The sequence below is a fragment of the Bacillus sp. SD088 genome, assembly GCF_017355205.1.
GTDB lineage: Bacteria > Bacillota > Bacilli > Bacillales > Bacillaceae_C > Lederbergia.
Map to the genome: position 1 here is coordinate 1 of NZ_JADIJK010000034.1, position 50,566 is coordinate 50,566.

Annotated in this window: 40 protein-coding genes; 8 read left to right on the plus strand and 32 right to left on the minus strand. The window is 37.7% G+C overall.

Going from position 1 to position 50,566, the window contains the following annotated elements:
* Positions 1-91 precede the first annotated feature (91 nt).
* The 5 genes from IPU53_RS21875 to araB form a co-directional block, all read right to left on the minus strand.
* A complete protein-coding gene (locus IPU53_RS21875) occupies positions 92-358 on the minus strand; it encodes a hypothetical protein (protein ID WP_207453162.1) in 267 nt (88 codons plus the stop codon).
* A 9-nt stretch (positions 359-367) separates the two neighbouring features.
* Positions 368-1,852 (minus strand): alpha-N-arabinofuranosidase, encoded by a 1,485-nt coding sequence (locus IPU53_RS21880; RefSeq protein ID WP_207453164.1) that lies wholly within the window; start codon positions 1,850-1,852, stop codon positions 368-370.
* Positions 1,853-2,029: 177 nt separating this feature from the next.
* A complete protein-coding gene (gene araA / locus IPU53_RS21885) occupies positions 2,030-3,514 on the minus strand; it encodes an L-arabinose isomerase (protein ID WP_207453166.1) in 1,485 nt (494 codons plus the stop codon).
* Positions 3,515-3,828: 314 nt separating this feature from the next.
* Positions 3,829-4,524, minus strand: a complete 696-nt coding sequence (gene araD / locus IPU53_RS21890; RefSeq protein ID WP_207453167.1) for an L-ribulose-5-phosphate 4-epimerase — start codon at positions 4,522-4,524, stop codon at positions 3,829-3,831.
* A gap of 62 nt (positions 4,525-4,586) precedes the next feature.
* Positions 4,587-6,254 carry a ribulokinase gene (gene araB / locus IPU53_RS21895; protein ID WP_242698500.1) on the minus strand — a complete coding sequence of 556 codons (1,668 nt, stop codon included), beginning with the start codon at positions 6,252-6,254 and terminating at the stop codon, positions 4,587-4,589.
* A gap of 342 nt (positions 6,255-6,596) precedes the next feature.
* Here araB and IPU53_RS21900 point away from each other — a divergent pair, with 342 nt between their 5' ends.
* Positions 6,597-7,703, plus strand: coding sequence for a GntR family transcriptional regulator (locus tag IPU53_RS21900; protein WP_207453171.1), 1,107 nt, complete (start codon positions 6,597-6,599; stop codon positions 7,701-7,703).
* Between the two features lie 448 nt (positions 7,704-8,151).
* Here the strand turns inward: IPU53_RS21900 and IPU53_RS21905 are convergent, their stop codons facing one another.
* From IPU53_RS21905 to IPU53_RS21945, 9 genes are all read right to left on the minus strand, one after another.
* Positions 8,152-10,059 (minus strand): glycoside hydrolase family 127 protein, encoded by a 1,908-nt coding sequence (locus IPU53_RS21905; RefSeq protein ID WP_207453173.1) that lies wholly within the window; start codon positions 10,057-10,059, stop codon positions 8,152-8,154.
* A 134-nt stretch (positions 10,060-10,193) separates the two neighbouring features.
* Positions 10,194-11,021 carry an AraC family transcriptional regulator gene (locus tag IPU53_RS21910; protein WP_207453175.1) on the minus strand — a complete coding sequence of 276 codons (828 nt, stop codon included), beginning with the start codon at positions 11,019-11,021 and terminating at the stop codon, positions 10,194-10,196.
* A gap of 24 nt (positions 11,022-11,045) precedes the next feature.
* A complete protein-coding gene (locus IPU53_RS21915; protein ID WP_207453177.1) occupies positions 11,046-13,421 on the minus strand; it encodes a glycoside hydrolase family 127 protein in 2,376 nt (791 codons plus the stop codon).
* 62 nt (positions 13,422-13,483) lie between these two features.
* Positions 13,484-13,846 carry a hypothetical protein gene (locus IPU53_RS21920; protein ID WP_396019972.1) on the minus strand — a complete coding sequence of 121 codons (363 nt, stop codon included), beginning with the start codon at positions 13,844-13,846 and terminating at the stop codon, positions 13,484-13,486.
* Positions 13,847-14,523: 677 nt separating this feature from the next.
* Positions 14,524-15,399, minus strand: coding sequence for an ABC transporter ATP-binding protein (locus IPU53_RS21925; RefSeq protein WP_207453181.1), 876 nt, complete (start codon positions 15,397-15,399; stop codon positions 14,524-14,526).
* 1 nt (position 15,400) lies between these two features.
* Positions 15,401-18,292, minus strand: coding sequence for an ABC transporter permease (locus tag IPU53_RS21930; protein WP_207453183.1), 2,892 nt, complete (start codon positions 18,290-18,292; stop codon positions 15,401-15,403).
* Positions 18,293-18,307: 15 nt separating this feature from the next.
* On the minus strand, positions 18,308-19,360 hold the full coding sequence (locus IPU53_RS21935) for an efflux RND transporter periplasmic adaptor subunit (RefSeq protein WP_207453185.1): 1,053 nt from the start codon (positions 19,358-19,360) through the stop codon (positions 18,308-18,310).
* Positions 19,329-20,024, minus strand: a complete 696-nt coding sequence (locus IPU53_RS21940) for an ABC transporter ATP-binding protein (protein WP_207453187.1) — start codon at positions 20,022-20,024, stop codon at positions 19,329-19,331. Before IPU53_RS21940 ends, IPU53_RS21935 begins: the two co-directional genes overlap by 32 nt.
* Before the next feature lie 842 nt (positions 20,025-20,866).
* Positions 20,867-21,769, minus strand: a complete 903-nt coding sequence (locus IPU53_RS21945) for an ArsR/SmtB family transcription factor (RefSeq protein WP_207453189.1) — start codon at positions 21,767-21,769, stop codon at positions 20,867-20,869.
* A gap of 303 nt (positions 21,770-22,072) precedes the next feature.
* Here IPU53_RS21945 and IPU53_RS21950 point away from each other — a divergent pair, with 303 nt between their 5' ends.
* The 5 genes from IPU53_RS21950 to IPU53_RS21970 all read left to right on the plus strand — a co-directional run bounded on the left by IPU53_RS21950 (position 22,073) and on the right by IPU53_RS21970 (position 26,738).
* On the plus strand, positions 22,073-23,317 hold the full coding sequence (locus IPU53_RS21950) for an extracellular solute-binding protein (protein WP_207453191.1): 1,245 nt from the start codon (positions 22,073-22,075) through the stop codon (positions 23,315-23,317).
* Positions 23,318-23,533: 216 nt separating this feature from the next.
* On the plus strand, positions 23,534-24,409 hold the full coding sequence (locus tag IPU53_RS21955; RefSeq protein WP_207453193.1) for a carbohydrate ABC transporter permease: 876 nt from the start codon (positions 23,534-23,536) through the stop codon (positions 24,407-24,409).
* A gap of 36 nt (positions 24,410-24,445) precedes the next feature.
* Positions 24,446-25,291 carry a carbohydrate ABC transporter permease gene (locus IPU53_RS21960; RefSeq protein WP_207453195.1) on the plus strand — a complete coding sequence of 282 codons (846 nt, stop codon included), beginning with the start codon at positions 24,446-24,448 and terminating at the stop codon, positions 25,289-25,291.
* A 26-nt stretch (positions 25,292-25,317) separates the two neighbouring features.
* Positions 25,318-25,743, plus strand: coding sequence for a hypothetical protein (locus IPU53_RS21965; protein WP_207453197.1), 426 nt, complete (start codon positions 25,318-25,320; stop codon positions 25,741-25,743).
* A 35-nt stretch (positions 25,744-25,778) separates the two neighbouring features.
* Complete coding sequence (locus tag IPU53_RS21970; RefSeq protein WP_207453199.1) at positions 25,779-26,738, plus strand: glycoside hydrolase family 43 protein; 960 nt, start codon at positions 25,779-25,781, stop codon at positions 26,736-26,738.
* A gap of 186 nt (positions 26,739-26,924) precedes the next feature.
* On the opposite strand, the gene IPU53_RS21975 is transcribed toward IPU53_RS21970, so the two are convergent.
* The 9 genes from IPU53_RS21975 to IPU53_RS22015 form a co-directional block, all read right to left on the minus strand.
* A complete protein-coding gene (locus IPU53_RS21975; RefSeq protein ID WP_207453201.1) occupies positions 26,925-28,196 on the minus strand; it encodes an ABC transporter substrate-binding protein in 1,272 nt (423 codons plus the stop codon).
* An 86-nt stretch (positions 28,197-28,282) separates the two neighbouring features.
* Complete coding sequence (locus IPU53_RS21980; RefSeq protein WP_207453202.1) at positions 28,283-28,660, minus strand: sulfatase/phosphatase domain-containing protein; 378 nt, start codon at positions 28,658-28,660, stop codon at positions 28,283-28,285.
* Positions 28,639-28,992, minus strand: a complete 354-nt coding sequence (locus IPU53_RS21985; RefSeq protein WP_207453204.1) for a sulfatase-like hydrolase/transferase — start codon at positions 28,990-28,992, stop codon at positions 28,639-28,641. The genes IPU53_RS21980 and IPU53_RS21985 overlap by 22 nt, the downstream gene beginning before the upstream one ends.
* Positions 28,993-29,042: 50 nt before the next feature.
* Positions 29,043-30,008 carry a glycoside hydrolase family 43 protein gene (locus tag IPU53_RS21990; RefSeq protein WP_207453206.1) on the minus strand — a complete coding sequence of 322 codons (966 nt, stop codon included), beginning with the start codon at positions 30,006-30,008 and terminating at the stop codon, positions 29,043-29,045.
* A gap of 23 nt (positions 30,009-30,031) precedes the next feature.
* Complete coding sequence (gene arfA, locus IPU53_RS21995; RefSeq protein ID WP_207453208.1) at positions 30,032-31,552, minus strand: arabinosylfuranosidase ArfA; 1,521 nt, start codon at positions 31,550-31,552, stop codon at positions 30,032-30,034.
* Positions 31,553-31,574: 22 nt separating this feature from the next.
* Positions 31,575-32,183: a DUF624 domain-containing protein gene (locus tag IPU53_RS22000; RefSeq protein ID WP_207453210.1), complete on the minus strand. Its 609-nt coding sequence runs from the start codon at positions 32,181-32,183 to the stop codon at positions 31,575-31,577.
* Between the two features lie 100 nt (positions 32,184-32,283).
* Positions 32,284-33,108: a carbohydrate ABC transporter permease gene (locus IPU53_RS22005; protein WP_242698501.1), complete on the minus strand. Its 825-nt coding sequence runs from the start codon at positions 33,106-33,108 to the stop codon at positions 32,284-32,286.
* 11 nt (positions 33,109-33,119) lie between these two features.
* On the minus strand, positions 33,120-34,022 hold the full coding sequence (locus tag IPU53_RS22010) for a carbohydrate ABC transporter permease (RefSeq protein ID WP_207453211.1): 903 nt from the start codon (positions 34,020-34,022) through the stop codon (positions 33,120-33,122).
* Positions 34,023-34,303: 281 nt separating this feature from the next.
* Positions 34,304-35,335, minus strand: a complete 1,032-nt coding sequence (locus IPU53_RS22015; protein WP_207453212.1) for a LacI family DNA-binding transcriptional regulator — start codon at positions 35,333-35,335, stop codon at positions 34,304-34,306.
* A gap of 318 nt (positions 35,336-35,653) precedes the next feature.
* On the opposite strand from IPU53_RS22015, the gene IPU53_RS22020 reads away from it, so the two are divergent.
* Together IPU53_RS22020 and IPU53_RS22025 are read left to right on the plus strand one after the other, a co-directional pair.
* Positions 35,654-36,739 carry a LacI family DNA-binding transcriptional regulator gene (locus IPU53_RS22020; protein ID WP_207453213.1) on the plus strand — a complete coding sequence of 362 codons (1,086 nt, stop codon included), beginning with the start codon at positions 35,654-35,656 and terminating at the stop codon, positions 36,737-36,739.
* 62 nt (positions 36,740-36,801) lie between these two features.
* Positions 36,802-38,124, plus strand: coding sequence for an ABC transporter substrate-binding protein (locus IPU53_RS22025; protein WP_207453214.1), 1,323 nt, complete (start codon positions 36,802-36,804; stop codon positions 38,122-38,124).
* A 121-nt stretch (positions 38,125-38,245) separates the two neighbouring features.
* On the opposite strand, the gene IPU53_RS22030 is transcribed toward IPU53_RS22025, so the two are convergent.
* The 9 genes from IPU53_RS22030 to IPU53_RS22070 all read right to left on the minus strand — a co-directional run bounded on the left by IPU53_RS22030 (position 38,246) and on the right by IPU53_RS22070 (position 49,760).
* On the minus strand, positions 38,246-38,383 hold the full coding sequence (locus IPU53_RS22030; protein ID WP_207453215.1) for a hypothetical protein: 138 nt from the start codon (positions 38,381-38,383) through the stop codon (positions 38,246-38,248).
* 353 nt (positions 38,384-38,736) lie between these two features.
* Positions 38,737-40,476, minus strand: coding sequence for a phospho-sugar mutase (locus tag IPU53_RS22035; protein WP_207453216.1), 1,740 nt, complete (start codon positions 40,474-40,476; stop codon positions 38,737-38,739).
* 473 nt (positions 40,477-40,949) lie between these two features.
* Positions 40,950-42,380 (minus strand): serine hydrolase domain-containing protein, encoded by a 1,431-nt coding sequence (locus IPU53_RS22040; protein ID WP_207453218.1) that lies wholly within the window; start codon positions 42,378-42,380, stop codon positions 40,950-40,952.
* Positions 42,381-42,562: 182 nt separating this feature from the next.
* The gene (locus tag IPU53_RS22045; protein ID WP_207453219.1) at positions 42,563-43,645 is read right to left on the minus strand and encodes a Gfo/Idh/MocA family protein; all 1,083 of its coding nucleotides are present in this window, start codon (positions 43,643-43,645) and stop codon (positions 42,563-42,565) included.
* Between the two features lie 137 nt (positions 43,646-43,782).
* Positions 43,783-44,346 carry a transposase gene (locus tag IPU53_RS22050; RefSeq protein ID WP_207453238.1) on the minus strand — a complete coding sequence of 188 codons (564 nt, stop codon included), beginning with the start codon at positions 44,344-44,346 and terminating at the stop codon, positions 43,783-43,785.
* A gap of 105 nt (positions 44,347-44,451) precedes the next feature.
* Complete coding sequence (locus IPU53_RS22055; protein WP_207453221.1) at positions 44,452-45,951, minus strand: YifB family Mg chelatase-like AAA ATPase; 1,500 nt, start codon at positions 45,949-45,951, stop codon at positions 44,452-44,454.
* Between the two features lie 164 nt (positions 45,952-46,115).
* Complete coding sequence (tagU, locus tag IPU53_RS22060) at positions 46,116-47,045, minus strand: polyisoprenyl-teichoic acid--peptidoglycan teichoic acid transferase TagU (protein WP_207453223.1); 930 nt, start codon at positions 47,043-47,045, stop codon at positions 46,116-46,118.
* Between the two features lie 405 nt (positions 47,046-47,450).
* A complete protein-coding gene (locus IPU53_RS22065; RefSeq protein ID WP_207453225.1) occupies positions 47,451-47,912 on the minus strand; it encodes a DinB family protein in 462 nt (153 codons plus the stop codon).
* 246 nt (positions 47,913-48,158) lie between these two features.
* A complete protein-coding gene (locus IPU53_RS22070) occupies positions 48,159-49,760 on the minus strand; it encodes an extracellular solute-binding protein (protein WP_242698502.1) in 1,602 nt (533 codons plus the stop codon).
* Between the last annotated feature and the right edge of the window lie 806 nt (positions 49,761-50,566).

The following is a 50,566-nucleotide window of genomic DNA, read 5'->3' on the forward strand; positions in this document are numbered from 1 at the left end:
TACTCTCGGATAGAGTTGATTTACTCTCGGATAGAGTTGATTTACTCTCGGATAGAGTTGATTTTTCAGGCGTGCGACACGCCTGAAAAATTTATGCTCCAATCCATTTAGATCCTGCAGGGCATGGGCATGTTCCACTTAATATTTTTGCTTTATATTGAACAAGACCTCCACTATATTTACAGGTTGTTCCGTATTGAAGGGCGGGGCACGTTTGACAATGCTGCAATCTTTCTTGATAGCTTTTTAAAGAGACCATTTTTATGCCTTTCTTTTCGGCATCCAGAAGCAGATCCTCCACAAGTTCATTTGAAACGATTACACTTTCCGTGCAGCCCTTACAGAGTAATTTCACCATCGTCTTCTCCTATTCCAATGTTAAAACGGCCACAGACATAGCTGGAAGTTTAGCGGTAATGGCTTGACCATCAACCCTCACATCTGTCCATTCAACTGGTTTCACCTGTTCTGGCTGGTCAAAAGTGTTATGTGCATCTATCTCATCTGCAGTAAGAATTTTTCCACTTAGCTTGCTAGCGGATAAGTCGAGGCCACGCAAGTCTAGATTAAGATTTGCCTCGTTCTGGTGATCTAAGTTACATAGACTGATATGAACTTTACCATCCTTATCCTTTGAAGCAGAAATACTCACCTGTGGTAAAAATTCATCCCCAAATTGATATTGATTAATTTGACCATCCACTTGTAGCAAGGAGGCATCATGATGCACTTTAAACATATCAAACACATGATAGGTTGGCGTGAAAAGCATCTTCTCTCCTTCTGTTAATATCATCGCCTGCAACACATTAACTGTTTGCGCGATATTGGTCATTTGGACACGCTCCGCATGTTCATGGAAAATATTAAAATGTAGGCCTGCCACAAGTGCATCACGAATTGAATTCTGTTGATAAAGGAAACCGGGATTTATCCCGGGCTCAGGATCAAACCATGTTCCCCATTCATCAATGATCATACCGACTCTTTTCTGTGGATCATATTGGTCCATAATGGCGCTATGCCTTGATATTAAAGTATCCATATGAAGAGCTTTTTTTAATGTAATAAACCACTGATCCTCTGGAAAGTCTGTTGCAGACCCTTTATGATGCCATTCACCAGGAACTGTATAGTAATGAAGGCTCAATCCATCCATCATCCAATGGGCATTTTTCATCAACACTTCTGTCCAGCGATAATCGTCCACATTGGCTCCACCAGCAATCTTGTAAAGCCTGTTGTCTCCATAATTCCGCACATAAGTCTGATAACGACGATAGAGATCTGCGTAATATTCAGGACGCATATTTCCACCACAGCCCCAGTTTTCATTCCCAACCCCAAAATATTTCAATTTCCATGGCTCTGGCTGACCATTTTCTTTTCGCCAATCCGCCATTGGAGACTCTCCATCAAAGGTCATATATTCAACCCATTCGGACATTTCCTGGACGGTACCGCTTCCAACATTTCCACAAATATAAGGCTCTGCTCCAAGCATGTCACAGAGCATCATAAACTCATGTGTGCCAAAATGGTTATTCTCAACCACACCACCCCAGTGTGTATTGACCATTCTTTTTCTATTCTCCCGCGGGCCAATTCCGTCTTTCCAATGATATTCATCTGCAAAACAGCCTCCAGGCCAACGTAATACAGGGATTTGAATGTTTTTCAATGCTTCAAGCACATCATTTCTAATCCCGTTGGTATTTGGTATAGGAGAATCCTCTCCAACCCAAATCCCTTCATAGATTCCACGGCCTAAGTGCTCTGCAAAATGACCATATATATTTTTATTAATCTTTGCTTTTTCAACATCAGTGTTAATGACAATTTTATTATTCAAATCCTAGCTCTCCTTTTTCCTACTTTTTTATAATGATAGAATGGAACCTACCTAGCCAAAATCCTTAACGAACAACTAGCATATTAGGCGCGAGATTGATGACATCATGTCCTGTGACGCCATCAATCCTTAATAAGAAGCAAGTTTGCATGTTTAAAAGACTTATTCCTGTAATTTTCACTTATAAAAAATTTCATTTAACCGCAATTCATTTTCAAAGGCATGAGTGTTCGTGTCGTTATTAATAAGGACTGATTCGATTCCTAGCAAATCAGCAAAATCCTTTAATTGCTCACTTGTCACCCGATATGAGTAGCAAGAATGGTGAGCACCGCCAGCCATAATCCAATTTTCAGCTCCTTGTGACATGGAAGGCTGGAGTTTCCAAAGCACGCGAGCGACAGGCAGCTTCGGCATATCCTTTTCAATTTTTACAGCATCCACTTCATTAATGACTAACCGGAAACGATGACCAAGATCAATAATGGAAGCATTTAAAGCAGCCCCTTCATGCCCATTAAAGACCAGTCTTGCTGGATCTGCCTTTCCACCAATTCCTAGTGGATGAACTTCAATTGTTGGTTTCGCTTCAGCAATCGTTGGACAAACTTCGAGCATATGGGATCCAAGAACCATTTCATTTCCAGGTTCAAAATGATATGTGTAATCTTCCATAAAGGATGTATCTTTACCATCTGCTATGATTTTCATAAGGCGAACAAGAGCTGCGGTTTTCCAGTCCCCTTCACCACCATAACCGTACCCTTGCTCCATCAAGCGTTGAGTGGCAAGTCCCGGAAGCTGGTGCATCCCATGTAAATCTTCAAACGTATTAGAGAAAGCTGTATAACCGCCCTCTTCCAAAAAACTCTTTAAAGCTACTTCCAATTTAGCTTGATAACGAATGGAATCTCGAACCGCTCCGTCCTGAAGTCCCTCTGGAACAATTGAATACTGTTCCGCATATTCATCCATAAGCTGATCAATATCTTGTTCAGATACAGCTTCAATTCTTTCAACTAAATCACCAACACCATATGCATCAACGGTCCAGCCCAGTTTGATTTGCGCTTCAACTTTATCCCCTTCAGTCACTGCAACATTACGCATATTGTCACCAAAACGGGCCACCTTCAATGTGTGACTCTCGGAAACAGCCACTGCAGTACGCATCCAGCTTCCGATTCTCACGCGTACTTCTTGATTTTCCCAATGTCCGACAACAACTTTTCGTTTAATATTCATGCGACTGCCGATAAAGCCAAATTCGCGATCGCCATGTGCGGATTGATTTAAGTTCATGAAATCCATATCAATACCGTCCCAGGGAATATCCCGGTTAAACTGTGTATGTAGATGTAGCAATGGCTTTTTCAGTACATTCAAGCCTGCAATCCACATTTTTGCCGGTGAAAAGGTGTGCATCCAAGTAATAATTCCCGCACAGTTCTCATCCGCATTGGCCTCAAGAAACAATCTACGAATGGAATCTGCTTCCTTGACAACCGATTTAAATACTAACTTATATGTGACAGCTGGATCCTGATCAAGACCCACAACCATTTTCCGAGAATGTTCCTCAACCTGTTTTATAACATCCTCACCATATAGATTTTGACTACCTGTAACAAACCAAAACTCATAGTCTTTTACCTTTAACATAAACATTCACTCTCCTGTTAATATTCGACATGATCGCATTTATTTATCCCGAATTAACTGGCAGTAAGACCCCCACTTCAAGATTTCGAGGTAAAAACGAGAATTGTAAGTGGGGACAACTGCCAGTAAATACCCGATTGATTCAGGCCTGTAGAACGCAGGTCACAAAGGCGTAGCAACGTATAGGATGTACTAGTGCAGACGAAGCGACAGGACGTCGCGTTTGAGTCTGCCAACAGGATGTTGCGAATTTAGCCTTTGATCCTTACTAATCAGTGGGGGATGAAAAAATCCCCACTGAATGAAGTTTCACTTTATTTTTGTCCGTAGTAAGCATTTGGGCCATGTTTGCGTAAGTAGTGCTTATCTAATAAGTATTGGTCTAGTGGCTCGACATTTGGAGTGAGTTGGAATGAATGCAAGGCCATTTTGGCTACTTCTTCCAACACAACAGCGTTATGAACGGCTTCATGGGCATCTTTCCCCCAGTTAAAGGGGGCATGGCCGCCGACCAATACACCTGGCATCGCTATGGGATCTAATTGTAAGTTTTTGAACGTTTCAATGATGACATTTCCTGTTTCAAGCTCATACGCTTGTTCAATCTCTTGTTGTGATAAGGGACGAGTCACTGGAATTTCTCCATAGTAATAATCTGCATGCGTTGTGCCCAGAGCAGGGATTGATCTTTTCGCTTGTGCCCAACTTGTCGCCCATGGGGAATGAGTATGAACAACTCCACCGATTTCTTTAAAAGCTTTATAGAGTGCTAGATGAGTAGGGGTATCAGAAGAAGGACGTAAATCCCCTTCCACGATATTTCCTTCTAAATCCAAAACAACCAAATCATCAGCCTGCAATTCAGAATAAGCAACTCCACTCGGTTTTATAACGACAAGACCTTTTTCACGATCTATCCCACTAACATTTCCCCATGTAAATGTCACAAGGCCATATTCAGGTAATTGTAAGTTGGCTTCTAATACTCTTTGCTTTAATTCTGCAAGCATTCTTTCTCCTCCAATCCATCCTCTATCTCTAAGTGATTTTCATCAGTTTTTTGAACATCCATTTAAAGACTCTGCTTTTTAATATTTTTCAGTCGCTTCATCACATCATTTTCACCACGACCAAAATAGTTATATAAAGTTTCATATTCTGAGTAAAGTTGTTCATAAACGTTTACATTCTCGGAATTTGGTTTAAATGTTTCCTCTTTCACGCCTCCCATTTCTATAGCAGCATCAGTGATGTCATCATATCCACCACGGTCTTTTCCAGCGGCAACTGCGCCAAACATCGCTGAACCTAATGCAGGAGTTTGAGAAGAGGCAGAAATTTTGATTTCTGAGTTCAATACATCAGCGTAAATTTGCATCATTAGCGCATTTTTCTCTGCAATCCCGCCACATGCATAGATTTCGTTTACCGGCACACCACTGTTACGGAAAGCTTCTACAATCGTCCGTGTCCCATAAGCAGTTGCCTCAATTAGGGCACGATAAATCTCCTCTGGCTTTGTTAAAAGTGTTGCCCCTAGCAATACGCCTGTTAAGTCCACATCCACAAGGGTGGAGCGATTTCCATTCCACCAATCTAACGCGAGAAGACCGCTTTCACCAGGTCGTAGTTTACTAGCTTTCTCTGTTAATAATTGATGAATATTGACTCCCTTTTCTTTCGCCTCTTTTTCATAAGTTTCTGGGACACAATTTTCAGTAAACCATTCAAAGTGGTCACCGACACAGGATTGCCCTGCTTCATATCCCATTAATCCAGGTAATACACCATCCTCAACTACTCCACACATACCAGGGACAATCTTTTCTTCCTCCCCTAGTAAAATATGACATGTGCTTGTTCCCATAATCATCAATAATTTACCTGGTTCTGTAATCCCCACAGCCGGAATGGAAACATGGGCATCGACATTCGCTACTGCAACAGCAGTTCCTTGTTTTAGTCCTGTTAACGCTGCCGCTTCAGCAGTGATTTCTCCAGCCTTGGCTCCAATGGAATAAATATCATTCGATAACTTCTCTTCAACCACATTTTCTAAACGCGGATCTAATGCTTTAAAGAATTCCTTTGAAGGATACCCTTTCTGCTTATGCCAAATCGCTTTATATCCTGCTGTACAACTATTCCGTTTGATTTCACCAGTTAACTGAGAAATGACCCAATCGGTTGCCTCGACAATTTGATCTGCTTCCTCATAAATTTCATGTGCTTCATTTAGAATCTGCCAAACTTTCGGAAACACCCATTCAGAAGAGATTTTCCCACCATATCGCTTTAGAAAATCCTCTCCACGTTCTGCAGCAATCTCATTTAAACGATTTGCTTCCTCTTGTGCTGCATGATGCTTCCACAATTTTACATAGCTATGTGGATGTTCTTTATATTTCTCTAACATACAGAGAGGTGTGCCATCCTTTTTCACAGGCAGGACTGTACAAGCCGTAAAATCAATTCCAATTCCGATCACGTCTTCTGCTGCAACATTTGCTTTTGTTAACACAGAAGGGATCGTTACTTGCAACACCTCTAAATAATCATTGGGATGCTGCAATGCCCAATCGTCTTCGAGTTTTATCTTATTCCCTGGTAAAAATTGATCCATAACACCATGAGTATATTCTTTAACAGAAGTCGCAATCTCGCGACCGGAGCCAATTTCAACTAGAACCGCTCGACCAGATTGGGTTCCATAATCTACACCAATCGAATATTTTGCCAATCTCCTCACCCTTACATTTAAAATTATATTTTCGCGAATTCGTATCAACCATTTGAACTTGTACGTATAACTTATATTATATTCTAACATGCACTTAAAATTTTTCAATATATAAAAGGAATTTTATATATTGTTCTTTTGTACATGTACGGATCAGCTGATCCATTAACTTCCCTTTTTCACTTATTTATGATACTTTTATTTCATGTAGAGAGGTCAACACCTCTATTTACCACAGTGATGATACAGACATTTATTAATAAAAATTGTCAGTACAATCTAGATGAACTGATTTTTATTATATTAGGAAAGAACGGAAAAACAGCTTGGAGGCAAGATTTTATGGCACAGTCCGCAAAATACATAATGGTTATAAATAAAATTAAAGAATGGATAGAAACAGGAAAGGTTAAACCTGGAGATAAAATTTATTCCGAAAATGAGCTTTCTAAAATGTTTCAAGTAAGCAGACATACAATCAGACAAGCGATCGGGGAACTTGTTCATGAAGGCTTACTATACCGCGAGCAAGGGGCAGGAACATTTTGTGCAGAGCAACCGGAGTTTCTTTCCCCCTCCCTTTCAAAGCCAACAACTTCAGGTAAAAATATCGGGATTATTACGACCTATATCTCTGATTATATTTTCCCAACAATTATTAGGGGAATGGAGTCTTATCTCACATCAAAAGGCTATTCCTTATTCATCTCTAGCACAAATAATGAAGTGGAAAAAGAAAAGCAATGTTTAGAGGCGATGTTGGAGCGAAATGTAGATGGGCTGATAATTGAACCAACAAAAAGTAGTGGTTATAACCCCAATATTCCTTATTATTTGGAATTGGAACAGAAGAAAATCCCTTATTTAATGATTAATCAGTATTACTCACAATTAAATCCTCCTTATATTTTAATGGATGATGAAAAAGGTGGATTGATGGCAACAGAACATTTAATTGAACTCGGTCATAATAAAATTATTGGGATTTTTAAAACAGATGACTTACAGGGGATTTATCGAATGAAGGGGTTTATCAATGCTTTCCGTAATCATCAAATTCCGTTTCAAAATGATACGGTTATTTCCTATACAACCGAAGATTTACCAAATGTTTTTCTGGAGAAAATTGAAAATCTATTGGCTGATCCAGAACAAACTCCGACAGGGATTGTTTGTTACAATGATGAGATTGCATTAAAGATTATTCATATTTTAAAAGGAAAAGGCTATCGAATTCCTGATGATATCTCCATCATTGGCTATGATAATTCTGCTCTTGTAGAAGCATCAGAGGTGAAAATCACTTCTATTAACCATCCGAAAGCTCAATTAGGAATAGACGCAGCCAAGTGGATTGTCGAGGCCATTGAACACCCAGACACATTCGAAAAACAGAATGTGACATATGAACCGGAATTAATTATTCGTGAGTCAACAAAAGCCATTTAACCGAAACAATCAGGAAAGGCGGAGGCGCCTGTACAGCGACGTACAAATTTAAAGGCTTCTGACGAGATAAAGGAAACACGGCGAAGCATAAGCCGATGTTGACTTACGCAAGCAGAAGCTGAAAGTTTGCTAGTCGCTGGGCGCTAGACACCAATCGCAACGTAAACATTTATCCACAAGCCAAGAATTTTATAGTTTTCTTAACAAAAATAGTAGCAAACGAGGCTGGGACAAAGCTAAAATGTTAAGCTCTCAAGACGAACAATGCATTACGTTAGCGGAGGAAATATACGTAGACTCCTGCGAAGACCCCGGAAGTCGAAAGCCTCAGGAGGCTTGCCACTCGCCCGCGGAAAGCGAAGTATATTTCCAGAGCGGAGGTATATGCCCTCTAGTAGTACGTTTTTTTCTTTGGTGAAAATATTTTTGTCCCCGCCTCGTTTATTTTTTAAATGTATTGATTTAGCCACACTCGAATCTCACCATAGCCACGATTGCCCCACATAAAGTATGGAACAAAAGTTACTTCCATTGCTTCAAAGCTCGGTTTTTGGTAACTATAAGTAGTATTATCATTAGACACTAGTTTTTTCCCAGCCGTTTTTAGATAAACTGCATGCGGTAGAAGGTCCTCATTTTTTTCTGTTATAATCGGGGCGTCCGTTAACCAAATCGTGCCTAAATCACGACCATTATCTGTCTCTTCCGCAACATATACTAGCGGTCCCCGCATTATAGCAGTCTTGCCAATATCTTCGGTAACAATGGTGTTAGCAAAAACTCGTCGTGGTTTCATATCTAATCCTAATTCAATAACGTCATTATTTTCCCAATTACGGTCAAGTAGAACATACCCATTGTGGCTATCAACTTTAACCACTTCACCATTTACTTTAAGCCTTGTATTTTCTGACCAAGCAGGGATGCGTATACTAACTTTCCCTTGAACTGATTGATCGCTTAAGAAAGTAATTTTAACATCACCGGAAAAGGGATAATAAGTTTCCTGACGCAAAACAATGTTTTGTCCCTGCCACACTAGGCTCGTTTCACTTTCACCGTACATATGGAGATATAAATGATCACTGATATCACTTACAAAATAATTCCCGATAGAACCAATTAACCGCGCTAAATTAGGCGGGCAGCATGCACAATTAAACCATTTTTTTCTTTCTGGTGTAACATGTGAATGATCGCGTCGTTTGCAGGCATTCTCTCCGTTAATTTCTAATGGATTTACGTATAAGAAACGTTCACCTTTTAAATCCATCCCACATAACGAACCATTGTAGACTGCATTTTCCAAGACATCAGCATATTCACCGTTTATTTCTAGCTCTAACATCCGCTTAGCCCAAAATGCTAATCCGATTGAGGCACAAGTTTCATTGTAAGCAGTATCATTTGGTAAATTATAGTTTTCTGCAAAGGCTTCTCCCCATGCACTAGCTCCAATTCCACCATTAATAGACATTTTTTGCTTCACAACATTATCCCATAAAATTTTCACAGCCTTAGCTAACGATTCATCCTGATTTAAGCGCGCTAAATCGGCAACTGCCGTATAGAAGTACATGGCCCGAACAGCATGCCCCTTCGCTTCTTTTTGCTCACGAATAGGTGCATGTGCTTGAGAATAGTCATGGTTGCCATGCCACCAGTTTTGTGAATTCCTTCCATACGTTTCTGCTTCTAAATCGAAATAATGCGGCTTCTTTCCTCTTTCTTCAACAAAGAAAGTAGCTAAATCTAGGTACTTTTTATCGTTCGTCACTAAAAATAGGCGAATAAGGGCTAATTCAATTTCTTCATGTCCTGGATAGCCTTTAATTTGTCCTTCATTTGGTCCAAAAACCTCTGCAATATAATGAGCAAATTTCTTAGCAATTGTTAAAAAGGCATCTTTTCCTGTAACTTCAAAATATGCTACTGCTGCTTCAATCAAATGCCCAGCACAATATAATTCATGATTGTCTCTCACATTTGTCCAACGATTTTCTAAACCTGCCTTTACTTGATAATACGTATTTATATAGCCATCTGCCAATTGGGCTTGCTCAATTAAATGGATCACACCATCTGCACGAGCCTCTAATTCAGCATTTGGATCATTATTCAAGCTATATGCAACACTCTCTAACCACTTGTATACATCACTATCTTGAAAGACCATGCCATAGTACTCATCCTCTTCCAAACCTGCTGCAATACGGAAATTTTTAAGGGCATGGCTAGGATCCGTATCATCCAATTGATCATTTAACGCTCGCCATTGATAGGGAATTACATTCCTATTTACAACATTTTGATAGGTATTCCAAAATCCACTTGTCATCTTTGTTTCAGCCTTCATTTTTCGTCCCTCATTTCCTAAATTGTTTATCCCTATCTTAATCGTTACAGAAGATTATTTAGTTAGAGAGAAATACAGAAAAGGTGGAGAAAAACTAGTTGTTTAACTTCCTTATGCTCTGATTGGTCATTGACTTACATTTTTTCAATCCGCCCATAGCGCTTGCGGTAAGCGCGTGGCGAATGTTGATATTTTTTTGAAAAAATTCGACTGAAGTATTTTTCATCTTCAAAGCCATTTTTATTAGCTATTCTTTGGATACTGTCATTTGTCGTTAATAAAGACTGTCTAGCAGCCTCTAAGCGTATGTTATTTATATATTGAGTAATTGTTTCCCCTGATTCACGAGAAAATAGATAGGAAACATAAGCTTTGTTATAACCAAAATAATTAGCAATCTCCTCTACAGAAATCATTCTTTGATAATTCCACTGTATATAATTTTTGATATAATCAATTAAATAGTGCCTATCTGTTTTTAAATATAGTGGTTGCTGAAATTTTTCACTAATACCCAACAAAAGTGTATGTAAATATGCATCGATGAGATCAGAAGTTGGAAAGTCCATCTGCTTAATGGTTTGCATTTGCTGGATTAATAGTAATTCGTTATCAAGTAATAATTCTTTTGAAAAAACCGGTAATTTCAACAATCTTGAATGGTTCGAAATAGATGACTCCAGCTTAGTTGCTTCAAAATGAACCCAATAGAAACCTAGGTTTGTAGCGGCACCACCCCCTACAAAATATGTATTTGGAGGAAGCAAGAGCATATTTCCAGGGTATAGCTCTATTTTTTTGTCTTCCACAACTAGTTGAAGTACACCTTCTGTAACAATCATTAATTCAAAATCAGAATTGATCCGCTCCTCATGTTTCCATGGCCCATTAGCTTGAAGGTAGCCACACCAATGAAAATGGACATTCTCTCGTTTCACACATAACACATCTGAAAAATCCATCCCAACCACCTCTATATAACCTTTTTAACTAGTTAAAAAGGTTATTCCAAAAATTCTAGGTGTTTCCTCCTCAATCGTTTTAAAAGTTAATTTCATATTCCCTTCCTTCAATAACAGAGCTTTATCTAGCAGGATATGTTGAGATATAAATTCACCCTCCACCTTACCATTAACAGTCATTGTTCGTGTCTCTTGCCCATTCAAAATTAAGTCCATTTGTTTACCTACATCGTCCCGATGAAAATCTAGTTGCAAATAAAAATCTTTCTTTGTATGAACAGTAAATTCATAGCTAAACCAACCATTTTTAAAAGCTTTCCGATAACGCCTCCCTAAAAATGCACCGACCTCGGATTGTTTGTAAGTAAGCTTTTTTGCATATTCACTATTATTTTCATCAAAATTGTGTAATTCAGCTAAAATAAGCTCTTGCTCTCGTATCCATTCTTCTTTCTTTTTCAACGCCTCTTGAGCTGTTTTAGAATCCGCTTTCAACAATTTAAAATAGATTCCATAACGTTCACCATGCATTTCATAATATGGTGTAAAAGTAATTTGTTCTTCAATATTGTCCGCTTGAAAAGCGAAAAGATTATCTTCTCGTTCGACCGGCCGCATATATTCTTGAAAGTTTTCCCGCCAATCATCGGCAGTCATCGTTAAAGCATCAGGCAATAAACGTTCCTTCGTACCTACGCGAACGATAATTCCATTTGGATGATCAGCAGAAACATTTTCGGTTCCGAGACCACCTGCTAATACATAAGGACCGTGTTCAAACGCCACATAATTAGGATTATCCATGGCCGACACCATTTTCAAGTAAGGAGCAAATTTAATCATGACGGTTTCATTTTGTCCAATAGGCTGTTTTAGATAGGCAAATCCATCTATTAATTCAAAATCAGTCTTAACATCATTATGAAACACTTCAAATTCAGCTGTCCAAGCGGGAATCCGTAATGCTAAATAGATTGGCTTCACTGCATCTTCATTAATTGCACTGGTAGTGAAAGTGGAAAAGCTATTTTTACGATCAGATTGTTGAACAAAACGAATATTATTATCTATTATGCTGACTTCATTTGAGAAATAAAGATTAACTAAAATATGCTTATCTGTTTGAAAATAATAAGTATCGGCCAGCTTCGCAAAGCTTTCTACTCCCGTTCCTGTACAGCACCAAAATTCATCATAAGGACGGTTATATATTTTATTATATCCAGCCCCCATTGGTTGAAAATACATCATCATCCCATCTTCTGGATTTTGTGAAGCTAGAATGGCATTAATATATGTTTTCTCGTAGTAATCCAAATACTTCGGATCTTTAGTGAGAAAATACAAATTGCGTGTTAGCTTTAGCATATTATGAGTATTACAAGTTTCACATGTACAATCTCCATTCCGAACTTCTGCATCATGATAAAGCGAATTAGGTTCGTGAAAATGCTCACTTTGACTATTTCCACCTGTACAGTATGTATGATAATTAACGACAATATCCCAGAAATTCTTTGCAGCTGTAAAATAGACTGTAAGTTTTTCTCTTTCTTCGACCGAAAGTAAAGAATATAAGTCTTCGTCCTGAAAAACTTGGTATCTCTTTAATGCACCGATTAATTTTGGAATTTGCGTATTCGCATGTTTTCCTGGAAGGACATTTTCATGCTTTGCTAATTTCTTAAATAGTTCATCCTCATCAAAATAAGTAGCCGCAATCATATGCTTTTTCTGTTTCGTTAATTCGAATAAATGATAGAGCGCATCGTTCATCCCGCCATATTCGATTTGTAACATGTTGTTTTTATCCGCTAATTTCATCATGCGATTATAAATGTAATCACCAAATTGACTGGCAACTTTTAGTGCCGCTTGGCTTGTCTTTTCTTCAATTCCTTTTAGGGATTCATGAATATCTAATAAACCAGCTAAAATTTTATGCAAATTATACCAAGGGACAAGAACATTCTCTTTATCTTCGGGTGAAATGCTCTTTCCTTCTACTTCATCAAGCGCTGACTCTCGGAAGGCAGAGATATAACCCGCGCTTTTGGGGTTATTTAAGGCATAATTCTCCTGCGCTTGTAAAAATCCAGCCACCGCCACTTGCATTTGTTCCAATAATTGTTTTTTATAAGAATTGTTTTTCTCGGCATAATAAGCTAAAGCCAAAGCTGACATATAATGCCCAAAAAAATGCCCTCTGAAATTAATTTGGTCACTTCTTTCCCAGCCTTGATACCCTTCGTTTGTTAAGGGTTTAAGATTCGCCACTTTAAACACTTCAAATAAAAATTTTTCCGATTTCATACTCAATAAATAATGCACAAGATGGTCCTGCGCTCTTTTAACATATGAATCCGTAATCGTAATCGCATTTGTTTTAATCGTGTTCATCTAAAAGCTCCTTTAGAACAAGTAATCAATGGGTTTGTTGTATATGCTTGACTATATAACTACTAAACTTGCTTGCGAACAAGTAGAGCCCCATGACTTGCAACTTTTTGATTTGGCATGGTCAATTCTTGCTGGCGCCATAAGTCTTTGACTGTTTCCTCTGGTTTCAGAAGTTTTGACCATATTTCTTTTGGTACTTCCGACTCTTCCTCACTCACATTAAAAAATGCAAAATACTCGTTTTGATCATTTCTAGCATGCCAAACAATCCAGCTATCATCTCGATAATACTGACGACGATCGGTTAATGTTTGGTACATATATAAAACATCACGATTAGTGAATAAGCTCAATGTGAATTCATCGATATCTGGCAGCGTCCCACCATACATTAACGGTGATTGAAAAATAGTCCATAGAGTCATCAAAAGATATTGTTCTGCTTTTGTAAAACGTGTCCAATGGAGTTTTCGCAAAATCTAAATGTGACATTTTTCCCTCTACTTTCTATTATTTGATTTTATATAGCATTACTTATGTACCTTCATCTTTCCTTACCTATAGATTCGCTCTCTTTACCTTCCATTGATTATTCTATATAAAGAAAAGGCTAAAATTTTAAAAGAAGCGCTTACTTTATTTGGTATTGAGAAGCTAATTATTATAATTCCATATATACGCATGGGTACCAATCTACAATGTTAGTTGTGCGTACAAGACTTCCATTCATTATAAATAACTCATCCGTATATTTCAATTGATAAAATATTTTTTTATAAGATTATAAGCTAGTTGAGACATAGAGAAAGAGGCTAGAACATAAGTATTTTCACCAAGGACAAAAACGAACTACTAGGGTACATATCCCGCTTCGGAAATATACTTCGCTTTCCCCGGGCGGGTGGAAGCCTCCTCAGGTTTCCTTCGGGGATCTTACCAAACTCTTACTTCCCGTAGGAGTCTGCGAATATTTCTCCGCTTAGATAATGCATTATTCGTCCTTGGAGTTTAACACTTAATTATGTCTAAGCCTCTTTCTTGTTGAAGCAGAAAAAACTATTATTCAATGGAAGTCCCCTTGATCCTTCTTATCTGCTAATAATCATTCATTCGGATTGGCAATAACAATTTTTTCATCTTCCATTTTGAGGTGAACTTTGTTGCTGTTTGTAATCCCAATCGCCTTTAAATATTCTTCAGGAATTTGAATTCGTCGAGCACTATCTAAAACAGCTAATTCGACATGAGTTTCCTCTTGCATGTCTTCCTTCATTTCTTGATTTTGATGAAGCAATTGGGAACGTCGCAAAATTTCACTCGACGTTTTACCATCGCGAATCGCGACAATCCGATCCATTTTACTTTTAAGTTGAGTATCATGAGTAACGATTACAACAGTAACGCCCAATTCCCTATTCAAATGATGTAGTACATCTAAAATTGTATCAGCGGTTTTCCCGTCTACACTACCGGTTGGTTCGTCTGCCAGGATAAGGCTTGGTTCGTTTGCAAGAGCAATTGCAATCGCAACCCGCTGCTGTTCTCCACCTGATAGGGAGCCTAACCTGCTTTTAAACCGATGCCCCAGTCCGACAATCTCCAATAATTCCTTAGCTCGCGACCGTTTCTGCCCTCCTTTTAGTAGCATCGGCATTTCCACATTTTCCACTGCAGATAAATAGGGAATTAAATTTCGCGCATTATTTTGCCAAACAAATCCAACACTTTCTAACTTATATTTCACAAGCTCACGGTCAGATAGGCGCAACAGATTTTTACCATCGACGATCAATTTTCCAGCTGTTGGGCGATCTAATCCGCCGAGCATATTCAAAAGAGTGGACTTCCCACTGCCACTACTGCCAATAATCCCCATCATTTCGCCTTTCTCCACATGCAAATCCAACCCTTGCAAGGCGATGACTTCGTGCTCCTCATCAATCTTATAGATTTTCATTAAATTTTCGCATTGTATCATATTAATCCTCACCTAGCTTGATCGCTTGATCAATTTTTATTTTCCGTAAAAATCCGATTAATACCGCCGAGCCAACAAGAAGCATGAGGGCTGAGAACAGATAAATCTTCGCTTCATCACTCGCATCTGAAATGACAGAAAAGGGTGGCATCAATTGATCAATGCTTAATGATATTTTAAATAGGGGAACATAGAGAAAACTTGTTAATCCACCAACTAGAATCCCAAGCCCGCATGCTGCTCCAGATGTAAACAATTGTTCCGATATTAAAATCCCCATTAATTTCGGCATTGAAATTCCCATAGCTCGATAAATACCATACTGTAATGTACGCGCTTTGATTGTCAAAATCCAATAAAGGAGGAAACCAATAAAGGAAATCAATAAGGAAATTAAAAATCCCATTGTCATCATCCCATTTACACCAAGTAATAAAGCACTATTTTTTAATTCGATTATTTGTGGAACGACATCGCTCATAGCAGCCACCGCAATGTCCGCTTCTTCGATTTCTTCATACAGCTCGGCACGTGAGGAATCTGGTTTTGCTTTCATCCATACCTCGTATGGTTCCAAACCAAGCATCGTCTGTACATATGGGAGGTTTGCGACGACTAAAGCACCTACCTGCCCTTCCTCTTCGTCTTCATCTATTTTCTCCAATGGGTTAAACGTTGGCCAATAATCGACAATCTCATAGACAATAAATTCCCCCGTATCTGAGTCCTGCCAGTTTAGAGAAATTTCATCGCCTTTTTGTAGATTTAAGGCATCCGCCGTCTCTCTTGAGACAAGAACCGCACTTGGATCTTCTGCCAGCAAATTCAGATAATGATACCAATGGTACGGTAAAAGTGACTCTTTAAACCAAACCGCTTCCCCAAAGTCCTTTGTCTCGATTGCCATTAATTGCCCATTGGAGATGCTTCTTTCCTCGTCCACTGACACCGTCAATCCCTTTTTTTGGAAGACCTTTGCTGTTTTATCTACATGTTCTAATTTGTCTATAGGTTCAAATGGTGGTTCAGTATAAACAACTTCCTGCACTTCTAGTTCCGTAGTCTCTTCTTCATCTGCTTCTTCTTCAACACCTGGAGTTGGATAGCCCATCGCATTAGGGGGCGGTAAATTATCTTGCCACTTCACTTGCATGCGGATTTCTGCTCCCTGCTCATACAGCAATTGTTCTTCTAAATTCGTGTTAATTGTCCGCGCCGCACTTGCACTGAAGACTCCCATCCCGATCGTCATCACTAAAAAGAGCATTAAAAATTTATACTGTTTGGAGGAACGGCTCACTTGCAGCAGGGTACTATAAAGTGGTAACGACCAAAAGCGTTCACCTATTTTAAAAATCATCTTCATAATCCATGGATACACCCGTAAAACGATTAAGCCAAACCCAACAATAAAGAGAGCCGGCAGAAAAAATAGCACAGGGTCAATCGATACATCGGCGCTGTCAATATTGAATGTAAGCAATTCTTTCTGTCTTTTATTAAACGTTACCAATCCATAGATTGCAGCACCTAACAGGACAAATTCCAGGATCGCCAGTGACCACTGCATCTTCCCCTGGTGTCGCACTTTTCTTTGCTTATGACTGACAATACTACTCCCTGAAGCATGGATGACCGGAATCATCACCATCACAATCGAAGCGAGTACCGTCCATAATGCATAGAGAAATGCATCCCCTGAAAGTTCAACAGGTAAAGTAGATCTTTGTACAAATTCTAAAAAACCATTGGAAGCCCCTAGTATTTTACATAGCTGTAAGGCGATTAACGGTCCTAGTATAAAAGCTAGTCCACCTAAGATGGCGACTTCGATAAAATAAATGAATACAATTTGCAAGCGACTTGCCCCACGGCTAAAGAAAACAGCAATTTCATTGAGCTGCCTTTCAATAATTAAGCGCGAAATCATAAATAAGTAGATCGCAAGCATGATTAAGACAGGAACATTAAGAGACCATAACATAGTCGTCATTTGTTTTCCTTTTTGCTCATACGTTTTCAAAATACCGTTAATAGGAAAATCAAAGAGCATATTGGTTTCCTTGTTCCCATTTATTTCTCGCTTTATTTTCCCTGGCAATTGCAACAGCGCAGGAAAATCTAGAGGGGTGATTTGGTGGTAATCAAAAGCTGTATTGAATCGGGCGAACCATAAAGCATCTTCATGATTTTGTAAAATTTCGTCACGAAACCATTTTTCTGAAACGATAAAGTCCTGACTCATATTATTGGGAATCAACGTCCAATAGGGGCTTTCTACCGCTTTTGGACGATAAACGCCAACAGGCTTCACTTTATATTCTAAGTTCAGCTCTTCCTTGGACAACATAAACGTTGTCCCCAGTACCATATTCCGTTTTAATAGAGCTTCTTCTGTTACAAGTGCTTCGATGACTCCATCAACAGGTTCAGCTTCTGGAAGCTTACCGTCCACAAGCTCAATTTCATCCTCGATCCCTGTGATCATCATCAATTTCCCATCTCTTTGCTCTTTTTCCTCTTCACGTCTCCCTTCGTCTTCATACATAGCTTTCAAAGCGATCGTGCCAAATGAAATATTTTTAGCTAAGATTGGCAATCCAACCTGCTCCGTATAATCAGCGTTGACCTGTTCAGCTTTTAAAAAGGCTTCTGTCGGCTTGTCGGTAATAGATGAGGCAAAGGAGTCTGTAAAGGTAAAGCTTCCTGGAAATTCACCTGTTTTCACCTGATGATCTTCCAATTCCTTAATCAACAATTTTTGCATGACACCAGATGTGTAAATCGGGATACTTGCTACAAGCGACACAGTAATCAGTAGACCAAGGAATAAGCTTCCTGTTAACCAGCGATTATTCAACATTTTATTAATAATTAATTTCAATATGGCCATAGCTTATTCCCTCCTCTACTTGGTGATAATCTGATCGCCTTCTTCAAGTCCTTTTAACACTTCTACTTCAGTAGAGGAAACAATTCCTGTTTGAATATCTACCTCTCGTTTTGCATTCCCATCGATCAATTGCACATAATTTCGCCCAGTAATCGAACGAAGTGCATTCTTGGGAATAATGAGCGTATCATCCTGCTTCGCTGTAATCACTTCAAAATCAATCATATCCCCAACCTTTATATCTTTGGGCATCTTTTTTATCTCCAACATCATCGTTCTCCCATAGAACTCCGGATCTTTCTGTGAAACATCAGAAGGAACCGTTTTCGGAGTTTGCACCACTTCACCGCTCACTTTTTCACCATCAATCTGTAGAATGGCCTTCATTCCGATCTCTACATCAGATAAATCTGCTGCTTTATTCGCTGTATATTGCAGCTTAAGCTCTGTAACTTCTGCTACTTGAAAAATAGATTCATAGGCTGGGACTTCGGCTCCCTGATTTAATTCAGCCACAAAAGTTACAACACCATTAATCGGGGAAGTAATTGTTGCTTCCGCCATTTCATTATTCAACCGAGCAAGAAGATTTGTCCCCCCTTGTACATCTAACTCCGCAATCTTAATATCGTAGGAACTTACTCCTTCCTGCGCCTTCACCTGCTGCAAGCGAATTTCTGACTTTTGCAGATCTAATCTAGCCTGCTCAATGTCATAAGCAAGCCCCCCTGTATCTAATACAGCTAGAACCTGTCCTTTTTCGATCGTATCACCATTATGAACGGAAATTTCTTTCAGACGCCCTCCGTCTTTCTTATAAAACAGATCAACATTATTTTTAGGGACCATTGTTCCTAATCCCTTCACACTTTTGACGATTTTCCCTTTCGTTACCTCCACCGTTTTATAATCTAGTTGAGCTGGTTCAGTAAGTGGAGGTGCAAGGACAGCCTCTTCCTTCGGTAAGAATGTGCAACCGCTTAAAAGAATGAGCAGGAGAGTAAATAAGGTAATATTTATAGGAATTCGACTGTTTTTACACAATATTCTTATTATTTTGATAAACAATATTTCGATCCTCCAATGTATAGACATGTTCAATCATTTCTAAAATAACAGGGTCATGTGAAGTCATAATGATTGTCGCCTTTTGACTTTTTACCAATTCCTGAAAGATGTCCATAATGCGAAAACCAGTTTGACTATCTAACTCTGCTGTTGGCTCATCAGCCAAAATCAACATAGGGTCGATAGCAATTGCCCGAGCAATCGCAACTCTTTGCTGTTCTCCACCAGAAAGCTCATATGGATAATGCTTTCTTCTTTTATATAGCCCGACAATGTCAAGTGCCTCTTTTATTTTCGTTTGCCATGTTCCTCGTGAGGTTTGAGTGATCCGTAAACCAAATGCAATATTTTCCTCCACAGTCATAAAAGGAACCAAACCATAGGATTGAAAAATAAAGCCCATTTTTGCCTGTCGAAGCTTCGAGCGTTGCTTTTCGTTAAATTTCCCGATCGCTTCACCCCCTATATATATTTCTCCCGCAGTAGGATAATCAAGTGCCCCTATCAAATTTAATAAGGTTGTTTTTCCAGAACCAGACCTGCCACGAAAAGCAACTAATTGATATGTTTCAATCGATAGATTAATATTTTCCAATAGATCAACCTTGTTATTTCCACTTCCAAAAGATTTAGATACCCCTTCGATCGCCACAAGTGATTCCATATTCTTCCCTCCTTCAAAGTTGGTAGCGTTTCCATTTTTTTGTCCACTAAAGTTGACATATAATGTCCAAAGAAGTGCCGTTTTAATTGATTTTTGCTTTTCGAAACGGTGAATATAATCACCTAAAACTTCCTACTCTTTACTAACACTTGGAAAACGACTCTCAGCAGCGAGCGATCACTAGTATTCAAGCATTTTTAACAAGAAAAGCGCAAGGCGCCCGCCTATCGGCGACAAACAAAGGTTCTGAGGCAAAGAAAGGCGTTCTTTGCCTTTCATTGCCTCAGGTTATTTGACCTCAAGGGGCTAGGTGCTGGAGATGGATATCGAGCGCGAAATAAGCTAGTAATCCAAGCCAAGAATTTTATAATTTCCTAACACATGAAAAAGGATATAGGGTCAATTCACTTGTGACTCTGACACTAGATATCGAAGACAATAAAAAATAGTATACGCTTTCACTTCATCTCCCATTAATTTTTTAGCATAAACATGGTGGCTCTAGACACGTATTCAATTGATGATCACACTAAACACATTAATAACAAAGTTCTTGCATGACCATCCCTCGAATACACCTATATATACCATCTCGCTATGTTGTACGTATAATAATTATACTTATTATAAATAACCTGTCTATATATTTCAATCGATTAAAGTATTTAATATGATTATAGCTATCTATTAAGTTGATTCTAATTGAATGTAAGTTCTATAAATCAATCATTTACCTAATAGCAACTCCAGTTATGGAGATGGAGAAAGCAAATGATGAATAGGCAAAGAAAAACGATCGGTAAAATAGAGTCGCTCTCAAATTTTATCCATTGCTTTTCAAATTATAAGTAGTACATCTTAAATACAATATCTTGATCGTGATTCCCGAATTTTTTCCCGAAAATAGTTGCACCGCCAACATGTTTGGCATCTTCTTTCACTTCAATTCGTAATGTCCAGCGATCGCAATCCGTTTCTAAGTCTCCTATTACTACATCAGATAATGGATCTCCGTCAATATACGTACCATGATCGGTAATTCTGATCGTCTTCAATAGACCATATTGGTTAATATTGCTTGGCCACCAATCAGGTGTGAATTTTCCCCTTGTATCAGCAAAATCACCAGGACTTGTCCAAGTCCCCAGTTCCAAGTCGTTTAGTGAAAAAGTAATATCAGACGGCCATACATCATTAGCAAATGGGAATTCCGATGAAATTTCCAAACTAATTTCAAATTGCTGTAACTGTTCTTCTTTCTTAAGAAAGTTAGCCACATTATATTGAACAAATCCTTGGGTAAACCACAATATTTCTGCATCAACCCTCTTAGGATCCATAAAATATTTAGGATCATCCACTGGGCCGATGAAATCCTTTTCTGTAGCTATTCCACAAGTTGGTTTGAAGTCAAAATCAGTGTAATGTCCTATTGGAACGGATGTCTCATAAGAGGCAAACGAATGATAGATTTTTTTCGGAAAGTTAATTTCGATGTGATCCACTTTTAAGATAGAAATCTTTTGTCTTCCCGATTTTCCTGGAACCTTCTCGGTTCGAATGAGTCCGGCATCCTCTAATTTTTGAATATGCTTTGTTACAATCGGACTGCTAATCTTCAACTCCTCTGATAGTTCTTTAATATTCATTTTATTTTTAGATAACAATTGAATTATTTTAAGTCGCACATCACTCGCCAATGCTTGATAAACAATCAGCGATGACTGGTCTATTTCTAACTGCAACTAATTCCCTCCCCTTTCACTTTTTAAACAAAAGATTAAATCGCTATTCTTTTGGAAACATTTAAAATTATGAATAAGTATATATCATAATTTAATCATTAAAATTAAGTAAAAACAACAATATTAATCATTATTATAGTTAACTTTTTAGTTAATCAGGTAAAACTTTAATCTCATATGATTTATAAAAATATTATTGACAGCGCTTAATCATCCCTATATACTAAATCCAAGTTAATTATTTACAAGATTTATAGTTTTGTGAATAACGACTTAGTAATTTAAACTCAAGGAGAGGGTAAAATGAGAAAGAGCATTATCTCAATTCTATTGGCTGCTGCAGTCATGCTATTAGTCGCTGGATGCAGTAATGATGATAAAAATACAATTACGTTCTGGACACCTTTAACCGGGGATGATGGAGCGTATATGGATGAAATTGTAAAGGAATACAATGCAACAGATCCTGAAATTAAAGTGAAACATGTCATTACGTCTGATATGTATACGAAATTGTCCACTGTCTTAAATTCTAGTAAAGGAATTCCGGATTTAACGATTATTCATGCGGACCGTGTTCCCTCATACGTAAAACAGGGGGTTTTAGAATCGATGACAAATGTCGTCGCAGAGCAACCAGAATTAAAAGAAGAGAATTATTTACCGCAAGCTTGGTCGGTTGGGAATATTGATGGTACTCAATATACGATCCCGCTTGATATCCATAGTAATGCCATGTATTATAACGAAGATTTGCTGAAAAAATATAATGTTGAAAACTTTCTTAATGATGATGTCGTAACATTTGATGAAATGTTGTCCTTGCAAGGAAAATTAGATGAAGGCGATTACGTCCTGAATGATGCCCTATTAAGCTGGGTTATTTTAGCACAAGTGCAAAATCTTGGCGGCGATATTCAAGAAAATGGAGAACCAGCAGTAAACACAGATGTAATGAGACAAGCCATCGAGGCTGTGAAAGAATTAAGTGATGCTGGCTTAATGACGCCTTATGGTGAAGACGGTTACTTAATGTTCCAATCTGGAAACGTTCTATTTTCTACTGATGGTACTTGGAGTTCAACTGCCCATGCCGATGTGGAAGGCTTGAATTTTGGTGTCACAAATATTTACGCCTTTGAACCTGATAAATATACTAATAGAGCTTCATCTCATTTATTTTCAATGTTAAAAAGTGACTCAAGAACAGAAGAAAAAGAAAAAGGAATCGCTCATTTTTTAGATTTTATCCGCCAAAATTCAATGGAATGGGCAGAGGCTGGGCAAATTGTGGCAAGTAAAAAAGTGAATGAAAGTCCGGAATACGAACAATATATGCAATCCTTCTTCACTTCTAATGAAAAGGAAACTGAATCCCTTTACATTTATACGTATGAGTATTACGCGTACGTACAAGAGGCATTAGATAAGTATATATTAGATATTGCTCATGGGGAAATAGACATAGATGAAGGGCTTGAAACTATGGAGAAATTTGTTATAGATAAAATTAATGAAAGCGACAACGGTGAAGAGAAAACTGAATAAGTTCTCTCCATACTTATGGATAATATCTGATTCGTTCTCAAGAATTTATACGTACATCTGAGATATGAGTTTCAATCAGTGAGGGGTTATCCTACCCTTGCTGATTGATCTGTAAACCGTAACCGTTTGGTCTCCTACTCTTTTGAAAGTGAAGTTTCTTAAAACTGAAAGTTGCTCTGTTTTCTTTGGGACAGTTAGACACGAGGAGGAATCTCGATGAATAAAAAATTAAATTGGTCACCTCTTTTCTTTGTAGGTCCCCATGTCATTTTATTTGCTGTTTTTATTTTTTTACCAACCATTTATGGAATATATGCATCCTTTACAAAATGGAATTTAATCAATGATCCTGTTTGGGTAGGTTTACAAAACTATAAAACTATTTTAACTAGTACCGATTCTACGTTTCATTTTCAATTTACGAATGGATTAAAAAACACCCTTATTTTCGTTGTCCTCAGTGTCCCATTATTAATTGTGATTCCTTTAATGGTCGCTGTTGCGCTTGAACACAAACAAGTGAAATTGAAAAGTTTTATCCAATCTATTATTTATATTCCCGGCCTTATTTCCATTTCTGCTGCGGCTTTGATTTGGTCCTTAATTTTTAATAAGCAGCTAGGAATTACAGGTAATGTTTTTGGCTCTGAGACCGTTTGGGCTTCCACTCAACCTTATGCTTGGTTAATCATTATTGTCATCACCGTCTGGGGCGGTGTAGGAGGAAATATGATTATTTATCGGGCATCGATTAATGGTGTAGGTCAGGATTTATACGAATCTGCTGAAATAGATGGAGCTGGAGCGATTCGTAAGTTTTTTAGTATTACATTGCCATCTATTCGTTTTCCATTAATTTATACGTTTGTAATGACAACCGCAGGAGCCTTTAATGTATTTGGACAACCACTGATGATGACAGATGGTGGTCCAAAACAAAGCACAACAGTATTAATGATGTATATTCGTCAACTTGCCTTTAGCCATGGAGAATCTATTGCTGGAATGGCTTCCGCTATGGCAGTTTTACTAGGATTAGTCATTTTAGTTATTTCTGCACTGCAATATTATGTCATGAACCGAAATGCTTAATGAAACAAGTAAATGGAAACGGAAAGGTGTGAGAACATGTCAAAGAATAGAAATCTCTCAAAATATATTGCCTATGCATTTCTAATTATAGTCTGTTTAATTTGGGCTATACCTATCTTATTTGGAATTACAACTTCATTTCGCTCACAGGCAGAAGTTGTCTCAAGCGGTTTTAGATTATTACCTGTTAATTGGATTGTTGATAACTATATTACGATTCTTGAAAATACATCAACTGCTCCAATCCTCCGTTGGTTAATGAATTCAATTTTCATCGCAACTACGCATACACTTTTGGTTATCGTCGTTATATCAATTACGGGGTATGGTTACTCAAGATTAAGATTTAAAGGAAGAGATGCTCTTTTTTTCACCTTGCTTGGAATTTCCTTTTTTCCTGCGGTCGTCAATCTGATTCCATCCTATAAAATTATTGATGCTCTCGGGTGGGTCAATACCGCTTGGGCGATGGTCATTCCTGGTTTAGCGGGAATGGGAAATATCTTTCTTGTGCGCCAATTCATGAAGGGGATCCCATCAGAGTTAGATGAATCAGCGCGTGTAGATGGAGCAAGTGATTTCCGTATCTTTATTTCGGTTATCCTCCCGCTTATTAAACCGGTTCTAATTGTATGTGGATTGTTTTCCTTTACTGGATCATGGAATGATTTCCTATGGCCGGTTATCGTCTATACAGATGTTGATAAAATGCCAGTTACGGCTGGGCTATTATTATTGCAAGATATTTACGGAAATTATCGGATGATTGGCCAATTGATGGGTTCGGCGATACTAGCGATTATCCCAACCTTACTATTATTCTTATTTGCTCAAAAGTATTTTGTTCAATCAATTAACCTAAACTCAGGGATTAAAGGATAATTATAGTACTAATGGGGGTATCTGCCATGAACAGAGGAGTAGAAAGAAAATTATTACTAGCTGGTTCTGTATGGAATATATTTACTGCCCTGATCACAATTTTTGGCTATTCGATCTGGTTTAAGAAGACTGGTGTGAAAGGTTTAGAAGAGACAACGCTGGATCATGTCTTTGCAACAACAACTGTGGTTGATCATGTTACGAAGTTGATTGTCATGTTTGGCCTGCTCATCTTTGTCGGCGCAATTATTAACTTTATCATTTCTAAAAAAATAAGAGATGGTGAAATTCAGACAAAAATAGTCATTTGGATCGCTTGTTGGGGAGTCTTTCTCCTTTTCACTATGGACATTATTGGCTTTGTCATCTATTTAATTACATTTGTTCTATATTTGGCCAAAAACAAAGCGATTAAGCTATCCGACGAAAGAATAAAGAGTCTGTCACAGTAAAATTATTTTATAGAAAATATATAGGAGTTGACATCATGTCTACATTCAAAGCAAATAACCCCTTAATCGAGCAACGAGCAGATCCTTGGATCTATAAACATACTGATGGTTATTATTATTTCACTGGTTCCGTACCCGAATATGATCGCATTATTTTACGCCGTTCTAAAACCATTCATGGACTAGCAGACGCGGAAGAAAAGGCCATTTGGTGGAAACATGAGACTGGCCCGATGAGTGCTAATATCTGGGCGCCAGAAATACATTATATTGATGGAAAATGGTATATTTACTTTGCTGCTGCTCATACTTCTGAAACCAATGAAGGATTATTTGACCATCGGATGTTTGTTCTTGAAAATTCTTCTGCTAATCCATTAGAAGGAGATTGGGTAGAAAAGGGCCAGGTTAAAACGAAATGGGAGTCGTTTTCGTTAGATGCTACTTCTTTTGAACATAAAGGAGTCCGCTATTATGTATGGGCGCAAAAGGACCCTCATATTCCGGGAAATTCCAACCTCTACATCTCAGAAATGGAAAATCCTTGGACATTAAAAGGCGAACAGGCTTGTATCTCGACACCTGAATATAAATGGGAAAAAATCGGTTATCTTGTCAATGAAGGAGCTGCTATTCTTAAAAAGAATGGTCGTATTTTTATGACTTTTTCTGCTAGCGCTACGGATGCCAATTATTGTATGGGAATATTAACAGCCGACGAAAACAGTGATTTACTTGATCCAAATTCTTGGGTCAAAACCCCAGAACCCGTTTTCCAAACATCGGAAGAAACAGGACAATACGGCCCTGGTCATAATGGCTTCACCGTTTCTGAAGATGAAAAACAAGATATCCTTGTTTACCACGCAAGAAGTTATAAAGAGATTGAAGGAAATCCGTTATATGATCCAAATCGCCATGCACGGGTACAAGTCATTGAATGGAATGAAGATGGAACGCCAAATTTTAGAGTTCCAAGAGCAGATACAGCTTGATATATTAGAATTTTAAAACTATGACTATAGCTTGATGAACATTTTGTAAATACAATCCTCTGTGCATTCTAGTATACTAATGGTAGGAATACAAAAAAGGAATAGGCCGGAAAATCGTTAAGTTTTCAGGCCTATTCTTATTTTAATTTTTTATCATGACTATTAATGATTCTTATTCCAAATTCATTACTCTTCCGACAAAATCATATCAATTGCTTCGTTAGCTTCATTCATTAACTTCTCTGTATCTTCACCAGCCAACAATTTTTCAATCATTGGATTGATAATATCATTATTTATTGTAGGAAGCTTGTCTGATCCAAGCATAAAGGGTTCACTATATTCAATTTGCTTAAATAATTCAGTGACGATTTCATTTTCTTTCACCTCTGGATCATCTGCAACCGATTGTAAATATGGTGGAAATCCGTTTTCAATACTCCATTTTTTCCCTACTTCTGTTGTATTCCAATATTTTGCAAATTCATAGATAGCATCCTTCTTACTCGTATCAGTACTTGCCGGAATACCAAATCCTATCCCATCCATAATTGCTTGTTCTTTGCCATCATTTCCTAATGGTAAGGTTGTCACTCCATAATTGATTTCATTCTTCTTCAATCCATTATTTAACCATGGTCCGTTAATTTCCATTGCAAGCTGTCCAGCGTTCATCAGGTTATCAACCTCAGTACCGGAAATAAATTCTGGTCCAACTTTTTCCTTATGAATTAGTGTTTGAATTTTTTCCAATACATCCAATGTTGCTGCAGAGGCAAATTCCGATTTTGTTTGGTCCTCGTTTGTAAGACTTCCACCATTATCTAAAATCCAATTATAAAGAGCCGGACTTCCTTCTCTTGCAAAAGCAAAGCCTGATACATTTTTGGAAGCATCTGTTAATTTTGGTGCCATTTCTATTAATTCATCCCATGTTTTTGGCGGCGTTTCTGGATCTAATCCTGCAGCTTCAAATAAATCCTTATTCCAGTATAGATACATTCCTTGTACTTGCATTGGGATAAAATATTGAACGTCTTCACTCTGCCCCAATTGAATCGCTGCCTCGCTAAAATCATTTTTATCTACTCCATCGACCTCCCAAAAATCATCCAAAGGCTGGACGGCTCCATTTTTTACGTATTGAGCAAAATCGGCATAGTTTAATAAAACAAAATCCGGTGCCGATTGCGCTGAAATAGCTGATGGTAATTTCTCATTTAGATTTGCCCATGTCATAGTATCCATTTTCACTGTGATACCCTTATCATTATTCTTATTAAAATCCTTTACAATTTCCTTAAGGATTTCCCCGTCCGACGCAGTAAAGCCGTTCCACATCGTCAGTGTGACTTCACCGTCTTTATTATCATCCGCATCTTTTTCTCCCCCACATGCAGCAAGACCAACAACAATACAAGTAATCAATATGATAAAGTATTTTTTGAATTCAGCCATTAATCTCAGTCCCCTTTTTAAAAATCCTTCTCTTAATATAAAGAGTCGACTATTTCAGTCTCTTCTTACAAATCTCTTCCTTTTGATTACGAATCTATCGACTCTTTGTCTTTTTCAGGATCATTAGTTTTTTTCTGCCATTCCCGTAACTCGTTTCTCATTGCTTTTAAAGTTGTAGTATAGTTAATATCATCCACTAGATTCATTAACTCATATGGATCGTTATACAAATCATATAATTCCTCTTTTTGTTTTTTGTTATATATATACTTAAATTTCCCTTTTACAACCATTCGCCCAACATGGGGCTGGAGATGTCCATGTGTTTCACAAAAGACAGATGAACGCCATTTTTTAGGGGGTGTTTGAAATAAACTTAAAATATTTTCCCCATCAATGTTTTGTTCAAATTTCAGTCCCGCGGCGCCTAGGATCGTAGGAGCTAAATTAATATTACAAACCAACAGCCTAAATCGGATGGTGTCCCTTCACTCGCATGCCATTTCCCAAAATAATAATTATCGTAACCATGATCTTTTAATATGTCTAAATATGTTTGGCTACTATCAATAGGTGTCTCAAATGAATTATCTGTTTGTCCATGATTATGTGGATAAAGCCCAGTTAACATTGTTTTTCTAGAAGGAGAGCATAATGGACTAGCACAATATGCATTGGTGAACCGCGTACCCTCAGCAGCAAGCCTGTCAAAATGCGGACGTTTAATCCCGTGATGCCCGTAAAAAGCTTGGTGATCATTGACCAAAAGTACTATATTAGATCTATTTTCAACCATAAAGGCCCCTCCAATTCAAAATAAAAATCTCCTGTCTTCAAACTACAGCTTTAGTTATTTTTTAATGGTCTGCCAAACTGCGGATCACCACCTTTATCATATTCAAATGCTTGAACACACGCATGACGCCCTGCATCATGTAAGGCATCATCTGCCTCTTCATCATTTTTATGGTCGCGGACATGGTACACCAAGAGATCTCGTGAACCATCCTCCGATATTGTAAAGCTGTTATGACCAGGTCCATATTTTCTGTTTTCTTCACATGTTTGAAAAACGGGAGTCTTTGCTTTTTTCCATGATATCGGATCTAATAAATCACTATTTTCATCAGCCGTTAATAAGCCCATACTATAATTTTCATCAGTGGCACTCGCTGAATAGGTGATAAAAATCTTTTTATTTCTTTTTAAAACAGCTGGTCCCTCATTGACAAGAAAGCCGATTTTTTCCCAAGGGTATTCAGGCTTCGTTAATAGTATTTGTGATCCTTTTAATGTCCATGGATTTTCCATTTCAGAAAGATAAATGTTGGAGTGACCAAGGATGGTGGGATCCTTTTGTGCCCATACATAGTAAAGCTTCCCGGCATGCTCAAAAACAGTCGCATCTAATGAAAATGATTCCCACTCTGTTTTGACTTGTCCCTTTTCCACCCATTCCCCTTCTAGCGGATTGGCATGTTCATTTTCAAGCACGTACATTCTGTGTTGAAAGGTATTATGTTCCGGATGAGGAGCTTTGGTTGCCGCAGCCGCAAAATAAACATACCACTTGCCCTTGATATAATGGATTTCTGGTGCCCAAATCAGTTCACTCATTGGTCCAGATTGATGTTTTTCCCAAATAGTGATCGAACTAGCCTCTCTTAAACCCTCAATCGTTTTCGATTTGCGCAAGTCAATACGGTCAAATTCAGGAGCAGATGCTGTAAAGTAGTAATAACCATCTGAATGTTTATAAATCCATGGATCTGCCTGCTTTTTTAAAAGTGGTGTTGGATATTGATTGAGCATTTTTTATCATTCTCCTTCATCGTTTATATTTTGATCCGAATTACATTCCAGGAATAAGCTGGTAATTCGCTTTTAACTATCCCATCTTCAATGAAAGAATTATTTATTCGTTTTGGTGAAACCTGATCTGGACAATTTGAAGCATTAATATCATCTAAATTTAGAGAAGTTAAACCAATATGTTCAATGACCTGTTCTGGTTTAAATCCATATAAATCTGATTCTAGTAGAATACTTTCTTCAGTACGATTAATAGCAAAGATTGTTACATCCTCTTCATTTTTCACCACTACATGATCAACGGTCGGAATCTCATTAAAAAGACTATTACTATATTGATCACATGATAGCTTCGCATCCATCAAGATGCCTCTGCCAAATTGGGAGGCATGCAACATCGGATAATAGGTTGGATTTACCCAAGCTTTCCCACCAGCGTCTGTTAAAATAAGCGGAATTGTATTAACCAATAACGACTGACAACTAATTTTAATCCGATCAGCATGTCGTAAAATCGCGAGTAGCATCCCTCCGAATAGAAGAGTATCTTCCATGGTAAAATGACACCAATCAATGGGGCTGCCTGTCTTCCACTCCTCATAAGCTTGTTCAGGATAACGATGAACATTCCATTCATCAAAAGAAAGATACATTGTTTTATTGCTGCGTTTCACTGCTTTCACATAATCACAAGTTGCAATCACCTCTTTTATTTGCCGATCAAAGGCTAATGATCGAGATAAATAGGTAGGTGTATCATCTGGTTCACGCTTTTTGTAAACAGCCAAATCTTCATCTTGTGAACGATTAATATAATTGTGTAAGGATAAATAGTCTACATTCTCATAGGATTGCATCAATACCTCTCTATCCCATTCAGGATAACTAGACAAACGTGGTGTCGAGCTTCCAACAGCAACGGTCTCAATAGTAGGGTCAATCAATTTCATGGCCTTTGCTGTTTCGTTTGCTAACCTACCATATTCCTCTGCCGTTTTGCTGGCGATTTGCCAATGCCCATCAAGTTCATTTCCTAGGCACCATGTTTTTACATGATGGGGATTAACATAACCATGTTGCTTTCTTAAATCACTCCAATACGTCCCACCTTCAAAATTACAATATTCAAGGATATTACAGGCAGCCTCAATCCCTCTAGTGCCAAGGTTCACGGTCATAATTGGATCAGCTCCAACTTGTTTACACCACTCAAAGAATTCATTTAAGCCAAAAGTATTCGGTTCAATCTGTCTCCAAGCTAACTCAAGACGCGTTTTTCTCTCCTCTACAGGGCCAACTGTATCTTCCCAATTGTAACCAGATGTAAAATTACCACCGGGATAGCGAATCACCGATAAATTCAATTTTTTCACAAGCTCCATAACATCTCTTCGAAAGCCATTCTCATCTGCTTTCTCATGTCCTGGCTCAAATATCCCTGTATAGATAACCCTCCCCATATGTTCTACGAATGACCCATATATCCGCTCATCAATCGCTGAAATCTGAAAATCCTTATCTACTTTTAATCTAGCTGTTTTCAACCAAATCCCTACTTTCTAAAAATTAAATTACCAGTTGCTCAACTTTGATACTTTTGACTGCTTTATCGCTTATTCGTACTAACAAATAACCTGTAAAAGAAGCGACTACGAAAATCATGAAAGGAAGAAATAAAACGAATAAAATATCAAGAAAGACAATTCCTAATCCTAAAATCGTCCAATGAAAACGAGAAATTGTTAAAATAATCGTATTTTTAAAAATAATCCTGATTTTCTTTTCTTCTGAACGAACATAAATATTAAAAAAGTGAACAGAGAAACTCATCAATAAAAGGAAAGATAGACCTAACAACAAAAAGAGAATAAAGTTCGATGGATTCTCAATCGGTGTGATGAGCTGAACATTTTGATAAAGAACAAAAATAAAGCTAACTAAAAAGAGGCTTAACAATGATTTTTGCAAAAAGTGTTGTTTGAATTCTCCAAAAAACAAGACAAGCAGCCCTTGACTTGTTCCCTTTTTCCAAGCCCTAATGACTGTAAAAAGAGAAATTGTAGCTGGAACAATCGTAATAATGGGAAGTAAACAAATTCCCCATAAAATACTGAGCAAAATATAATCACTGAATTGAATGAGTTGAGAATAAAAACGGCTATGATAAAATCCCATTATTTTTGCCTCCCAATGTATGAAAGAAAATTTATTCCATATTAACTAGCTGTAAGACCCCCAAAACCTCAAAAGAAGTCTAAATGAGGGTAGTCTCGTTTTATTCTTTTAATCCAGACATAGCCACTCCTTGGACAAAGTATTTTTGTGCAAAAATATACACAATTAACAAAGGTAGCATAGAAATAACCGCACCTGCCATAACCGGACCGTAGAAGGAAATATTTTGACCTGTAAATAGCGCGAGCCCGGCTGGTAATGTCCGCATTTCTGTCGCACTTGTAAGCAGTAACGGATACAACAAATCATTCCAATTATTCATTAGCGTAAAAATAGCAAGCGTTAACATCGCTGGCTTACAGAGCGGCAGCATAATCTTAAAAAAGATCTTAAATTCGTTTAACCCGTCAACGCGTGCTGCTTCTTCAAGGTCTTTTGGAAGCGAGACAAAGAACGATCGCATCATAAATATTCCAAAAGCACTCGTCATTCGCGGAAGTATTAAGCCTATATAAGAATCAATCATATTTAACTGATTCACCTCAATAAATAGAGGAATCATAAAAACCTGGAATGGAATCATCATCGATAAAAGCACAAGGTAAAATAAAACTGTTCGTCCTTTAAATTGCATCCTCGCAAATGCATAGGCTGCTAATGAATCAAAGAATACTGATGTAATCACAACTCCACCCGCAAAAATAACAGTGTTTTTTATATAATCCAGCAAAGGGATTGTAGACCAGACTTGAATATAGTTTTCAAATGTATATCTATCGGCAAACACTCTTGGTGGAAAAGAAATAATATCCTTTTCAAATTTAAAAGAAGATACTAAAAGCCAAAAAAACGGAAACATAATTAGGATTACTACAAGAAGCATGATGATTTTATAACTTATTTTTCCGATTGTAAGTTTTTTCAACTTTATCCCTCCTACATCATTTGGCTTTCTTTTTTATTAAGATAGAGGTTAATCGAAATTGAGATCACTGCAATGATGATAAATAGAATTGCGGACACTGCAGATGCATATCCCAGCTCATAAGGTGCTGAAAAGCCTCTGTTATAGATATACTGAACCGCTGTCTCGGTCTTAAATTGCGGCCCCCCATTTGTCGTCACATATACCTGATCAAAAACCTGCATGGAACCAATGAAATTAGTTAAAATACAAAAACTTAAAGAAGGTATTAACTGTGGAATCGTAATTTTAAAGAATTGCTGAATTTTCGTTGCACCGTCCATTTCAGCAGATTCATAGAGCGAATTAGAAATCCCTTGAATACCTGCTAATAAAATCATCATTGTTACCCCAAAGTTTTTCCAAACAGTCAGAATTGCAACTGTCGGCATCGCCAAAGCAGGATCGCGAAAGAATTGTGGAATCGGCATGCCCAATTTTGAAAATAAATAAGGGATGGAACCGATGTTTGGATCCAATAACATGGACCAAACAATTCCAATTGAAGTAAGAGAACATACAACAGGAATAAAAAATACAGAGCGACAAAATTTATTAAACACATTATTTTTCGACAAGATCACAGCGAACACTAACCCAATAGCGATTTGGATCGGTGTTTCTAAAATAGTAAAGTAAAGCGTATGTAACAAGGAATTGATTGCCCGTTGATCGGAAAAGAATTTAATGAAATTATCTAATCCCGTAAAAGCTGTGTTGGTAAAAAATATGTTGATATCGAAGAAACCTAAAGCAAAGGTCCCAGCTAAAGGGATAAAAATAAAGGCAATTAATATAATCAAAGATGGTAATAGAAAGAGATAAGCAGCGTGATTAGGTTTATTCCAGTAATTTCCTATACGCTTCATATACATTTTGGACTTCCTCCTTTTTTTAGAAAATAAAGCTCTTGTAAAAATATTGCTGAACTTTTAATAGAAGTTTAGAATTTCTTACATATGCTTCCAAACAAAATTAGCTGTCAGGTTAAGGTGCTCATATGTGATTATTTACAACCATGCAAATATTCCCTCCATTATGCGGTTTCATAATTAGAACTTACTATTTAAATCGTTTTAAAAAATGGATATTAAGGATGAATGGTTATAATCAATAATGTTATAAAAGTCCAAAATAGACTTTTATAACATTATCTTCAATTTTTCGCTCCACAAGTTTCTCTAACAACAAGTTCAGTTGGTACAATTGTCTGAACCTCATTCACTTCTTCATTTTTCAATATGTTAATAATTTTTTGTGCTGCAAGTTCACCGATTTTTCGCATTGGTTGATAGATTGTCGTTAATGAAGGGATCGTCATTGAAGCCATATCGATATCGTCACATCCAATCACAGCAACATGTTCAGGAACATTTAATCCTGCTTTTTGTAAGGCATCCATTGCACCAATGGCCATCAAGTCATTCCCGGCAAATATAGCATCAAATTCGACATTGCTTTGAAGTAGTGCTTCTACCACTTCTACACCATTTTCATATACAAATTCCCTTTCAAAAACTAAAGATGGATCGAATAAAAATTTTGATTCTTCCAAGGCCTTTCGATACCCCTCTAATCGATCAACACTTACTTGGTAATCCATCGGGCCTGAGATATGGACGATCTTTTTTCTCCCAAGATTAAGCAAATGTTTTGTCGCATCATACGCCCCTCCATAATCATCTCTCTCTACTGTGACTATATTGTCATAATGCCATTTACTCAGATAGACAAGAGGGAAACCAGATCCAATTATTTCAAAGATATTTTTATCTTCAATTGTAGATGGCCACAAAATAAAGCCATCCGCTCTTCGATTTTTTAGAATTTTACTGTATGAAGCTTTTTCATCATCCATCTTTGGTGTTGTGGAGATCATTAAGTGGAAATCATTTTTGACAACCGTATCCATAATCCCTTCTAATAAATCAACAAAATAAGGATGTGTAAAAGCATTGTGTGTCGTATCAGGAAAAATTAGCGCAATAGTATCCGCTTTCTTTGATCGCAGACTCCTGCCGATTTCATTGGGAACATAATTTAATTTTTTTGCTACCTCTTCCACATGTTTTCTTGTTTTAATATTTACCCTCTTGTCCCCCGATAAAGCTAAAGAAACAGTGGCAGGTGAAACTCCTGAAATCTTGGCAATATCCTTTAGGGTGACAAAATCCTTTTTATTCTTCATTCATACCTCCTGTTTTAAAACGTTTTAAATCCCTTTTAAAAAAATATATAGTTCATCTCTAAGAATTTTAAATCGTTTTAAATTTACATTCATCTTAAACTACTATTTATCCAATTGTCAATACATCTTTCCGAAATTCAGTCAAAGAATCCAGCAGAACATCGTACACTTCCCTCTAAAATCTACTTTTCCTCTCTAGATAGAACTTGACAGTCTTCTATAATAGCATTAATTTATAGTTATATCCTATCATTCAGGATATAACTGGATATATCAGGATTTACTTGGGAGGTGGAGAGCGTTAAGAAGACAATACCTTTGTATCAACAGATCAAAACATACTTAGAAGAAAAAATAGAAGGTGGTGTATATGAGAGCCATGATCGCCTGCCCTCTGAGGCAGAACTAGCGAAACAATTTAAAGTAAGTAGAATTACAGCAAAAAATGCCATCAATAAACTTGTTGAAGATGAAAGGGCTTACCGAATACCTGGAAAAGGCACATTTGTGGATGAACCTTCTAAAATTGTACAAGTAATTCAAAAGAAAGAGGAGAATGGTTATGCCTATCCTCCATTTATTGGTCTAATTATGCCGGAAGTAATTGAAGAGCACTCAGCAAAAATTTTAAGTAGTATTGAGAACGCTGCCACTGATATAGGATATGGCTTAATTCTTAGGCAGTCCAATCATCAAATTGAGGTAGAAAAAAAAGCAATTAGATCATTGTTGCAAATGGGAGTAAAAGGACTAATTGTTTTTCCAGTCGATGATCAATTATACAACGAAGAGCTCTTAAGATTGAAATTAGACCATTTTCCTCTCGTATTAATTGATCGCTACCTGAAAGGAATTAAAGCATCAGCTGTTTATTCTGATAATGTACAAGGAGCCTACCAGCTGACGAAAATGCTTCGTCCTGATCATAAACAAGTGAGTTTATTTACAGTGCCACATTTTGAAACCACAACAATACTTGATCGGATGAAAGGATTTGAACAGGCCCTTGATGAAGTCGGTATCCCTATCAACCGCTCTAATTGGTTTACAGATATTCTTCATGAAAAGGCAGTAGACAAGGCTGTTACTCTTTTACAAACGAACCCTGATATAACCGGTATTTTTGCTATGAATGCCTTTGCAGGGAAAATTGCCTATCAAGCAGTCCAACAGCTGGATAAACAACTCCCAAGAGAATTTTCGATTGCCTCTTTTGATCAAGAAAGAGAATTGAAGAGATATCCCATTTTTACAGCTAAACAAAACTCGACGCAAATAGGCAAAGAAGCTGTACGACTTCTGCAATCACAATTAAAAGATAAGAACAATATACAACAAATCGTCTTACCTGTAAAAATCTATTTTCAAACAAATGAAGTAAAGCTAGAAACTAGCGAGCTATAGTCTTCTACATATTTGATATCGCTCTCTAAAATTAAAACATATATACAATCGGGGGATCAATAATGGAAAAAACGATTAACAAAAAATGGAAACGGATACTTTTCTTACTTATTCTACTCTTCACTTTTCTTTTAGTAGCTTGTAATTCGGATAAATCAGCGACCAAACCTGAAACATCCGATAAAGAAACTGGAGATGCAACAACAAAGGACGAATCAGAGCCAGTGACATTAAAGGTTCATTACGGCTGGGAAGAAGAATTTATTGAAGATATTAAAGAACCTGTTGAGGAGAAGTTCCCTAATATTACATTAGAGTTTACCGAGGTGGATTTTGATGCAATGGACGATGATATTGCGAAAGGAAATATACCCGATATTTTTTATTTATCAGGTGGAGGACAATTGAAGGTTTTAGAAGAATATGAGTTAAGTTACGACTTAGATGAGTTAGTAGAAAAAAACAGCTTTGATTTAAATAAGATTGACAAGGCGCAAATCGATAAAGTACGGAGCTGGGGGGAAGGAAAATTATATTACTTTCCTTATGTAAAAAGATGGGATGTCTTATATTATAATAAAGGAATCTTTGATTTATTTGGAGTTAACTATCCTCAAGATGGTATGACTTGGGATGAGATAGCGGATCTTGCTCGCAAGGTCAATGGGGAAGTCAATGGCACTAATTACCGTGGAATTGATATATCTTCAACTGGAGCTATGTTGAATCAACTTGGTGTACAACATGTAGATCCTGAAACGGATGAATCTATGTATCTGCAGGATGAACGATTTGCAAAATTCTTAAACAAAATTGAGAATATTGCGTCCATTCCTGGTGTAATTCCGGAAGATGAGGGTGATTGGGGTAACTTTATTAACGAACAGAATGTGGCAATGGTTCCATTATTCGATGTTCATATATGGTTAAGTAATGTAGAAGCAGAAACAGGATTAGACTGGAATATGGTTTCCTATCCCGTATGGGAAGACCAACCGAAAATAGGTCCAAGTGCAAATGCTGCTGGTTTATCTATTTCAGAAACAAGTGAACATAAAGATGCAGCTTTCCAAGTATTAGAATATCTTATGTCAGATGAGTGGCAAATGATGCGTTCTAAAAAGGGATTTGCCACTGTATTAAACAATTCGGAAGTACAAGAAGCTTTTTCATCCGAAATTGAAGGCTTAAAAGATAAAAATATGCAAGCTGTCTTTGATCTTGAAGCAGCAGAGGCACCAGAAAAAGTCTCCGCTTTCGAAGAAGATGGTGAAATATTAGATGCTATGGAGTTCATCGAAAAAGAACAAGATGTCAACACATATTTGCGAGAAACCTATGAAGAAGCAGAGGCTAAAATTAAAGAAGCTAAAGGTAGTAACTAAGGTAGAAGAAGGGGCTGTCCAATAAGTCCCTAAAATGAAGGAGGAGAAGAAAAACGTTCCCTCCTCCTTTTTTCGGACTGTCTTGTGGCGGCCTTCGCAGAAGGCCGCCACTTTCAGGAAGTTATGGACTATTGTCAGGATACCGAACTCCACGTGAACCTTCTTGAGGCTCAGGAGTAGGAATCGACGGAAAGACAAATTGCCGTTCACAGGCTATCTCTTCCATCTCTATCGGAAAAGCCAATTGTGTGGTATACACATAAAAAATCGCTCCTTTGGATGTTGTTGTGGTAACTTCATTCTACTAAAGGAAGCGATTTTTTCTATTTTTTTTCGGTTGGGAAAGCTCATCGATTTCCGTTCGCCTGCTTGGCCGTTACTTGGAGTGCAGGGGCCTACTCCTGCGGGACAAGCATGGCCTTGAGATCCCGCAAGGAGCGCAGCGACTGAGGACGCTCAAGCCTTGCCCCGCGGAAAGCGTGCCCCGGAACGGAAGGCAATCGGAAACCGCACACCAATTTTTACATACCTAGAAGAAGGGCTGTCACAGAAAAGCTCAGTTTTCACTGACTTTCTGGACAGCCCCTTCATTTCAACTATATGACGCTTCCCTTATTTTAAACGTGTTTGAACCATCCCCATCACTTCTGCTTCAAATTGCTCACGTTTTTTAAGGCTCTCTTTCATTGTTTCACCTTTCACTGCAAAATAAAATTTAATTTTTGGTTCTGTCCCTGAAGGACGAAGGCAAAACCACGATCCGTCACCTAATTTAAATTTAAGAACATTTGATTTCGGCAACTCAATTTGTGTTTTCTCTCCTGTTTGTACATTTACAGCTTCACTAATCGCATAGTCTTCCAAAACAGCTACTCGTACTCCTCTGATCGATTGTGGAGGATCCTGACGGAAAGACTCTACGATTCCAGCAATTTGTTCAGCTCCGTCTTTCCCTTTTAAAGTTAACGATTGAAGAGATTCTTGGTAAAACCCATATTTTTCGAAAATTTCCAGCAATCCATCATAAAGAGACTTTCCTTGCAGTTTATAATATGCAGCAATTTCTGCAACAAAAACTGCAGCTTGTACAGCATCTTTATCACGAACGAAATCGCCAATTAAATAACCGTAGCTTTCCTCATATCCAAATAGAAATTGATGTTCATTTGTTTCCTCAAACTCCTTTATTTTCTCGCCAATAAATTTGAAGCCAGTTAAAGTGTCAAGGGTCGAAATTCCATAGCTTTCCGCTATTGTTTTGCCAATTTCCGATGTCACAATAGTTTTAACGATTGCACCATTTTTAGGCAAGCAACCAGTTTGTTGTTTTTGTGTCAAAATATAATCAGTCATTAAGGCTCCAACCTGATTGCCTGTTAAAACGATAAAATCTCCTTGATCATTTTTCACAGAAACTCCAAGACGATCGGCATCAGGATCAGTGCCTAGCAAAATATCCGCATCTATTTTCTCCCCGTATTGAATTGCCAGTTCGAAGGCGGCATGTTCCTCAGGATTAGGAGAGGCAACCGTTGAAAAATTCGGATCTGGTAATTCCTGCTCCTTCACAATCGTTACATTTTCAAATCCAAATTCCTTTAATCCTTCACGTACGGGTAAATTTGCGGTCCCATGAAGTGGCGTAAACACGATCTTCAAATCTTTTCCAGCTTTTTGCACGGCTTCTTCATTTAAATGAATGGATTTCAAAGATCTTTGATAAGCCTGATCTACCTTTTCCCCAATAAAAGTGAGGTATCCCTGCTCTTGCAGTTGTTTTTCATCAGCCACCTCAATATTTAATTCATCCCCTGCTTGGTTCACATAATGAGTAAGCTCATCAGCAGGCTTGGGTGGGAGCTGTCCGCCATCTTCTCCATACGCTTTGAGACCATTGTATTCAGGAGGATTATGACTAGCCGTAATCATTACGCCAGCAAAGGCATGTAAATAACGAACAGCAAACGACAATAGGGGTGTCGGCCGTAAACTCTCAAAAACATATGCCTGAATTTTATGATTCCCAACTGTCTTCGCTACTTCCAAAGCAAATTCCGGGGACATATGGCGACAATCATAAGCAATGACCACCCCACGACTTTTCGGTTCTTCTCCCTGGTCTTCTATGTATCTCGCTAGTCCTTCTGCCGCTTTTCGTACAGTATATATATTCAGTCGATTTGTTCCAGGTCCAAGCTCTCCACGCATTCCACCTGTACCGAACTCTAACTCCTTATAAAAACTATCCTCTATTAGCTTCTCATCCTGCTCAATCTGTCTCAACTGTTCCTCAAGCTGACGATCAAGCCCTGAATGCTCTTTCCATTGAGAATACTTCTCTCTCCAACTCATTTCCATACCTCCTCTTCGGGTGCCTCCCTTTTGGGTGCCTGGCACGCCCCGAATTTTGTCAAATTTCATCGAAAAATATTATTTTATATCTCGCTATTACTTTATTAATCATACCTGTTTATGTATTATGACTCAACTCCTTAGTCGGAATGTTTGAAAAAAAAAGGTCCAACTACAGAGGACGTTTAATCACTTTAAGTCAGATAGTTTTTCTCCTGTAATAATTTCAATTAGTAGTGCAGATTTATTTTTATCCAATTGGGCGTATTTACTTTCAGCATCGATTACAAATTCCACCTTGTCCTTATTTGGACTTATCCAAAATTCATACAACGCTGCTTTTGCTTCAATATTTGGATTTTTATATTGAAAACTAAATTGACATCGAAGTGTTTTATGTTTTTCAAATTAAGCATACCGATAAATTGAAATTTAATTACTTAACATTATGCTTATCTTGGGAGCGAGGTATTTTATCGGTGAGTGTATACAAACCATGTAATGCTTGCTGTTAATAATGCTGACGAAATCAAAGCTGTAAGAACACTATATGTTTGCCAAATAAGTATTGTTGACCAATCAAAAGTACAGCACAGTATACCCAGGGTAATCGTAGCGATCAGGAAAATAGCTGTTACGATTATTCTCTTTTTTGTCATTGGCTGCAGCTCATTCGTTTTCCTTCTGCGTAATCCTAAGAGAAATAGCAAAACGGCCAATAGGCAAAGAATAATTGTGGTAGACGACAAAATGATGTCCAAAAGCTGTGTACCGCTTATTTCATATGACTGAGTTAGATTGCCGTCTAATATATCTTTAACTTTTAGTACCAGGTTTATATTGGTATTTGTGCCGTTGCTCAGCAAGCTGACGGCTGTTCGTTCATTTGGCAGTATGGCTACTTGGGTTCTGAAATTTGGATTGCCCCCAGTGTGTTCTATAATCGTTTGGTCGGCGTTTACGGACCAGCCTGCCGCATAATACATATCGTTGACAGCCGAAACAGACATATCACCTTGATGTGATTTTTCGATAACCGTGTGAAATATTTCGGGTATGTCCTGCAAGATACCCATCTGTATGCCCATCCAGCGCGCCATATCTTTTGTATTAGAAATGATGTAGCCTGCGGGTTTATTCCCAGCATAATCCGGAGCTTTAAATGGAGTTGTCATAAAAAAGGAAGAACGGTAGCCCTGTGCCAACTGTCCAGTGGCTTGAGCATCTTCTTTATAAACATACGTCTGGTGAAGACCTAACGGCTGAAATACCTGTTCCTTCATAAAGTCTTCATAGCTTTGTCGCGACACAGTCTCAATAACCAAACCCAATACGTCATAATTAACGGTTCCATAGTTATATTGCTCACCGGGAGGGAACGCCAATTCAGCATCCACGAGCATTTCCACAGTCTTTTGCAACATATCCGGTGTATTGCCTTGTGGAATATTGTATATTGTATGCCTAATATTTGTTAGACCACTGGTATGGTGAAGAAAGTTATTTAGTGTAAGGCTTTGCATATCAACAGGTTTCCCTTGATACTTTAACGTAAACCAAGGTAAATATTTTTGGACAGGGTCAGTCATTGAGAGCAGCCCTTGCTCTTCCAATAGCAAAATCGCCATACCGGTAAAAGCTTTACTCACCGAGGCTAACTCATAGAGTGTATTTTCACTTGCAGACAACCCCTTTTCACGGTCTGCATACCCAGAAGAAAAGTAGGACACTTTATCATCAGCAAGTATTGAGATTGACATTCCCGGCACACCTGATATACGACAGGCATCATCTAGCAACGCTTGTATTGCCGCAGATTGCGAATCTGACAACGCATAACTTTGTTTTGCGAATCCTGAGAATAATATACATATTGTTAATACAAAAACAATAATCTTCTTCATAAACTCTCCTTTTTTGAAAAATTATAAGAGAATAATTTAAAAAAATAACAATCTTTGCGAAAAGAGCCTTTGCCTAAAAACCTGGTTACTTGACTAATAGTTCCCATCATACAGACCATTCCATTTTTCCGCAAAAAAATTCCGATCTACCTAAGATAGATCGGAATAATAGTAGAAATCTATTAATCAAAGTATACTGCTTTTCCTGTTTTCGCTGATTCATAGATAGCTTCAAGGATTTGTGTCACCACAAAAGCTTGTTCTGGTTTTACAAGTGGCTCTGTATCATTAATAATACTTTCAATCCATTGGCGTGCTTCGATATCAGAATCGCTTTCTGCTTTTCCACCATAGAATGCAACCCCACCAACACCTAAATCTACTTTTTTCGTATACAAACGGCTAAATTCTTCTCCATTGATACGAAGACCATCCTTCATATCTGCACCAGCAAGTGTCCCACTTAAAGAAACCTTCGCTTCATCCACATCTAATGTATTAAGGGCCCAGCTTGATTCCAAAACAATTGTTGCGCCGTTTTCCATTGTAATAAAACCAAAAGCAGAATCTTCTACCTTAAACTTTTCAGGATCCCAAGATCCAAATGCATTTGCAGCGTTTTCCATATGTCCAAGTTTATGGTAAGTTGTTCCTAATACCGCCTTTGGTTTATAATTATCCATCGTCCACAATGTAAGATCCAATGCGTGAGTACCAATATCAATTAACGGACCTCCGCCTTGCTTTTCTTCATCAAGGAAAACACCCCAAGTTGGAACAGCACGACGACGGATTGCATGGGCCTTCGCATAATAAACCTCACCCAAATCTCCACGAGCACTAACATTATGTAAATGAAGGCTGTCAGGTCTGAAACGATTATTATAGCCAATTGTTAACTTTTTACCTGTACGTTTAGCAGCTTCAACCATTTGCTTTGCTTCTTCCGATGTTTTAGCCATTGGCTTTTCACACATTACATGTTTGTTAGATTCCAATGCAGCGATCGAAATTTCGGCATGCGAGCTATTTGGTGTACATACATGTACAACATCAATAGACGAATCCGCTAACAATTCTTTATAGTCTTCATAAACCTTTGCACCTTCGACTCCAAATTTAGCAGCCGCTTGTTCCGCTTTTTCCACAATAATATCGCAGAAAGCAACTAATTCTACCTGCTCTACTTTAGATAGGCTAGGCATGTGCTTACCGTTCGCAATGCCACCACAACCAACAATTGCTACCTTCAATTTCTCTGACATCCATCTCATCCCCTTATTTTAAACTTCGTCTATAATTTAAACGTTTCTACCAAAATAGTCAAGGAGATTTTCACTGTGCACCGGAACTCCCCGAATTTTATCGACTGAAATTAAAACAATCAATCTATAACAATGCGTTACAGATTGGTTGTTTGTTCGTCATTCATTCTTTCCAAAGTAATAGACAAGCCTTGATTATATTGGTGTTGCTTTTCTGCTAGAGTTCCTTCGAAGAGATCTAATAATGCATATATATTTATATAGGAAGGGAGATTATTTTTTATTTCTTGGTGATAAAACCGGTAACTACTCCAGGCGTAATCCTCTGGTTTTTTTACCATTCCCGCCTTCACTGGGTTTAAATGGATGTATTTGCTCACTTGAAGCATCCCTGCTCGATCTTCTATAAGGGAACTAAAAAATCGATTTTCAAACACATGACCCGTCAAACGATAGCGAGTATTATAATAATTGGCATATCGCTTATTTAATAATGCCATTACTTTTGAAATGGAGGCCTGCTGACTTCTTAGCTGAAGGTGAAAGTGATTAGACATGATACAAAAAGATGCAAATTCAAGAGGGATTTTTTCATGAATTTTCTGTAATATATGGAAAAAGGCTCGGTAATCCAAATGATTTAAAAATAACGGCTCTTTTCGATTGCCTCTGCTTGTAATGTGATAAAAACATTCTGGTATCCAAATTCTTTTTTTCTACTCATTTTTCCTCCCTCTATCAATCTTTTATCCAAAGGTATTATGTCAGATGTTGTTTTGAACGCCTATATGCACAATCCCTTGTGGCTAATATAAGGAACCATTTCGAAGAGAAATGGCCTCTTTAATAGCCTCATCTGTAATAACAGCTTGATTTTGCAAATCAGAAATGGTCCTTGCTAGTCGGATAATTTTTAGTTTAACTCGATTACTCCAATGGTGTTTTAATGATAAGGTAACAAGCCATTGCTCTTGATTTTTTGTAAGGGGACTTGTTGCTAATAACTCTTCTATTGCCACTTTTCCGTTCGTTTGTTCGGTTTTGTAGCGGATGTACTGCCGCTTTCTAGCAATTTCAACGCGGCTCCGAATCATTCTCGAGTCTTCACTCTCTTGAACCATCGTTTCTTGATTGGATGAATGCAAATGAAGGAAAATATCTATTCTGTCGTTAACAGGGCCAGATATTTTATTACGGTAGTTTTTTATTTGTTGAGGAGAACAGATACAATAATGATGCTTAGATCCATGATAACCACATGGACATGGATTTGTTGCACCTATTAAAATAAAAGATGATGGATAGCTGACTTTTGATTGCACTCGACTGATTGACACGATTCCACTTTCCAATGGCTGTCTAAGCATTTCTAGGGATTTCTTTGGAAATTCAGCCATTTCATCTAAAAAGAGAACCCCTTTATGTGAAAGTGATATTTCTCCAGGCTTCGGAAATGAGCCTCCTCCAATCAACGAAACAGAAGAACTCGAATGATGCGGAGAACGAAATGGCGGTGTAGAATGAGCAGTACGTCTTTCACCAGCCAACTGGTATAAACTCATGACTTCTAACAAGGATTTATTAGATAATGGAGGTAATATAGTAGGAAATGCTTCCGCCAGAAGGGTTTTCCCGCATCCAGGAGATCCAATTAGCAAAACATTATGTTCACCAGAGGCCGCTATCTCCAATGCTCTTTTCGCTTTTTCATGTCCAATGATATAAGAAAAACTTTTATGCGGAGTAAGATGAGTAGGATGGTATTTATTATGTTGTTGTAGAATTTCATTTTTTATTTTTTTGCCCTGAAAATAATCAATAGCCGTATAAATATCTTTGAAGAAAATTAATTCGATACCTTCTATTATTTCAAGAGGAATATTGGGGTCATAAGGGAGGTATACTTTTTTGTAGTTTAACGATTTTGCAGCTAAGATTGTTGATAAAAGATCTTCCGTGCTAAGTAAAGTACCATCAAGGGACATTGCTCCTAGAAATGCTACACCTTCCTCCATTTCATTATTTAATATTTTTAATTCCTTTAAGATTCCAATAGCGATAGCAAAATCCAGTAACGGGCCATTTTTCTTATGCTCTGCAGGAGATAAGTTGACAATGACCTTTCGTGTCGTAATTGTGCTTTCCACGCTCCTTAGAACAGTTAAAATTCGCTCCCGAGACTCTTTAATCGACTTATCTGGTAATCCAACTATTACCATGGAAGGAGATCCGCTAAAAACCTGAACCTCAACTTGGATTTTATATCCTTCTAAGCCTTTTAACCCGATACTCGAAATCTTTTCCACCTATACACTTCCTTTCTTCATCAACGATTCACCAACAAGAGAAACGTCTGTTCTAATTACATTAGACCAAGATAAATCGACCACATTCAACAACTTTCGTTCGACAAAAAACGGGGCGTGCCAGGCACCGGGAGAGACTCCACGAAGCCTCTCCCTCTTTTTACCTAGCTCAAACCAAGATGTTCTTTTAAGTGAGTTTGGATGTTTGTACGTTCGTCATCGGCAACGATATAATACCATATGCCACCGATCGTCGAGCCGCTTCCCTTGATTTCTAATTGTTCAATTTTATGGCGAGCACCAGCATAGTTCTTCTGAATATCAACCATGTCATCCATCGCCAAGTTTGTCTCGACATTATTACTTAACGCTTTTAAAACATCATCGTATTTCCAGAGGGCTGAGATATTTGCGCCTTTATTCATTACACCTTCAATTACTTGACGCTGACGCATCTGTCTTCCAAAGTCTCCTCGGGCGTCTTGCTTACGCATTCTCGCGTAACTTAGCGCTGCATCCCCATCTAAATCAATTTTCCCTTTAGCAAATGGGTGACCATCCTGCGAAAATTCTAAATCGTTATTCACAGTAATTCCGCCTACCGCATTGACGATATCTTTAAATCCATCCATATTCATTTTAATATAATAATCAATAGGGATGTCTAGAAATTTCTCCACTGTGTTCATCGACATTTCCACACCACCAAAAGCATAAGCATGGTTAATTTTATCGGTTGTTCCATGTCCAACAATTTCAACTCGAGTGTCACGAGGAATGCTTAACATTTCCATCGAATTCGCTTCTGGATTTACAGTTATCACAACCATTGTATCTGATCGGCCTTTATCTCCGGCTCGTTCGTCTACCCCAAGCATCAAGACAGAAAAAGGCTCCTTTTCCTGTAAAGATAATGCTGAGGGCCTTTTTACCTCAGGTGTCCGCTCAATCGGTTTATGAACTGTGTTCACAGCTTTATTCACATTATGCCAAATGGAATATCCATACCCTACAACTCCTAATACTAATACAATAAGGACAGTGAGAAATATCTTTAAACCTGTCCTTTTCTTTTTTTGTTTTGCTCTTTGCATTTTTTTGTTTTCCTTTCCCTTATATAATTTTTCTTTTACCTTCTCCATGAGCTACTACGAATAATGCATAAAGTTGTCTATAATAATAGACGTTTATTGTCACAAAAAGTTACATTTCTACCTTTTTTTAAACATTACAAGCACAATCTTAATTATACGAAACTTTTCAAGGCGAATTCAATATTAATTTTGTCTAATTTATGTCTTGACAAAATTCATCAATTGAACAACTGTTCTATCATCTCATTCAACTGTTGGCATGGTCCAGTATAGGAAAACTCTCAGGAAATGCATAGTCGTGATTCCGAGGATATAATACAACTAGCGTGGCCATTTGATGCAGCAATTCAATTCATAAAAAACTCTTTTAAAAAGAGTCACTACATAAAAAATGAATAAAGCTATTCATTCCTTTAGTAATGTTTGCTTCATGCTTTTAATTATTCCCATGTGTAGACTTTCATGGTTCATATGAAAAATCACCATATCTCCTATAGTTCTCATCCCTAAAAAAGATTCTTTAAGTAGTTTATCAAGGTGACCCTTGCACGCTTCTTCAATGAAAATAGGTTGCTCTTCCAACTGCTTAATAAGCATAGCCATTGATGGAGGTTGTTCTGTCCAATTCTCTGGTTTACTCCCTCTTGGAAACATCAAGTGATAAGGGATGGGCATTTGTCTCTCCTTATTAACAGCTGGAAACATCGTATTGTCCCATCCTACTAAAATATGGCCAGCATTCCAACGAATACTGTTATTATGACCAGAAGGAATTTGATCAACGACTTCCTCGGGAATTGTACGTAGAAACTCAACCGTCCAGTTACGCCACATTTTCATTTGTTCAAATAATTGTTCTTCACTCATCAATCTCATCCCTTTTATATTAGTTACGTATAGCGAACTTGATCTACATATAACTACCACCATTTTATTATACTTTAATTTTCAATCGTTAAACTATATATTTATCAGTTTATTTCTATACTTGCGTCATTTCAGTTCAATATAAGAAAGATCTGGGGTTTCCCAGATCTCTCGCTTTACCGGCTTTTTTTATTTGCTTTCTAAGTCAGTAATTCCACATTTCCCATTAATTCGATTAAACAATGATTAATTGGCTTCGTAACGCTCAAAGGCTTGTTTTTGAATTTCCATGTATTCCTCCAAGCCCATTTTTTCAATGTTTTTCACGAAGCTATCCCATTTATCAAAGGATTCTTCCCCAACAACAAATTTATCTTGCATTTCATCTACGTATTTTTCAATATCTGCAGAGAGAGAAGATAATTTTTTTGCCTCATCCTCTGTGTAAGTGAATTGCGGCCATACTTCATCCAGTAAATAAGGTTCAACTTTTTGGGCAGCTTCAATAGCTTGATCAGATCCTTCTGAGCCATCAAAGTAATCTTGCATCAAAATACCAGGTGCGCCAATCCCAACCCAGGCAAGATACTTAACAATTTCTTGTTCCTTCGTTAATCCTTCGCTACTATTTGTAATCTTTTCCGCATACTTAAATTTACCATCATCTGTTTGTTCATAGGTCTCACCTTCAACGCCCATATAAAATAATCTTGACCCTTCATCACTATAGAAGTAATCAATCCATCTCATGGTCGCTGCAGGATCGGAATTTTCACTCGTTAAAATAAATTTTCCAATATGTCCTACTGGGTGCGCCACATTGGACCATTTATGTTCCCCCTTCGGTCCTTCAAGCGGTAATCCACCGACATACTTTTCTCCTACATCTTTACCAAAGAGTTCTTCAGGTGCATAGAAAATCATACTCGCATATTTGTCTTCTGCTCCGTTATTTAAAAATTGAGCCCAGTCAATCGTATAGATATTAGGTTCAATTAGTTTTTCGGAATGCAGTTTATTCATATATTGCAATAATTCTTTATAACCATCTGTTACAGGATAAAAACGGATATCTCCTGTTTCTGGATCCTTATCAATATAGCTACGTCCAGTTGTTCCAACTCCGAAAGCTCCCCGTAAATAATTCACCATTAAAGTTCCGTTATAAGAACCATATGGGGTGATATCTGGATCTTCTGCTTTCACTTTCTTTAAGTATTGATAAAATTCCTCTGTGGATTCCGGCACTTCCATTCCATATTTATCTAATAGCTCAGAGTTATACCACATAAGTGGGTGAGTTCTTACAGAAGTGAAATCTGGGTCATGAATAACAGGTAATGAATATATTTTCCCATCCGGAAATGTGATCGCTTTACGAATATCAGGATTTTCTTCCATTAGCTTTGTCAAATTAGGGGCATACTTTTCAATCAAATCATTTAACTCAAGAAAGGAGCCTTGTTGCCCATATTTAAAAATATCTAGAGTAGGCATATTTGCTGCATAGAAAGCATCCGGTAAGGAGCCACTGGCCAGTGCTAGGTTTCGTTTTTCCTCGAGAGCCTCTGCGTCATTCTGTTCCCACTCAACATGAATATTTGTCATATCTTCATACGTATTCCAAATAAGAATATCATTCCAATTCTTTTGTGTATTGTTTGCCATTCCAGCAAACATCTTAAGCGTAATCGGTTCGTTGACGATTGGCATGCCTGTTTCGTTGAAATTTTCCGATGCCTCTTTTTTTCCCTCATCCGTTGTGCCAGCTTTTTCTCCTGAATCTTTACTACATGCAACGAGGAACAGCAATAATAACACCATAAACACATATGCTATTTTTTTCATTTTCAAAGAAAAAACCCCCTATATAGATTGTAAGTTTTAAAAAAGGGTAAAAACATTTCTATCAACGAATTTCTTGCCGATCACCCCCTTAGATAAGGATTAACCCGCTTAATCGAAGCGTTTTCATAAAAATTTTGTTTAAAAGACTCCTTGTATAGCCTCGAGCTTAAAATATAGATTAATATTTTTTCTTAACCTTATTAAGCGCTTTCAAATAAAACATTAAATGAAATTAAATTTTACAGTATGATTATTTTTAATGTATTCCCCTTTCATTCAAATTACACCATCTCTATTTTTCTGTCAAGATATTTAATGAAAAAAGCAGTTTTCTAGATAAAACAATGCTATCTCCGATCCATCGGTGGCTTAGATTTTATCTTAGTACCGGCAGTCTCTCCTTAACTAGCAAAATATGTAGAATGGTTAAGGATTAAAATACAAAAAAGCGAAAATTGCGTTTTTTATTGTTCGCTGTGAAACACTTTTTTTGTGTACGGAATAGGGGTAGGGACATAATTAAAATGTTAAGCTCCAAGGACAAACAATGTATTACCATAGTGGAGGATATATATGAAGTATGAAAGGCAACTGAAAAACCATTGATTATGAGCAGTTGCTGTTGATTGAAGCGGAAAACGGCGACTCCTGTGGGGATTAGCGTAACAGGTGAGATCGTAGGAGCGTTAATGTACAAAGACTAAATACGCGCCGTCCTGGCGACAGACTCACCGGTGACATCCTATTGCTTCGCCTGCACTAGTACATGATTTCTTTTTTCATCTACTCCCTCCTGAGGTACCTCC

What these genes read in the sequence shown, in the direction of transcription:
- IPU53_RS22000 (WP_207453210.1), bottom strand. Translation starts at nt 32,183, where the DNA reads ATGGGATTTTATCATAGCCGTTTTTATTCTCAACTCATTCAATTCAGT.
- IPU53_RS21920 (WP_396019972.1), bottom strand. Translation starts at nt 13,846, where the DNA reads ATGACTCTATGGACTATTTTTCAATCACCGTTAATGTATGGTGGGACG.
- IPU53_RS21985 (WP_207453204.1), bottom strand. Translation starts at nt 28,992, where the DNA reads ATGGTTGAAAATAGATCTAATATAGTACTTTTGGTCAATGATCACCAA.
- IPU53_RS21940 (WP_207453187.1), bottom strand. Translation starts at nt 20,024, where the DNA reads ATGGAATCACTTGTGGCGATCGAAGGGGTATCTAAATCTTTTGGAAGT.
- IPU53_RS22035 (WP_207453216.1), bottom strand. Translation starts at nt 40,476, where the DNA reads ATGAGTTGGAGAGAGAAGTATTCTCAATGGAAAGAGCATTCAGGGCTT.
- IPU53_RS21965 (WP_207453197.1), top strand. Translation starts at nt 25,318, where the DNA reads ATGAACAGAGGAGTAGAAAGAAAATTATTACTAGCTGGTTCTGTATGG.
- IPU53_RS21910 (WP_207453175.1), bottom strand. Translation starts at nt 11,021, where the DNA reads ATGGATTTTTCAGATGTGTTATGTGTGAAACGAGAGAATGTCCATTTT.
- IPU53_RS21930 (WP_207453183.1), bottom strand. Translation starts at nt 18,292, where the DNA reads ATGGCCATATTGAAATTAATTATTAATAAAATGTTGAATAATCGCTGG.
- IPU53_RS21950 (WP_207453191.1), top strand. Translation starts at nt 22,073, where the DNA reads ATGAGAAAGAGCATTATCTCAATTCTATTGGCTGCTGCAGTCATGCTA.
- IPU53_RS21960 (WP_207453195.1), top strand. Translation starts at nt 24,446, where the DNA reads ATGTCAAAGAATAGAAATCTCTCAAAATATATTGCCTATGCATTTCTA.
- IPU53_RS21970 (WP_207453199.1), top strand. Translation starts at nt 25,779, where the DNA reads ATGTCTACATTCAAAGCAAATAACCCCTTAATCGAGCAACGAGCAGAT.
- IPU53_RS22015 (WP_207453212.1), bottom strand. Translation starts at nt 35,335, where the DNA reads ATGAAGAATAAAAAGGATTTTGTCACCCTAAAGGATATTGCCAAGATT.
- IPU53_RS21905 (WP_207453173.1), bottom strand. Translation starts at nt 10,059, where the DNA reads ATGAAGGCTGAAACAAAGATGACAAGTGGATTTTGGAATACCTATCAA.
- IPU53_RS22010 (WP_207453211.1), bottom strand. Translation starts at nt 34,022, where the DNA reads ATGTATATGAAGCGTATAGGAAATTACTGGAATAAACCTAATCACGCT.
- araA (WP_207453166.1), bottom strand. Translation starts at nt 3,514, where the DNA reads ATGTTAAAGGTAAAAGACTATGAGTTTTGGTTTGTTACAGGTAGTCAA.
- IPU53_RS22040 (WP_207453218.1), bottom strand. Translation starts at nt 42,380, where the DNA reads ATGAAGAAGATTATTGTTTTTGTATTAACAATATGTATATTATTCTCA.
- IPU53_RS22045 (WP_207453219.1), bottom strand. Translation starts at nt 43,645, where the DNA reads ATGTCAGAGAAATTGAAGGTAGCAATTGTTGGTTGTGGTGGCATTGCG.
- IPU53_RS21990 (WP_207453206.1), bottom strand. Translation starts at nt 30,008, where the DNA reads ATGCTCAATCAATATCCAACACCACTTTTAAAAAAGCAGGCAGATCCA.
- IPU53_RS21925 (WP_207453181.1), bottom strand. Translation starts at nt 15,399, where the DNA reads ATGATACAATGCGAAAATTTAATGAAAATCTATAAGATTGATGAGGAG.
- IPU53_RS21915 (WP_207453177.1), bottom strand. Translation starts at nt 13,421, where the DNA reads ATGAACACGATTAAAACAAATGCGATTACGATTACGGATTCATATGTT.
- araD (WP_207453167.1), bottom strand. Translation starts at nt 4,524, where the DNA reads ATGCTTGCAGAATTAAAGCAAAGAGTATTAGAAGCCAACTTACAATTA.
- IPU53_RS21955 (WP_207453193.1), top strand. Translation starts at nt 23,534, where the DNA reads ATGAATAAAAAATTAAATTGGTCACCTCTTTTCTTTGTAGGTCCCCAT.
- IPU53_RS21975 (WP_207453201.1), bottom strand. Translation starts at nt 28,196, where the DNA reads ATGGCTGAATTCAAAAAATACTTTATCATATTGATTACTTGTATTGTT.
- IPU53_RS22025 (WP_207453214.1), top strand. Translation starts at nt 36,802, where the DNA reads ATGGAAAAAACGATTAACAAAAAATGGAAACGGATACTTTTCTTACTT.
- IPU53_RS21875 (WP_207453162.1), bottom strand. Translation starts at nt 358, where the DNA reads ATGGTGAAATTACTCTGTAAGGGCTGCACGGAAAGTGTAATCGTTTCA.
- IPU53_RS22070 (WP_242698502.1), bottom strand. Translation starts at nt 49,760, where the DNA reads ATGAAAAAAATAGCATATGTGTTTATGGTGTTATTATTGCTGTTCCTC.
- tagU (WP_207453223.1), bottom strand. Translation starts at nt 47,045, where the DNA reads ATGCAAAGAGCAAAACAAAAAAAGAAAAGGACAGGTTTAAAGATATTT.
- IPU53_RS22065 (WP_207453225.1), bottom strand. Translation starts at nt 47,912, where the DNA reads ATGAGTGAAGAACAATTATTTGAACAAATGAAAATGTGGCGTAACTGG.
- IPU53_RS21900 (WP_207453171.1), top strand. Translation starts at nt 6,597, where the DNA reads ATGGCACAGTCCGCAAAATACATAATGGTTATAAATAAAATTAAAGAA.